Source organism: Sphingopyxis sp. BSN-002 (assembly GCF_022024275.1).
Lineage (GTDB): Bacteria > Pseudomonadota > Alphaproteobacteria > Sphingomonadales > Sphingomonadaceae > Sphingopyxis.
The window spans coordinates 219,908-275,233 of sequence record NZ_CP091804.1 but is presented as its reverse complement, the minus strand read 5'-3'; the positions used below and the strand labels follow the sequence as shown (position 1 = coordinate 275,233).

Genomic DNA, 55,326 nt, shown 5'->3' with positions numbered 1-55,326 from the left:
GTTCACGCGAAAATCCTGATCGCCGATGACGGTCGCATAGGTCACCGACCCGCGCACCGCGTGGCTCGCAACGTTCGGAATGCGACCGAGGCGGGCAGGCGCAGCCGCGAATACCGGGAGGATCTGCGGCGAGAGATTGTCGACCCGGCTGTGGTTATAGACCGCGCCGAAGTCGAACGTCAGCCGCGAAGTCGGCCGGACGGCGATCGCGCCCGACACGCTCGTGATACGGCCATCGCCGATATTGGCGGTAGTCGGGAAACCGTTGCTGTCGATGAAATCGGCCTGGATGTTCCGCCAGCGGGTATGCGACACCGAAACGCTCGCATCGATCAGGCTCTTTCCCTTGTCGCCAAAGCGCATCCCCGCTTCCCAGGTACGCACCTGATCATTGAGGAAACGGCGAACGAAATTGCCGTCGACCGCCAGCCCGCCGGGCCGGAAACCTTCCTGATAGCGCGCATAGAGCCGGACATTGTCGAACGGCGTCGCGAGCAGCGAGAAGGAGGGCAGGAGGTCGGTTTCGGTCCGCGAGGCGGTCGTCGCTCGATTTGCCTGGGCCAATGCAAAAGCCACATCCTCGGCTTGCCCCCCGAGCTTCGCATGTGAAAGGCGAAGGCCGCCCGATGCGACGAGGTCGGGCATCAGCTCGACGGTTGCTTCGGCATAGCCCGTCAATTCGGTGACCGTGTTCGTGACCCCGGGCAGCACCGCGCTCAGCGCACCATAGCTGTATTCGCGGTTCTGGCGCGCCCGATTATCGATGAGGCTGGCGCCGACGACCCAGCCGAGCCCGTCGCGGAACGGGCGCGACAGCCGGTTCTCGCTGACGAACATCCGCGTCCTGTTGTGCTGGTCGAGTACCCTCGGCACGTCGCTCATGGGAATGATCTGGATCGGAGCGAACAGACGCGCCACGTCGACCGTCCCCACTGCGATACCCGAGCCGTCCCCGCTTCCCGGCTGGGCGTTGGGCAGGCTGGCATCGAACCGTTCGAAAAGCCGATGGTCGATATAGGCGTTGGACGACTGGAAATGCAGATCATCCCAGTCCTTCATCACGACGATCGAACCCATGCCATAGCGTGCCGTCGCATTCTGTTCGACCATCGAACTGCGCGTCAGTGGCGGCGCGTCCTTGTCGGCATATTGCGCATCGTCGGACGTGATGGCCTGATAGACGCCGCCGAAATCGACGGTCCAGTTATCGCCCGCATCAAGCCTGAATGTGCCGCGACCGCCGCGAATATGGACGCGGTTGACGTCATTCTGTCCGCGAAGGGGATTGTCGATATAGCCGCCGTCGGAAATCGTGTAGCCGACGAGGCGCAACGCATGCCTGTCGCCGACGGGCACGTTCGCGATCGCCGCGAGGTCGCCGCCCGGATCGCCATGCTGCGTCACGGAAAAGCCAGCGATCGCCTGAACCGAACTTTCGACGGGATCGGGCGCCTTGGGAATCGTACGGATGATCCCGCCGAGCGACCCTGCGCCATAGAGCGTCCCCTGCGGCCCCTCGAGGACTTCGACGCTGTCGATGTCGTAAAGGCGAAGGTCCGGGTCGGGCGCATTGTAGCTGAGGCGGATGTCGCCGAGATATTGTCCCACCGTCGCCTGAGTCGGCCCTGTAAAACTTGAATCCGCGATGCCGCGGATAAACAGCTTGTTGCGCCCCGAACCGAGGTGGGTCGAAGAAACGGTCGCAACCCGCGACAGGATGGATTCGGTCCCGCGCTCGCCACCGAACGCCAGATCGTCGCCATCCAGCTGGGTGGCGACGCCGGCAAAGTGCGAATAGGGAAGGTCGGTTTTCGACGCAGTGACGACGATCTCGTCGCGCTCCGCCGCAACCGTATCGGTCGCCGGAGCCCGGGCCCGCGGTTGCGGCGCAGCCCGCGGCGGATCACGGCGAACGAGCCGTGGCGACGGAGGTCGCCGCTCGATCCGCCAGCTTGTCGGACTCACCCGCACGACACGGGCATCGGTTCCGGCCAGCATTCGCCTGATCGCCGCCTCAACGCTCATCCGGCCCTTCACCGGTTTGACCTCGGCTTGCCACAGCCGCCCGTCGGCGACGCTGACGCTGACGCCGGCCTGGCGGCTGAGCTGGGGAAGGCTTGTCGAAAGCGTCCCTCGCGGCACATCGAAGGCGCGTTCCTCTGCCGCCTGAACCTGGGCAGGCAGGCCCACCAGCAGCATCGCCAGTGCAGAGAGGCTCCCCCGCTTCATCCTAACGCGTCAGCACCCAGCCGTCGCCGCGCTTTTCGGCCCTCGTTCCGGACAGCGCTGCAAGGTCGGCGATCGTGCGCCCGCGATCCTTGTCGATAATCAGCGCGCCACGAAACGACCGGTCGGCCGCCTCGGGAGCAATACTGACGTCCATGCCGGCGGTACGTTTCAGGTCTTCGGCGACCACCGCCAGGGACGTTCCGCTGTAAACGAGCAGGCCCGAGCGCCAGCCACCGATGTTTGCAACGTCGACATCCCGCACCTCCGGCGGTTTCCGGTCGTCGTCGCCGGCATCGATCGCCTGTCCCGCCTCGACGCGAACCTTGTCGCGCGCCGGATTATAGAGAACCACACCTTCCGACACCGCGACCGACGTCTGGCGCCCGCTGCGAACCACATTGAAAGCGGTGCCAAGGTCCACGATCCGCGAGGTGCCCGCCTCGACCACGAAGGGATCGGTTTCGCGGTGAACGACGTGGAACATCGCCTCGCCCGATTCCAGTCGCGCGAACCGCGGCCGATCCTTGTCGAGCGTGACAACCGATGCGCCGTTGACCTCGATCTTCGAACCGTCCGCCAGCTTGATCGTCCGGTGCTCCCCGGCGGCGGTCTCGATCCGGTTTGGGTCGCCGAACAGGCCGAGATTGGGCAGCGTAACTGCCGCGACGAGCGCCGCAGCGATCGCCCCGCCGAACCACGCGCGGCGCGAAGGACGACGACGCTCTTCGGGATAGACGGCAACCGACGGCTTCACCGCAGGTGGCAACGCCTCCAGATCCTCGTCGAGCGTCGCAAGCAGGTCGTAGGTGGCCGCATGCGACGGATCCTCTGCCAGCCAGTCAGCGAAACCGTCCCAGTCCGAGAATTCGGGGTCGCGCTGCCGGATGATCCATTCGATCGCCGACGCTTCGACCATGTTCGTCACATCCTCAGACATCGAACTGCCTCCGCGCCGTTGCGATCGCGGCGTAAACTTTGCGCAGGTCTGCCTCCACCGTACTCAGGCTGACGCCCATTTCAGCCGCGATCTCGCGCTGCTGGATGCCGTCCATCCGGAAGCGGCGAAAGATCCGTGCCGGGCGGTCACCGGTCCCGGCGATCGCCTTTTCGACGAGCATGAGTTGTTCACGCGAAATGAGCATCCGTTCGGCCGACGGGCCAAGGCCATCGGTCGCATCGCTCCATGCCTTGTCGCGCAGCTGGCTTTGTCGTCCGGACCGATAGCGATCGAGCATCAGGTTGTTTGCGGCGCGCATGACATAGGGCAGGGGGTCGGCGATCGGGCCAGTACGGCGTTCGGTCAGGCGCATCCACAGGTCCTGGAACAGGTCCTCGGCGGTATCGCCCGCACCGCGCACCTCAAGAAAGCGAACGATGCGGTCGCGGTTGGCGAGCAACACGCCTTCGAGGCCTTGTGCGGCGTCGGTTCGATCACTCGCCTGGGTCATGGATTGCTTGCTTTGGAACGCCATCTTCTTCGGGTGCGCGAGCATATGTCGCACACCATCCGGCCCCCTTGTGTGGCCGCCATATAGCGCGAAGTCCTGTCCTTGCAACCACAACGAAAGTCCGCGAGCCGATGCAGTCCGCCAAACATTCGATACGGGGAGAACCTGCGACTGCATTTGTTTCTCTCATTCGGGCCTGTGCAAGGGGGAAGCGGGGGTAGGGAGGTGCTTCCCCCTTGCTGCGGGCCAGCCGAAGGGGGCTAGAGGCCGACCCGCAGGCTCGCACGGAAAGCCCAGCCGATGTGGCTTTGCTGTTCTTCCGCGGACACTTCACCGGCAATCTGGAAAGCCGAATTGCCGGCGATGCCACGGAAACGGCCGACCCAGCCGCTCGTGCGATCATCAGGAGTAAGGGTGAAGGGGGTGCCATCCTTGAACGATGCCGTCGTCACGCCAAGGTTGCCGCTGACGATCTGGCGGCGGCCGCCTTCCAGCTCGAAACGGGTCCAGCCATCATATTCGTCCGAGCCCCCGAACTGCAAGCCTGCGGTGATCGTTCCGGTGACCGACAGTTCGTCGCTGTCGCGGCCCAGGACATTGAGGTTCAGCGCATCGCCGCCGCCCGTTTCCTGATAGCCGTCTTCCTTCAGCTTGAAATAGTCGACCCCGACCATCGGACGGATCGTGATTCCGCCGACCTTGGCGTCCTTCGCGATCGAGCCCGATGCCGACCAGAGGGTCGCATCCCACTTGCCCTTCATCGTCTTTTCGATCTCTTCCGCGCCGTTCTGGGCGCGGAAGATGCGCGTACCCTTCAGGCTGATCGGCGCGCCCGACACCCGGGCATTCGCCATCCAGCCGTCCGACTGCAGACGCCAGTGCAGCGCACCCTCGAACTGGCTGGACGTGACTTCGCTCTCGTTGCTGCTGTTGCCGTCCTTGCCGTTCAGGAAGGCGACCGATGCACCGAAGTTGCCGACGTCGGACTTGATTTCACCGCCGAGCGAGATGCCCCAGCCGCTTACGTCATAGCCCGCCGTATTTCCGACGCCCTTGGCGGTGCCCCATACGGCCTGGTTGACCCAGTAACGCCACTTGCCCTGGTCCTGATAGGGAGCATTGGGATCTTGCAGATACCGCGACAAGGCACGCGAGCCGGAGGTGACGGTTTCGAACACGCCGCCCTCATGCTCGGGCAGCATCTGGCCGAGCTGGTTGCGGAACTGCTCGCCGTCGGTGATGCCAAGGAACACGTCCTCGATCTTCTGGTCGGCCGATACCGCATCGATAGCGGCGTCGAACGCGCTCGATTCCGAACGGTTAAGGCCAAGATCCGTGGTGCTCTTGCGCGTCACGTTGACAAGCAACTGGTTGGCGTTCGACGTCAGCGTGCCCTTGTAAAGGAAGGGGAGCAGCGTGGAGGTCGCGGTCAGGTTGCTCGCGCCGGTCAGCGTTCCCGCCATCAGCACGACATGGTTGCCCTCTGCGCTTTCGATATCCTTGATCTTGAGGATCAGCTTCGATTCCGCACCGAAGCTCGCGTTGCCCGACACATTGAGCGCCGTGCCATCGGCCCCGCCGTCGAGAAGGACGGCAAGCGAGCCCTTGTTGGTGACGGCGAGCGACGAGATCGTCGCGCTGCCGCCGACATCGAAAACACCGGCGTCGACCGAAACGGCAAGGCCCGCGGAGTTCAGCAGCTTGCCCGAGAAGCGCGAGGTCCCCGCGATCGTCAGCGTATCGGCACCGCCGCCGAAGTCGGCCGTACCGCTGAACACCGAGGTGCCGGCAAGCGCCATGGTGTCGTTGCCGCCGCCAAATTTGGCGAGCCCCGCATAGGTTGCGTCACCCGACAGCGACAGGCGGTTGTTGCCAGCGCCGAAATAGCTGTTTCCCTTCACCGAGCCGTCGGCGATGTCGAACACGTCGTTCCCGCCGCCAAAGCGGACGTCACCGACGATGCTCGGGGCGGCGATGCCCGAAGCGACCGCGGTCTGCTTGACCGTCGCACCGCTATTGTTCGCCGACAGGTCGATCGCGATATTGCGGTCCGACGTGGCGAGAGCGCCCGTCGCGCTGATCGTGCCGCTGTTCTCGACCGTCGAAACCGTGCCCGACAGGTCGACGATCGCACGCGCCGTGCCGTTGTCGCCGCCCGCCTTTGCGGTAATCGAACCGCTGTTGCGGATCAGCGGCAGGTTGCCGCCCGTTTCGACGAGGATCGCGGTGGTGATCGCGCCGGCGGCGTTGCCGCCTGCCGCCTCGACCTTGCCCGCAACGCGGATTTCCGGGGTGCTCGTGCCCGCGCCGACGCGGATCGCCGTCGCCGATGCCCCGTTCGAGACAGCCGAAACGCTGCCGCCGATGCCGACGCCGCCGGCAATCGTCACGTTCCGGCCCATCCCGCCGAGCTGGATCGCAGTGGCGTCCTTGCCCGAATAGAGGCCGTTTCCAGTCACCGATCCGTCGATGATCACGCCGAGGCCGGTACCGGTCCCCGCAACCGCACCGATGTTGACGTCCTGCGTCGACGAGCCGATACGCAGCGCCGGCGCCGAGCCGAAGGAGCGGATCGAACCGGTGCCTTCCTTGTCGTCGTCGATGCCGTCCTTGTCCTCGTCCTTGTCGTCGGGCTTGGTATCCTTCGGCGGGATCGCAACCACGATACCGCCGGCGACATTGCCTTCGATCGACAGCGCCGGACCACCGATCAGAAGATCATCGGCATCGAGTTTCGACGGATCAGCCGGCGCGGTGGTGAAGCGGTACCCCGACGCGGTCAGCGTGCCCTGAACGACCAGCGCGCCGCCGATATTGCCGGCAAGCCGTGCGGCCGTAGCGTTCTGGCCCACTGCGGTAATGCTGCCGGCAAGGCGGACGTTGCCGCTGACATTCTGCAGCCCGACGCCGAGGGCGTTGTCGCCGAGGACCGAGACGGCGCCGTTGTTCTGGAAATCGCCGGTCAGAGGCCCGCCAAGGCGTATGCCCGCCGAGTTGTTGCCCTCGACGGTGATCTCGCCATTATTGATGACGTTGCCGGTGAAGGCGCCACCGGTCGCGATGCCGACGCGGTTGTTGCCGACGGCAAAGGGGCCGTCGATGTCGCCGTCGTTGTCGATATCGGTCGGCGCATAGCTTTCGTCGATGATGATCTTGGCGCCGGCGGCGTTGGTGATGCCGCCGCTCGCGCCAGCGTTCCCGAAGATGCCAGTTGCGCCGTCCGAATTGGTGATCTGGATCGTGCCTTCGTTCACCACCTTGTTGTTGCTGTCGATCGTGACGGCAGTGCCGCTCGCCGGCTTCACCGAACCCGCAGCCGTGATCTTGATGTCGTCGGGCGCGCCCGACTTGATCGTCGAGGTGCGGACCGGGGTGGTCGTTGCGGTGGTGATGGTGGTTTCGGCCTGTGCGGGCGCCGAAATGATCGCGGCCAGGCAGGTGGAGGCCAGCAAAGTCTTGCGCATGAAATTCCCTCTTGTGATCTCGCCGGGTGAACCCCGGAACCGATCACAAGACGGAGGCCTTCCTCGCTGCCCTTGGATAAATTTTCGGGAGGCGCGGTGTTTGACCGCAAGAAACGGAATGCGGGTCGTGTCCGATGGCGAATAGTGAGGCATTCATCAGCACCGGGCCCGAGGATCAATCATGTCGTTTGCCAGCATCGAAAGTCTTGCCGCGAAGCTCGATCGCAAGGCCCTGGCTACGGATTTGGCGCGGCAGGGATGGCACGTCCTGCGAGGCGTGCTTGGGGAGGGGGCATGCGCCGGGCTTCGCCGGTCCTACGCAGATCATGCGCTTTATCGCAGCACCGTAACGATGCAGCGCCACGGCTTCGGCCGCGGCGAGTATCGCTATTTTGGCTATCCGCTACCCGATCCGGTCGCCGCGCTGCGGGAGGCCTTCTACCCACCCCTCGCGCAACTCGCCAACGACTGGGCCGCACCCCTTGGGCGATCGCAACCCTATCCCGCCGATCATGCGACCTATCTGGCGCAATGCGCGCTGGCAGGCCAGCCCCGGCCAACTCCGCTGATACTCCGTTACGGGGAGGGCGATTATAACTGCCTGCATCAGGATCTTTACGGCACCGAGCATTTTCCCTTCCAGATCGCGATCCTGCTCTCGCGCCCGGGTGAGGATTTCGAAGGCGGCGAATTCGTCATCACCGAGCAACCTCCCCGCATGCAATCGCGCCCGCATGTCATTCCCCTGCGGCAGGGCGACGCCGTGATCTTTGCGGTCAACGAAGCGCCGCGCGCCGGAACGCGGGGAACCTACCGCGTCAAGCTGCGTCACGGCGTCAGCGAAATCCGGCACGGCGAACGGTTTACGCTGGGCGTGATCTTTCACGATGCGGGGTGATCTGGCGGACAGGGTGGGATTCGAACCCACGGTGAGCTTGCACCCACGGCGGTTTTCAAGACCGCTGCCTTAAACCACTCGGCCACCTGTCCGTCGGCGCCGACATAGCGCGCATCCGGAGGTCGGCAAGCAAAACCTGCCCGACTCGTTCCATCGCGCTTATGACTCGGCCCGTCCCGCAAGATACGCGCCGGGGGGTGGCCAAGGCGCGTGCATCTGTGTCAGACAATCCCTATGGGTGGGATGATGACACGCGCTAGTATTTCCGGAATCGGACGTCTTTTCAATTATGCAGGCGTTGTCCTGTCCGCTTGGGTGATGACCGCATCCGCTCCCGTTCACGCGCAGAGTGGCGACGCGGGCTTCGACACCTATGTCCAGTCGCTGTGGTCCAAGGCGCAAGCGCGCGGGGTCTCGCGCGCGACATTCGACCGCGTGACGAGCGGCCTTCGATACAATGCGCGGGTGGTTGCGCTCGACCGCGACAATCTAGGCGCACCGCCCAGCCCCGACACGCCGATCCCCAATTTCGCGCCCTACAAGGCCAAGCATGTCGACGCCTCGCGGATCAACGGCGGGCGCCGCGTCCACGACCGGCTGCTGCCATTGCTGTCGCGGATCGAGCAGCGGACAGGCGTGCCGACCAGCATCATGATCGCCATTTACGGTCACGAAACCGCTTATGGCGCGGTGACCGGCAATTTCGACCTGCCCGAAGCGCTTGCGACGCTTGCCTATGAAGGCCGTCGTCGCAGTCTGTTCGAACCCGAATTCCTTGCGACACTCGAAATGGTACAAAAAGGCGTCCCGCGCGAGGTTTTGAAGGGCAGTTGGGCCGGCGCTTTCGGCTATCCCCAATTCCTCCCCTCGGTCTATCTGCAGGTCGCCGAGGACGGCGACGGCGACGGGGTGGCGCGGATCTGGTCGAGCGAGGCCGATGCGATCGAATCGATCGGCGCCTATCTTCGCCGTGCCGGCTGGCGTGCCGGACAGCCGTGGGGGGTCGCGGTGCAGGTTCCCGCCGGCTTCAACCGCGCGGCGATGGCAAGCCGGCTCCAGCCCACCCGCTGCCCGCGCGTGTTCGCCCGTTACAGCCGATGGCGCAGCATGGCCGAATGGCGCGCTGACGGTTTCCAGACCCTCAGCGGGCGCTGGCCCGACGGTCAGGTACAGGCCACGCTGCTGGAACCCGACGGCCCGGGAAAGACCGCATATTTGCTGACCGGTAACTATCGTGCGATATTGGACTATAATTGTTCCAACTTTTACGCACTTTCAGTGGGGTTGCTGGCGGATGAAATCGATCGTTAGGGGCGGGGGCCTCGCAATCGGAGCAGCGTTGCTGCTCGGCGGATGTGGCAGTTTTGACGGCAAGCGCGAAGGCGGCCCTGCGGCCGGCCCGGCTCCGGCGCAAGCGAGCGATCTCGTCAGCGATACGCCGGTCAAGGTCGGCGATCCCTATACGGTCGCCGGCGTGACCTATACGCCCGCCGACATTCCCGACTATGACGATGTCGGCTATGCCAGCTGGTATGGCGAGGAACTGGGCGGGAAACAGACCGCCAATGGCGAGACCTTCAATCCCGACGGGATCAGCGCCGCGCACAGGACGCTGCCGCTGCCGAGCTATGTCGAGGTCACCGCGCTTGATACAGGGCGAACGATCCTGGTCCGCGTCAACGACCGCGGTCCGATGGTCAGCGACCGGCTGATCGACCTGTCGCGCGGCGCCGCCGAACAGCTTGGAATCGCGGACGGCCCCGCAGCCGTGCGTGTACGCCGGACGAATCCGCCGATGGCCGAGCGCATGCAGCTTCGCGCCGGAAAGGCCATACCCGAACGCATCGCGACTCCGGATTCGCTGCTCGCAATTCTGCGCAACAAGCTGAAGGCGCAATCGACACCGAAGGCAGCCGCTGCCGCGCCTGCAACGGCACAACCGGCGGCGCCCGTCGCCTCGGGAAAGGCGAAGCCGGGGGACGACCGCATCGTCGTCGGGGCTCCGGCCACGAAGAAGCCTGACGTGAAACCCGCAACAAAACCGGCGGCGGCAAAACCTGCCCCCGCGGCAAAGCCGGCGACCACGGGCTCCTATGCCGTTCAGGTTGGAGCATTCAGCAGTGAAGCCAATGCCAACACCGCCGCCAGATCGGTAGGCGGCACGGTTACCAAGGCCGGAAAGCTGTGGCGTGTCCGCATGGGTCCCTTTGCCGCTGAAGGCGATGCCAAAGCCGCGCTGGGCAAGGCCAAGGCCAAGGGATTCCGCGACGCAGCGGTCGTCCGGGACAAATGAGGATCCGCGTGCGCGCCAGCAGTCTCGCCAAGGGAACAGGCGCCGCGCTAGCCACAATTTCGCTCCTCGCATCTATTCCTGTTGCTTCTGCACCCGCTGCAACGCCGAAGAGCCTGTCTGTCGCTCGTGCGCCCTACACCACCCAGGCGCCGATCGTGATGCTGAAGGATCTCGATTCGGGCCGGATTCTCTTCTCACGCGGTGCCGACAAACGCTTTGCTCCCGCGTCTATGACCAAGGTGATGACCGCCTATGTCGTGCTGGACCTGATCAAGAGGGGACAGCTCTCGCGCGATACGATGTTTACCGTCGAGGATGCGACATGGAAAAAGTGGAGCGCGCGCTCGCGCAGCTCGAGCATGTTCCTGAAGTCGGGCGAAAAGATCTCGGTCGACGACCTGTTGAAAGGCCTGATCACCGTTTCCGGGAACGACGCAGCCGCTGTTCTTGCCGTCGGAATCGATGGTAGTGAAGAGGCTTTCTCCAAGCGGATGAATGTCATGGCAAACAAACTTGGTATGGCATCGAGCAATTTCGGCACGCCAAGCGGTTGGCCCGATGGGGGCGTGACAAAGGTCAGCGCGGGCGATCTGATCCTGCTCGCCGACCGGCTGATCCGCGATCATCCCGCCGCCTATACGCGCTATTTCTCCATCCCGAAGCTCCGCCACGGAACCGCTCCCGACGGAAAACCCATCATTCAGACCAATCGCAACCCGATCCTCGGGCGCTTCACCGGTGCCGACGGGCTCAAGACAGGCCATACGTCGGAGGCGGGTTATTGCTTTCTGGGCTCGGCGAAGCGCGACGGTCGCCGTCTGATCATGGTCGTCGCGGGAATGCCCAGCGAAAAGGCGCGCCGCGACGAGGCCGAACGGTTGATGAACTGGGGTTTCGGGGTCGAAAGCCCTCCGGCGGTCGCCCAGACTGGGCGCGGGGGAACTTCGAGTGGCAAGAAGGCCGCCTCGACGCCTTGATGACAAAGCCTTTGCAGGCGGCTACCGCCTGATCATGCACGGGCGGCACCTCCTCCTCTACATCGGCAGACCGGCGACATGAATCGCGGGCGCTTCATCACGCTCGAGGGCGGGGAAGGGGTCGGCAAATCGACCCAGCTGCGCGCTTTGGCCGCTGCGCTCGAAGCGCGCGGGATCGACGTTGTCGCGACGCGCGAACCGGGTGGCAGCGCGGGCGCCGAGGCCATCCGTAGCTTGCTGATGGAGGGCAATGACGACCGCTGGGACGCGCGCAGCGAAGCCCTGCTGTTCGCTGCAGCACGTGCAGATCATGTCGCTCGTACGATCCGTCCCGCGCTCGAACGCGGCGCCTGGGTGCTTTGCGACCGGTTCGTCGATTCCAGCCGTGCCTATCAGGGCGGCGGCGGCGGAATCACCGACGCTGATCTGCTCGCGCTTCATGGTATCGGATCGCAGGGCTTGTTGCCCGACCGGACATTCCTCCTGACGCTCGATACGGCAGAGGCCGCGCGTCGGCTTGCAGTGCGCGATGCCGGGGGCGTCGACAGGATGGGCAGCAAGCCCGCAGACTATCAGGCGCGCCTCGCGGCGCGGTTTGCCGAAATTGCGGCTGCCGAACCCGACCGCTGGCGCACGATCGACGCCCGAAGGCCAGCGGATGCCGTCACCGCGGCCATCATCGCCGAACTGGAGAGCTGGCTGTGATCGGCCATGAACAGGCCGAACAGGCGTTTATCGAGGCGTGGCAGACCGGACGGCTTCACCATGCGTGGCTGCTGGCCGGCCCGCAGGGGATGGGAAAGGGACAATTCGCCGCGCGCGTTGCCCGCTTCCTTGTCACCCACGGCCGCAGCGGCGACGGGGAACCGATCGCACTCGACGATCCGGGCGATACGGCGGCAGGCAGACTGGTCGACGCGGGCAACCATCCCGAGATCATTCATCTGACACGGCAGATAAAGGACAAGGGCAAGGAACTCGCGCGCAATATCACGATCGACCAGGTGCGCGGGGTCATCCGCCGGCTTCACCTGTCATTGTCACTCGGTGAATGGCGCGTGATCATCGTCGACGCGGTGGACGACCTCGAGACCGATGGCGCCAATGCGCTACTCAAGACACTGGAGGAACCGCCCGCCCGTACCCTGTTCCTGCTGGTCAGCCATTCGCCGGGCCGCTTGCTACCGACGATTCGCTCTCGATGCAGAACCTTGCGTTTTCAACCGGTTGACCGTGACGTCATGACAGCCTGGCTGCACGATCAACGCGCGATGCTCGACATGAGCGAAGTGCGCGCCATTGCGGTCGCGTCGGGCGGCGTACCCGGCAAGGCGCTCGCCCTGATCGACAGCGATGTGTCGGCAATGGAGAAGAAGCTGCTCGCTATTGCAAGCAGCGGCGACCCCGGCAACCGCCTTCGCGAAGCGCTTGCCCGCGAGGTCGGGGGTTCGAGCAATCGTGCACGGCTCGAGCTTGTGATCGACATCGTGCCAAGCCTTATTTCGCAGCTCGTGCGCGAACGTCCCATTGCGGAAATCGCGCCGGTGCTCGCGCAATGGGATCGGGTCCAGCGCAATGTGCGCGACGCGATCCGCGGGTCCTATGACGGTGCGATGGTCGGGTTCGAGATCGGCAACTGCCTCGCCGAACTAGCGCCACGACAGGGACAAGCCGCGCGCTGACGCTTCCCCTCGCGCGCGCCACCCGCTAAGGCGCGCGCATGTCCGAACCATTCTACATCACGACCGCCATCAGCTATCCCAACGGCCGTCCGCACATCGGCCATGCCTATGAGGCGATCGCCACCGACGTAATGGCGCGTTTCCAGCGCGCCCGCGGCCGCGACGTGCGGCTCACGACGGGCACCGACGAGCATGGCCTTAAAATGTACCAGACGGCACGCGACCAGGGCCGCCCGACGATCGACCTCGCCGACGAAATGTCCGGATATTTCCGCGAGATGTATGCCAAGCTGAATATCAGTTTCGATCATTTCATGCGCACCTCCGACCCCGCGCACCACGAAGCGTCGCAGGCGCTGTGGCGCGCGATGGAGGCCAATGGCGACCTGTATCTCGACCGCTACGAGGGCTGGTATTCGGTCCGCGACGAGGCCTTTTACGACGAAAGCGAGCTGACGCAGGGGGAAGGGGAGATCAAGCTCTCGCCCCAAGGCACGCCGGTCGAATGGACCGTCGAGGAAAGCTGGTTCTTTCGCCTGTCGGCCTATCAGGACAAGCTGCTGGCGCTCTACAATGACAACCCTGACTTCATCCGCCCGGAAAGCCGCCGGAACGAGGTACTGCGCTTCGTTGAGGGCGGGCTCAAGGACCTGAGCGTGTCGCGCACCAGCTTCGACTGGGGCGTGCCGGTACCGGATTCGCCGGGGCATGTGATGTATGTCTGGGTCGACGCGCTGACGACCTATATGTCGGCGCTCGGCTACCCCGATCCGGAAAGCGAATGGGGCCGGTTCTGGCCCGCAAACATCCACATGATCGGCAAGGATATCGTTCGTTTTCATACGGTTTACTGGCCGGCTTTCCTGATGAGCGCGAAATTGCCGCTGCCAAAGCAGGTCTTCGGCCACGGCTTTTTGCTCAACCGCGGCGAGAAGATGTCGAAGTCGCTCGGCAATGTCGTCGATCCGATGGAACTTGCGGAGCGTTTCGGTGTCGACGCGCTGCGCTATTATCTTCTCCGCGAGGTCAGCTTCGGGCAGGATGGCAGCTATTCGGCCGAAGCGATCGTACGCACCGCCAACGCCGATCTGGCGAACAGCTTCGGCAATCTCGCCCAGCGCAGCTTATCGATGATTTTCAAGAATTTGGACGGCAAGATTTCAGCTGACTATGCGCCCGCGCAAGACGATACTGACCTTCTTGCCGATCTGTCCGCGATGGCAACCCAGCGCTTGCCGCAGGAATTCGAGCAGCTCGCTTTCTCGGTCGGCATCGAGGACTGGATCCGGGCGGTCTTTGCCTGCAACCAGTATGTCGACACGCAGGCGCCCTGGGCGCTGCGCAAGACCGACCCTGAGCGTATGCGCGCGGTGCTGATGACCCTGTTCCAGGCGGTCCGCACGCTCGCGATCGCGATCCGTCCCGTAGTGCCGGCGGCCGCGGACAAATTGCTCGACCAGATGGGCGTTGCCGAGGATGCGCGCGATTCCGCCGCGCTAGCCGATACGGACTGGTTCGCGAAACTTGCTGCCAGCGGCTTTACCGTCGGCCAGCCCGTGCCGATCTTCCCGCGCCTCGAACTTCCCGAGGGCGAAGGGGAAGGGGAGGCTTGATGCTCGTCGATTCGCACTGCCACCTCAACTACAAGGGGCTTGCCGAGCAGCAGGGCGAGGTGCTGGCGCGAGCGCGGGAGAAGGGCGTTACCGCGATGCTCAACATCGCGACGCGAGAGAGCGAATGGGACGATGTGCTCGCGGCGGCCGAGATGAACGACGATGTCTGGGCCAGCGTCGGGATTCATCCGCACGATGCCGACAATCACCCGGATGTCGATACCGCAAAGCTCGTCGAGCGTGCCGCACATCCGCGTGTGATCGGCATCGGCGAAACCGGTCTCGACTATTATTACGACAAGAGCGACCGCGTGCGGCAGCAGGACAGTTTCCGCCGTCATATTCACGCGTCGCAAGCGACCGGGCTGCCGGTGATCGTCCATACGCGCGACGCCGAAGCCGATACGCTCGCGTTGCTCGGCGAGGAGATGGGCAGGGCGACCTTCCCCGGCGTGATCCACTGCTTCACGGCCAGCGACGATTTCGCGCGCAAGGCGCTCGATCTTGGCCTCTACATCTCGATCTCGGGTATCGTGACGTTCAAGAATGCTGCCGAGCTTCAGGCGACCGCCAAATGGCTGCCACAGGACCGGCTGCTGATCGAAACCGATTCCCCCTTCCTTGCCCCCGTCCCGCACCGCGGCAAAACCGGCGAGCCGGCCTTCGTCGCCGACACTCTGAGTTTCCTGGCAGACCTTCGCGGCGAGGATAGGGAGGCGCTGGGGGCCGCAACAGCGGCAAATTTCTACGCGCTTTTCAACAAGGCGGCGCCATGACGTCACACCGGCCATGAGGCTCAGAATTCTTGGTTGCGGGACGTCTTCGGGGGTTCCGCGGATCGGTAACGACTGGGGCGCATGCGACCCCGACAATCCGCGCAACCTGCGGAGCCGGGCATCGATCATGGTCTCGCTCGGCGGGTTCCGCATTCTCGTCGATACCAGCCCGGACATGAGGCTCCAGCTGCTCGACGCCGGTGTGGGCGAGATCGATGCCGTCATCTGGACGCACGAGCACGCCGATCATACACACGGACTCGACGATCTGCGGCAGGTTATGCACCTGCGCCGCTCGGCGGTGCCGGTCTATGCGCGCGACCATGTGCTCGACATCCTGAAATGGCGGTTCACTTACGCCTTCGCCGGAAATGCCGGCTATCCGGCCTCGGTAGATCCGGTCGATCTGCACGATCACCAGTCGATCGGCCCGATCGAGGTTTCTGCAATCGAAATGCCGCATGGCCCCATCAAGGCCACCGGACTGATCTTCAGCGACGGTGCGCATAGGATCGCCTATGCGACTGATTTTTCGAAATTTACAGATGAGATGGTCGATTTCTTTCAAGGGGTCGACCTGTTCGTGATCGACGCACTTCGCCGCTATCCGCATCCGACCCATCCGCATCTCGCGATGACACTTGAAGGCCTCGCCAAGGTGGGCAATCCGCGCGCGATCATCACGCATATGGACAATACGATGGATTATGATGACCTTGCGGGCGAACTGCCGCCGGGCGTCGAGCCGGGCTATGACGGGCTGGAGGTGCAATTGTGACTGGCGACGATGCTGTCCAGCTGGCCTGGTTCGTCGGATCTCTGGCGCTGGTCATCAGCGCCCTGGCCGCGCGCCGGATCAAATTTGGCGATGGCGTCAAGATGGCGCTCGCGTGGGTCGCAATCTTCGGACTGGTGTTTCTCGCGATCTGGGCGTTCCGGATGGCGCGAGGGGGATAGGCTCGGGAGACCCCCTGCGCACTCTTGCCTGGAATAATTTAACATAATATATATTATCGGATAATTACATGCCCGACGCTGCGACGCCCGCACCCCGATCCCCCATCGACCGCCTGCTTGGCGTCATGGCCCGCCTGCGCAATCCGGATGGCGGCTGCGAATGGGATCTGGCGCAATCCTTCGCAACGATCGCGCCATACACGATCGAGGAAGCCTATGAGGTCGCTGACGCGATCAACGGCGGCGATCCGGATGCCATCTGCGACGAGCTTGGCGATCTTCTGCTTCAGGTCGTGTTCCATAGCCAGATCGCCGCCGACGACGGACTCTTCACCTTCGACGATGTCGCCACCGCAATCAGCGACAAGATGGAGCGCCGCCACCCGCATATCTTCGGTGACGTCACGACGTCCGACGTGCGGCTGCAATGGGAGCAGATCAAGGCGAACGAACGCGCCGCCGACGGTCCCAAGGGCGCGCTCGACGGCGTCGCGCTGTCGCTGCCCGCACTGCTGCGCGCCGAAAAACTCCAGGCGCGCGCTGCGCGCGTCGGTTTCGACTGGCCCGACAGCAACGGCCCGCGCGACAAGATCGCCGAAGAACTCGACGAGGTCGCCACCGCGACCGACGACGCGCACCGGCACGAAGAGGTCGGCGACCTGCTCTTCGCGGTCGCCAATTACGCCCGCAAGCTCGGCGTCGATCCCGAAGCCGCGCTCCGCGACGCCAATGTGAAATTTGCGCGGCGCTTTGCCGCCATGGAAGCCAACGCCGGCGGCAGCCTCGCGGGTCTGTCGCTCGACGAACAGGAAGCGCATTGGCGGGCGGTCAAGGCGTCGGAGCGCTCCTGAGCGGCCACAGCCGTTCGAATCGCGCGCGGTCGGCGGGATCGAGCCGGACGGTCAGTACATGCCCCTCACCCTTCGGCTGGTCGGACAATACTTCGCCGCGAGCGTGCAGCCATGCCATCGCCTCGCCCTGCGCGTACGTCAGGAAAATACGCTCGACCTGATGCGCTGCGGTCAATTGTGACGCCATGAGCGTCCGCGCCGCCTCGACGCCCTCTCCCGTCATGGCCGAGATCACCGCGACGTCGGGACGCCGCGCCGCCATTTCCTCGATCTGCGCGCGGCGATCGGTATCGGCGGTATCGATCTTGTTCCAGATTTCGATCTGCGGAACGGCATCGGGGGCCGCGTCCCCTTCCCCGTCCTGCGGCCCGTTAACGCCAAGCGAATTCAGGATTGTCCGGACGTCGTCATATTGCGCATCGCTGTCGGGATGGGCGATGTCGCGGACGTGGACGATCAGATCGGCCGTCGTGACTTCCTCGAGCGTTGCGCGGAACGCAGCGACCAGTTCGGTCGGCAGATCAGACACGAAACCGACAGTATCGGACAGGATAGCCTTGTCGATCCCCGGGAGGCGTATCTCGCGCATCGTCGGGTCCAACGTCGCGAAAAGCATATCTTCCGCCATGACGTCACTTCCTGTCAGACGGTTGAAAAAAGTAGATTTTCCGGCATTGGTGTAGCCAACGAGCGCGACCACCGGCCAAGGCGCGCGTTGCCGCTTCGACCGTTGCAACTGGCGGGTCCGCCGTGCTTCCTCAAGCTGCCGGCGAATGCGCGCCATGCGGTTGCGGATCATCCGGCGGTCGGCCTCGATCTGCGTTTCGCCGGGGCCGCCCAGGAAGCCAAAGCCGCCGCGCTGACGTTCGAGATGTGTCCAGCTGCGCACCAGCCGGCCCGCCTGATAATCGAGGTGCGCCAGCTCGACCTGCAACCGCCCCTCGGCGGTCGCAGCACGCTCGCCGAAGATTTCGAGGATCAGGCCGGTCCGGTCGATGACCTTCGTACCGAACTCGGTTTCCAGATTGCGCTGCTGGATCGCGGTCAGCGCGGCATCGACGATGACGAGCTGAACGCCATGCGCGGCAATGTCCGGCTTGATCGCCTCGATCTGGCCCACGCCGATCAGGGTCGCAGCGCGCGTCTGACGCAGCCGCAAGGGATGCGCCGCCACCACGTTGAGGCCGATCGCTATCGCCAGCCCCTTCGCTTCCTCGACGCGGGCATCGAGGTCGCGCGGAAGACGCTGACTATACCATTCGGGCACGACAAGGAGCGCGGCGGCGCCGCGGGTTACTTCGTCTTCGTTGTCGGTCATCGTGCCAAATCAGGCGCCCGTGTCGCCGTCCTCGTCGCCGTCACCCGTCAGGTTGATCGGGCCATTGGGCTGAACCGTCGAAATCGCGTGCTTGTAGACGAGCTGGACCTGCCGCTCGCGCTCGAGCAGCATGCAGAACAGGTCGAACGCAACGATATCGCCCTGCAGCATCACACCGTTGACGAGGAACATCGTCACCGATTCGTCGGAGCGACGCACGGCGTTGAGGAACACATCCTGCAGCGCCTTGCCCTTCGTTGCGGGGACCTCGCGAATGTCGGCACCCAGCGCGCCGACGTCGAAATCGTGCGACGGCATCACCGTCGAGATCGCATGCTTGTAAACCAGCTGCGACTGACCGTCGCGGCGGAGCAGCAACGAGAAATTGTCGAACCAGGTGATGATGCCCTGAAGCTTGACGCCCTTGACGAGGAACATCGTCACCGGTGTCTTGCTGCGGCGCAGCGCGTTGAGGAACAAATCCTGGAGATTCTGATTCTTATCGGACATATTTGCCTCCTTGTATTGGCGGTAGAACCGCGGGTGCGGTGCCGGTTTTCCGGCGTTCAGGACCTTCTTCGCATCGGCAATATGCGGCAAAGCATTGCCGAGGTCTAGCCGAAAGCCGTCAACCTTCGCCTTCGGAATTTTCGGTCAGTCCGAGCAGCTTGAGCTTCCGATGCAGCGCCGAACGCTCCATCCCGATGAAGGTTGCGGTGCGCGAGATATTGCCCGAAAAACGGTTGATCTGGATGCGCAGATACTCGCGCTCGAAATTTTCGCGCGCTTCCTTGAGCGGGATCGCGGTGATCGATTCGGTATTGGGCAGAATATCGGTCCCGCCGCGAACAAGTTCGCCCGGCAGCATGTCGGCGTCGATGCGGCCGAGCCGATCGCTCGGCGCCAGAATCATCACGCGCTCGATGACATTGCGCAGTTCGCGAACATTGCCCGGCCAGTCATGCGCCTGGAGTGCCGCCATGGCCTCCGAGCTGATCTCGGGGGGCGGCACGCGGCGGTCGGCAGCGTAGCGCCGGACGAAATGGTCGCAGAGGCTTGCAATGTCGTCACGACGCTCGCGGAGCGGCGGGATATGCACCGGCACAACATTGAGGCGGTAGTAGAGGTCCTCGCGAAAGCGGCTTTCGGCGATCTCGGTCATCAGGTCGCGTGCGGAACCCGAAATGATGCGGACGTCGACGCGAATCATCGTCCGTCCGCCGACGCGCGTGAAGCTCTGGTCGGTAAGCACCCGCAGGATCTTGCCCTGCGTCGTGATCGGCATATCCGCCACCTCGTCGAGGAAAAGCGTGCCGCCGTGTGCCTGCTCGAGCAAACCGACCCGGATCGATCCGTCCTCGGCTTCCGATCCGAACAATTCGATCTCGACCGTCTCTGGATCCATCCGGGCGGACGAAATCACGCGAAACGGTGCATTCTGGCGCCCGCTCCAGCCGTGCAAGACCCGTGCGGCGACTTCTTTGCCGACCCCCGGCGCACCGGTGATCAGCACACGACTGCCAGTTCCGGCGACGCGCTTCAGCGTCGCGCGGACATTGTTGATGGCCGCGCTGGTACCGGTCAGTTCGTCGGCCGGCCCGGCCTTTTCCCGGAGCTGCTCATATTCGAACTTCAGCCGCTCGCTTTCGGTTGCGCGCGCGACAAGATGCAGCAGACGCTCGGCCTCGAAAGGCTTTTCGATAAAGTCGAAAGCACCGCGGCGGATTGCCGCGACTGCGGTGTCGAGGCCGCCATGTCCCGAAATCACGATGATGGGCAGGGTCGGATCGAACGCCTTGATTGCCTCGACAAGCCCGAGCCCGTCGAGCCGCGATCCCTGCAACCACACGTCGATCAGCGCCAGCGACGGCCGGCGCTGGCGAATGGCGTCGAGCGCCGCGTCGCTGTTCGACGCCGTGCGCGCCTCATAGCCCTCGTCCTCCATGACGCCCGCGACCAGCTCGCAAATGTCGCGCTCGTCGTCGACGATCAAAATATCAAGCGCCATATTCTTCTCTGTCCTGCCGGTTCCGCACACGCCCCGGAACCGATTCAATCTGCCCTGTCACCAAATCCCCGCCCTTGCCCGCAAGCGAACGGAGACGTTCGGGGTGCAGCGTCAATGTCACGCATGTCCCCTGTCCCGCCGGGTTGTCGCAAAAATCGAGTTCGCCATAATGTTGTTCGACGATCTTTTTCACGATCGCGAGGCCCAGCCCGGTTCCGCCTTGCCGAGTGGTCATATAGGGCTCCGCAATCGCGTCGCGCGCTTCGGGCAGGCCGATTCCATCGTCGCTGATACGGAGGACGATCGCATCCCGCGCACTGATGTCGAGCTCGGCGCGAATATGGCCGATCGGCGGGGTATCGGAATTGCCGGGCCGTTCCTCGATGGCTTCCACGGCATTCTTGACGATGTTGGTCAGCGCTTGTGACAGGAGCCGGCGATCGCAAACGAGTGGCTCGATCTCGTTCGGCGTCTTCACGCTGAATGCGATGTCGGGCTTCGCGACCTCGAACAGAAAAACCGCCTGACGCAGGATATCGCGAATGTCCTCGACGCCGAACGTCGGCTTCGGCATCCGCGCGAAGCTGGAGAATTCGTCGACCATCCGGCGCATGTCATGCACCTGCCGGATGATCGTGTCGGTCAGGCGACGGAAAGTCGTCTCGTCGCCTTCCACCTTGCTGCCGAAACGGCGCTGCAAACGCTCGGCCGCGAGCTGGATCGGCGTCAGCGGATTCTTGATCTCGTGCGCAATGCGGCGCGCGACATCGGACCAGGCGGCACGCCGCTGATCGAGCAATTGCTGGGTTATATCCTCGAAACTCAGCACAAAGCCGTCGCCTTGCGCCACGGCTTTGGCCGCGAGCGTCGCCGGCTCCGCGTCACGCCGCGCAAGCTGGACGATTCCTTCACGCTCCTCGCCGCTCAGCAGGCGCGAGAGTTCGGGCGCAACATTCGCAAGCGGCTGTCCGGTCAGGTCTCCCGCGCTCTGGCCCATCAGTCGCTCGGCGGCCGAATTGGCGAGCAGGATATTATGATCGACATCGACCGACACGACCGCCGAGGTCACGCCGCTGAGGACTGCCTCGATGAAGCTGCGGCGGGCATCCAGCGCGCTCGTCTGCCCTTCGATCTGCTCGGTCATCCGGTTGAAAGCGCGCGTCAGCACTGCAATCTCGTCATCGCGTTTCGGCGGCGTCACGCGAACAGACAGGTCCCCGCCCGCAGCGGTGCGCGTTGCTCCGATCAGCGTGCCAAGGGGGCGCACGATCCGGTCGGCCACGACGATTGCGGCGATCACGGCCATCGCAAGGAGAAGCAGCGAGCCCAGATAGAGCGCGCCATTGAACTGCAACTGCAACTGCTGGGACCGTTCGAACAGCGCATTATAGTCGGCAAGAACACTGCGCGCGCGGTTGAACTGCTCCAGACCGAGGATATTGGCGTCGCGCGATGCATAGACATAGACATTCGGCCTGCCGGGAAGCTGCGTCGCGGCCTCGATCCGGTCCGATTTCTGCAGGACGACGACCGCCTCGCCCCCCTTTATTTTCGCGACCGTCTCGGGCGAAATACGTGCGTCGGCGGCGCGATTGTCGGGATCGACCATCACCGGGGTACGCGCGATGCCGTCGGCACCGATCTCGACGATCGCGGACTCGTTCAGCTCACGAAGCACGACCTGCTGACCATAGGCATTCTGGAAGGGTACGCTGTCGATCGGATAGCGCGTCAGATAGAAGCTGAGGTCCTTCGCCATCGCGACCGTGTTCAGGCTGACCGACTTCTGGCTATCCTCATAAAAGGCCTGCGCCATACTCGCGGCATTTTCGAACATGCCGCGCGAACGGTCCGAGTACCAGAAATTGACCCCGAACTGGAAAAGCAGCGACGCAAAGATCACGACCAGCAAGGTCGGGGCGGCCGCAATCAGCGAGAAGAGTGCGACCAGACGAACGTGAAGCCGCCCGCTGCTGCCGGTGATTGACCGGGCTGCGCGCGCACGGGCCACGCGGCTGCCGATCAGCACCATCAGGGCCATCGCGGGAACAAGATTGACGACCATGATCGCGGCGACCAGCGCCGGCGTCAACAATCGCTCGCTCTGCGCGTCCCCCGTCACGAAAATATAGGTCGCGATCGCGACGCTGATTATGATGGCAAGCGTGTAATATTCGGGAGCAGCAAAGCGCCAGAAGCTCGACCTCGCTTCCTCGCCATCCGAATCCGTATCGTGCGTTATAGGGGGCGGTTGCACCATTGTTGCCTCGATACGACAATCCTGTTGCCTAGAAAACACACAATCGTGCGAAGCACGGCAGATGCCCCGAATCAGGGGGTCGCATGAAGAATCCCCGATCTCATGGATGTGCGGGATCGATATCGAGCTGGCCGAGACGCTTGCGCAATGTGTTGCGGTTAATCCCCAGTCGCCGCGCAGCCTCCAGCTGGTTCCCGCGAACCTCGCGGAGCGTGCGGCGCAGCAACGCAGCCTCGACAATCGCTTCGAGCTGCTCGTGAATCGCACCATCGTCTTCGGGGCCGCCGAGCTTTTCGCGGGCCCAGTCATCCACCGCGCGGGCGATCAGGTCGGCGGGCGCCGCGATGGACACCACTTCCCCGCTTTCCTGCAGCACCGATTCGACGTCGCGTACGGTCACGGTGGTATCTCGTGACAGAACGGCGAGCCGCTGCACGACATTGCCGAGCTCGCGAACATTTCCCGGCCAGTCGTGGCGTTCAAGCAACTGCATCGCGGGGGGAGCGAACTGGCGGTCGGGAAGCCCCGAATGACGTCCCGCATCGACGAAGTGCCGAACCAGCGCCGCGATATCGCTGCGCCGATCACGAAGCGGCGGCAAGGTTACCGGGATGACGTTGAGCCGGTAGAAGAGATCCTCGCGAAACCGTCCGTCGGCTACCAGCGTCCGCATGTCACGGTGCGTCGCGGCTACGACCCTGACATCGGCCCGGAGAGCATGACTGCCGCCAACCGTCGAATATTCATTGCTCTGGAGCACGCGGAGCAAGCGCGTCTGGGCTTCGAGCGGCATATCGCCGATCTCGTCCAGAAACAGCGTTCCGCCGGCGGCCTGCTCGAAACGGCCGGCGTTGCGGCTATGCGCGCCGGTGAAGGCCCCCTTTTCGTGGCCGAACAGTTCGGCCTCGATAAGTTCGCGCGGAATGGCCGCCATGTTGATCGCGACGAACGGCCCGCTCCGTCGCAACCCGGTTGCGTGGATGGCCCTTGCGACGACTTCCTTGCCGGTTCCCGACTCACCCAGGATCAGCACCGCGAGATCGTTTGTCGCAAGACGGGCGATCGTCCGGTAGACTGCCTGCATCGCCGGCGCGCGGCCGACGAGGCCGTGGCTGTCCGCCTGCCCGGCGTCGACCTTCGCCGCAGGCTGGTTGGCTCGCTCGAGCGCGGCACGAACGCTTGCGGTCAGCTCTTCGAGATCGAACGGCTTGGGCAGATAATCATAGCTGCCGATTCCCGTCGCGCGCACCGCTGTGTCGAGCGTGTTCTGTGCCGAAAGAACGATCACCGGGGTTTGCGGATCGACGCCCGCACCGGGCAGGGAATCGATGCCGTCGCCGTCGGGCAGGACGACATCGGTGATGATCAGGTCGGGACGATTGTCGGCAAGCCACGCGTTGCGTTCGCCGACGCTGCCGACCGAGGCGAAGGTTCCGCATTCGCCGGTCAGCGTCTCGCGGATGATCAGGGCGATCGCCGGATCGTCCTCGACGAGCAGGATCGTCTTGCCGTTCATTCGTGGCGGCCCTTCTTGGGAACGGCGGGAAGATGGACGCGGAAGCGGGTCCATTCGCCATCGCGCATATGTTGTGCGGTGCCGCCCATGTCGCGCGCGAGCTTGGCGACAAGAGCAAGGCCCAGCCCCCTGCCCTCGCGCTTCGTGGTAACGAACGGATCGAACAGGTCCCCGCGAATGTCGGCGGGAACGCCGGGGCCATTGTCGCTGACGCTGACCTCGATGGGCAGCGGGATACGACCGCGGCCGTCATCATTGTCGATCGAGAGGCCGTGACGATAGGCGGTCGCGATCCGCACGACGCCGTCATCGCGTCCGCCAAGCGCCTCGCAACCATTTGTAATCAGGTTCAGAAGTATCTGGACCACGGCATCGTGATTGCCGTGCACCATCGGCAAGGAAGGGTCGAAATCTTCGGAAAAGCGGACACCGGAAAACTGTCGCGCCCGCGCGGTTTCCATTGCCTGATGGATCGGCTGGTACAGATTGATCGGTGCGCATGCGATCGGTTGCCCGCGCGAGAAATGCTCCATCTGGTCGATCAGGGTCGTGATCCGGTCGACCTCTGCGCAGATCAGCGTCGTAAATCGCTCGCCGCTCGAGTCGGTCTTGCGCGCCAGCAATTGCGCCGCGCCCTTGATACCGGCGAGCGGATTCTTGATCTCGTGCGCGAGCATCGAGGCTGCGGCGCCGGCGGCGCGCCCGGACCTCCCTATCGCTCCTCCCATCAGTTCCGCATCGCTTTGCGATGGGACCAGCGTCAGAATCCGGTGACCACTGCGACCATAGGGGACCAGCTGCATGTCGACGAAGGCGGAGGAGCGCCCGCCGATCGAAATCTCGGCGCGATGCGCGAAGAGGGCGGAGGTCGCCGGGTCGTTCATGCGCTGGCGATAGCCCCGGTCCATTCCGATCACGTCGTACACGACGCGCCCGACCATCGCGGCGCGACCGATATTGCATAGCTGTTCGGCAGCGGCGTTGACGAAGAGGATCACCCCGCCCTTGTCGATCAACAGCGTGGCAATTGGGTGCGACTGGATAATCTCGTCATGGTCGAACGTCGGGATACTCGACGTCAGCGCACTCACGCAGCGGCCTTGCTCAGATACGGCCCGTAGAATTGCTCAAGCGCGTCGAGCACGCCCTTGCTGTCGGGAATCTGGTTGACCTTGTTGCGGAACTCGGCCGAACCATGGAGCCCCTTGACGTACCAGCCGAGATGCTTGCGCGCCATGTTGACGCCGGTCATCTCGCCATAATGGTCGATCATCGCACGATAATGCGATGTAATGACGTCATATTGCTCGTCGAGGCCGGGGTCGGGCCGCTCGGCCTCGCCGCGCAGCGCCGCCATGACCTGTCCGAGCAGCCAGGGACGGCCGTAGGCACCGCGGCCGATCATCACCCCGTCGGCTCCGCTCTGCGCAAGCGCGGTCTTCGCGTCGTCGGCGGAGCAGATATCGCCGTTGACGATGACGGGAATCGACACCGCGTCCTTGACCGAGCGGACGAACGCCCAGTCGGCTTCGCCACGATACATCTGGTTGCGCGTGCGACCATGGACCGTAACCAGCTTCGCGCCCAGATCCTCGGCGATATGCGCAAGTTCGGGCGCATTGAGACTGTCGTGACACCAGCCCATACGCATCTTGACAGTCACCGGGACCGACACCGCCTTGACGCAGGAGTCGATCAGCGCGGCGGCGAGCTTCAGGTCGCGCATCAGCGCCGAGCCCGCATCGCCGTTCGTGACCTTGCGCACCGGGCAGCCCATATTGATGTCGATAATCGCCGCGCCGCGGTCCTCGTTGAGCTTCGCCGCCTCACCCATTTCGTAAGGGGTACAGCCCACCAGCTGCATCGACACCGGCTCCTCCACCGGATCCCACGCCGCCTTCTGGATCGACTGGCGCGTCTCGCGGATCGCAGCCTGGCTGGCGATCATCTCGGTAACGTTGAGCCCCGAGCCATAGTAGCGGACAAGCTTGCGGAACGGCAGGTCAGAGACACCCGTCATCGGCGCGAGGATCACAGGATCCTCGATAGTGATATTGCCGATCTGGATGGGCCGGAGGGGCGCCATGGCGGGGAGCTTTCGTCGAAATTGCCTAAATTTTGAGCAGCCCCCTACACGCTAAGCCGCTTTTCCGCAAGGCGCGGCTACGCTAACCGGCCATCACATGAACGAGTCTGCCCCTTCTCCTGCCCGGCCCGTTGCAGTGATCCTGCTCGCGGGAGGCATCGGCACACGCGCCGGTTTCGGCCAGCCGAAGCAGCTCGAGCTCTTGGGCAACAAGCCGGTGCTACGCTGGAGCCTCGACGCCTTTGCAGCCCATCCGGCGGTTTCGGTCGGGGTGCTGGTCGCCAGCGATGACGTCATGGCCGCCATCCCCGCATTGCCCGAAGGGTGGACGCTTGCCGCGCCCGGGGCCGAGCGGCAGCAATCGGTCGCCAGCGCCCTCGCTGCGCTTGCCGGCTGGAGCGACGACGCGCTTTTGCTGGTCCACGATGCTGCCCGCCCAGGCGTTACCGCGGAAATCGTCGATCGCCTGCTTGCGGCGCTGCAGACCGCGGAGGCTGCCATTCCCACGCTGCCGGTTCCCGATACGCTCGTCGAGCAGGCACACAATCAAGCCGGTGACGTGGTTGATCGCAACGTTCTGGCAAGGGTACAGACGCCGCAAGCTTTCCGCTTGGGCGTTTTGCGATCCGCGCATGCCGAAGCGCTCGAGGCGACGGCGACCGATGACGCACAACTCGTCCGCAGGCTGGGCGTCGGCGTGGCAGCTGTGCCCGGCGACGCACGGCTGCACAAACTGACATATGCCGAGGATATGGCAATCCTTTCGGGCCTTCTGGGAACAGCAACGATGCGAACCGCTGTCGGCATGGGTTATGACGTTCACCGCCTCGTCCCGGACAAGCCGCTGTGGATAGGCGGCATGGAAATCGCGCATAGTCATGGCCTTGAGGGTCATAGCGATGCAGACGTCGCGCTTCACGCCATCACCGACGCCATTCTCGGCGCCTTGGCCGATGGCGACATCGGCGATCATTTTCCGCCGAGCGATCCCCGGTGGCGGGGCGCCGCCTCGTACCGCTTCCTCGCCTTCGCCGGCGAACGCGTGGGTGCACGCGGCGGCCGCATCGACCACATCGACCTCACGGTCATCGCGGAAGCACCGAAAATCGGCCCTCACCGTCCGGCGATCCGTGCGCGTATCGCCGAAATCCTTGCGATCCCGGTCGGAAGTGTAAGCGTGAAGGCGACAACGACCGAGCGGCTCGGCTTTACGGGTCGCCGCGAAGGGATTGCGGCGCAGGCGGTGGCGACGCTGTCGCTCCCGGTCGATCCACGCTAGAGCGAACCCGGGCAAAACAAAGGGGGCCTTATGAAACGAATTGTGACGAGTATTGCTGCGGCGATAGCCCTGACGGGAACATCTGCACGCGCTGCGACCGAAACCTGCGTCACCCCGGCCGAGATGAACGGGCTGGTGACCTATTTCCTTCCGCAAGTGATCAACAAGGTCGTCGACACGTGCAGTGCCCACCTTCCCGCGAGCAGCTATCTGCGTACCGCCTTCGGCGCGCGCGCCGATGAATTGAGAAAAGATGCCGATGCTGCGTGGCCGCAAGCGCGGACGGCCTTTATCAAGATCGGCGGCGGCAAGAATCCGAAGGATGTCGCCATGATGAAGGATTTGCCCGATGAGGCACTTCGTCCGATCGTCGAAGTGGGGCTGGCTGACGCGCTGGGGCTCGATCTCAAACCGGGCAGCTGCGCCGATGTCAACGATATCGGCGAAGCGCTCGCGCCGCTGAGCAATGGACAGATGGTTCACCTGATAGCGGTGGCACTGACGACGGCTGCCCGCGGGGACAAGGATATGGCAAGCTGCCCGCGCGATACATCGGCATCATGATGACATCGCGGGAGATATACGTGCGTTACAAGGGCATTCCCCATGTCTGAATCCTCGACCGCCGCATCGCGACAGGCCGCGCGCGACACCCTCGCGCAAGAGGTGCTGGAGAAGAATCGGACAGCGCGGAGGCGCATCGCCGTCGCCGAAAGCTGCACCGGCGGAATGGTCTCGGTCGCGCTGACCGATATTCCCGGCAGTTCGGATGTCTTCTCGGCGGGGTTCATCACCTATTCGGGGCACGCCAAGCGGTCGCAGCTCGACGTGAGCAGCGAGATACTCGAAACCTTCGGCGAAGTATCGCTCGCGACCGCATGGGCGATGGCAGCGGGAGCGCTCGCGAACAGCGACGCCGATGTCGCCGTTGCAATTACCGGCATAGCCGGACCGGGCGGCGGGTCGGAGAAGAAGCCGGTCGGCCATGTCGTCTTCGCCCGCGCGCTTCGCGGACAGGATCCCGACGATTACTTCACCCAGCGCGTGCAGTTCGGCTCGAAGGACCGTACCATGATCCGGCACGCGGCGACCCTGTTCGCGCTGGACCTGCTTCAGCCCGACCGGGATTCGTTACGGCCGTCCGAGGATATAGCGCTGCCGGCCTGATGCCGACGCCGGAGATGTGAAATGGCGAAGATCGTTTTCGGAATGAACCTCTCGCTCGACGGCTATGTCGATTTCGACCGGTTTGGCCCCGATCAGGCGCTGTTTCAACACTGGACCCGGCATGTCGAGGAAATCTCCGGCAGCGTATACGGCCGGCGCATGTACGAAATCATGCGCTATTGGGATCAGGACGATCCCGAATGGGATGCGGACCGGCATGCTTTTGCAGCTGCCTGGCGGCGGCAGCCGAAATGGGTGGCTTCACGCTCGCTGGAATCCGTCAGCCCGAACGCGACGCTCGTCCGGGACAATGTCGTGGACACAGTCCGGGACCTGAAAGCCCGGCTCTCCGGAGAGATTGCCGTTTCCGGCCCCGAGCTGGCGCAAGGCCTGACCGGTGCGGGACTCGTCGACGAGTATCGGCTCTATCTTCATCCCGTCGTGCTGGGCGGCGGCACCCCCTTCTTCGCCGGGCCGCGGCCACCGCTGCACCTTGTGGCCACCGACCGTATCGGCGACGAGGTGATCAGGCTGACCTATGTTCCGGTTGCGGGAGCAGGTGTCGACCTCCCGTAGAGCTCGCCCGCACGGGCTTCGAACGCGGCTATCATCTTGCGGAGCGCCTTGTCGAACATCTGCCCGGCCAGCGTCTCGAACACCCGGCTGCGGAACGAGAAGTCGACCATGAAATCGACGCGGCAACCGCCGCTTTCGAGCGGCGCGAAGTGCCATTCATTCTCGAGATGCTTCATCGGACCGTCGATATAGCTAACCGTCACGAGGCGCGACCGTTCCTTGTGGACGCGGCACGAGAAGCTTTCGCGCAGCCCCTTGAAGCCGACGATCATGTCGGCGACCGCTTCATTCTCGCTGTCGCTGCGGACGCGGAGCGCGATCACCCACGGCAGGAATTCAGGATAGCGCGCGATGTCGGTGACCAGCGCGAACATCTGTTCGGCGCTGTACGGCAGCTCGCGCGTCTCGTGGTGCCTCGGCAATCAGCCCGCCTTGATGCGCGCGAGCTGTTCTTCGCGCGCCGCGCGCATCCGCTCGAAATCGTCGCCGGCATGGTAGCTGGAGCGCGTCAGCGGCGACGAGGCGACCTGCAGGAAGCCCTTGGCGCGCGCGATCTGCGCATAGGCGTCGAACGCCTGCGGGGTGACGAAATCGATCACCTTCGCATGCTTCGGCGTCGGCTGGAGATACTGGCCCATCGTCATGAAATCGATGTCGGCGCTGCGCATGTCGTCCATCACCTGATGGACCTCCATCCGTTCTTCGCCGAGACCAAGCATGATGCCCGACTTGGTGAAGATCGACGGATCGCGGCGCTTGACGCTTTCGAGCAGGCGGAGCGACGCATAATAGCGCGCGCCCGGGCGGATCGTCGGATAGAGCCGCGGAACGGTCTCGAGATTGTGGTTATAGACGTCGGGCCGCGCGTCGACGATCGCCGCGACCGCGCTTTCGGGCTTGTTGCGAAAATCAGGAGTCAGGATCTCGATCGTCGTCTGCGGCGTTTCGCGGCGCAGCGCCTGGATCACCTTCACGAACTGGCTCGCACCGCCGTCGGGCAGATCGTCGCGGTCGACCGAGGTGATGACGATATGCGTCAGCCCCATCTTCGCCGCCGCCGCGGCCGTATGCTCGGGCTCGAGCAGGTCGACGGGGCGCGGCATGCCGGTCTTGACGTTGCAGAAGGCGCAGGCGCGCGTGCAGGTGTCGCCGAGGATCATCACCGTCGCATGCTTCTTGGTCCAGCATTCGCCGATGTTCGGGCACGCCGCCTCCTCGCACACGGTGTGCAGGTTGAGGTCGCGCATCAGCCGTTTCGTCTCGGCATAGCCGGGGCTGGTGGGCGCCTTGACGCGGATCCAGTCGGGTTTGCGGGGGCGGAGCGGCTGTGCGGGTGCGTTCATGTCGCCCACATAGTCGCGACCGCGCCTCTTCTCAACCTCTCTACCTATGCTAAGGCGCACTCATGACTCGCTTTGCAGATATGATCGATGGCTACCGGCGTTTCCGTAACGGCGGTTGGGCGGAACAACGCGAACGCTGGGAACAGCTTGCCGAGGGGCAATCGCCGAAGGTGATGGTCATCGCCTGCTCCGACAGCCGGTCCGAACCCTCGCAGATCTTCGACACCAATCCCGGCGAGATTTTCGTCGTGCGCAACGTCGCCGCGCTGGTGCCGCCGTTCGAGACGACTCCCGGCCGCCACGGCGTCTCAGCCGCGCTGGAATTCGCCGTCCAGTTCCTGAAGGTCGAGGAAATCGTCGTCATGGGGCACGGGCTTTGTGGCGGCTGCCACGCGGCGCTTCACAAGTCGATGGAGGGCGCCGAGCCCGGTCGCGGTGGCTTCATCGCCGACTGGATCGCGATGCTCGACGAGGCAAGCGCGGATGTCCGGGCCAGCCACCCCGACATCGACAACCGCGAGGCGGGACGCGCGATGGAAATGGCAGCTGTGCGCGTGAGCATAGACAATCTGCGCACCTTCCCCTGTATTCAGGAGAAGGAAAAGCGCGGCACGCTGAAACTTCGCGGCGCCTTCTTCGCGATTACCGACGGGGTGCTGCACATCATGGACGACGCGACGGGAGAGTTTGCACCGGCCTGACCGGCCGAACAGGGAGAACGGGCATGAGCAAGAATGCGATGTGGCTGACGATCATTTTCGCAGCCGCGATCTTCGGGGCGTTTCTGGGACCGTCGCTCGGCAGCCTGCTCGGCGAGACGACGATGCTGATCCTCGCGCCGCTGTTCCTGATCGGAGTCGTCGCCTTCTGCATCTGGGCGCTGTCGAGCAACAAGAGCGGCAAGAAGGCCGATACCGCGACGCTCGCCGAGGCCCGCACGATGAAGGCGCCAGAGGGCAAGGGCCGCATCTATGTCACCCGCCGCGGCTTCGTCGCCGCGCTGCAGGGTATGAACGTCACGCTCGACGGGACGGCGACCGGCCAGATCAAATCGGGTCAGATGCTGATGGCCGATGTCGAGCCCGGCTCGCACCGCATTCAGGTCGGGACCGCCAAGGCGAAACTCGCCAATGCGGCAGAAATCGACGTCGATATCGGCGCCGGCGGCGTCGTGGTGATCGACGCGATGATCGAGATGGGCGCGCTCAAGGGCAGCGTGAAGCTGACCCGGCTCGACGCAGCGAAGGCGCGCGAAAATGTCAACGCGACCGCGCTTATCCTTTGGGAAGTCGCGCCTGCCTGACGCCGGCGCGGGCGTTCAGGGAATTGCGTAAGTGACGTTCGCCTGACCGACCGGCTTGTCGGCATCGTCGGTCCAGATACGCACGTCCATCACCGCCAACCGCTTCCCGAGGCGCAGCATATGGGCGTCGGCGAAGACCGGGCCGGGGCGGCAGGGACGAAGGAACTGGTAGTTGAGCGCACTCGTCACCGCCATGGCGACGGGCCCGATATGCGCGAGGACCAGCGCATAGGCCGCCATATCGGCGAAGCCCATCTGCGTCGGGCCCGAGATCAGCCCGCCTGGACGCAGCGCCTGTTCATTGGGGTCGATCCGCGCCTGAATATGCCCGGGAACCGCGGACACGACATGCCCGCGCGAGCCCGGCTTCGAATGCGGGAAAGCCTCCGCCATGAAGGCGTTCAGCGCGTCCGCATCCATGCGGATCGCGCCCGACGATATCGGCGGCGCCTCCCCCGCCATTCTTAGCGCGTCAGTTTCTTGTAGCTGGTCGCATGCGGACGCGTCGCCTCGTCGCCGAGGCGGCGGATCTTGTCCTCTTCATAGGCTTCGAAGTTCCCTTCGAACCATTCGACGTGGCTGTCGCCCTCGAACGCCAGGATATGCGTCGCAAGGCGATCGAGGAAGAAGCGGTCGTGGCTGATGACCACGGCGCAGCCGGCGAAATTCTCGAGCGCTTCTTCGAGCGCCGCGAGGGTTTCGGTGTCGAGGTCGTTGGTCGGTTCGTCGAGCAGGAGGACGTTGCCACCCTCCTTGAGCATCTTGGCCAGATGGACGCGGTTGCGTTCACCGCCCGAGAGCAGGCCGACCTTCTTCTGCTGGTCGACGCCCTTGAAGTTGAAGGCGCCGACATAGGCGCGCGTCTGCATCTCGTGCTTGCCGATGTTCATCAACTCGTGGCCGCCCGAGATTTCCTGCCAGACATTGTTGTCGGGCTTCAGGTCGTCGCGGCTCTGGTCGACGAAGCCGAGGCGCACCGTGTCACCGATGGTGACGGTGCCGCTGTCGGGCGTTTCCTGACCGGTGATCAGCTTGAACAGGGTCGATTTACCCGCGCCGTTCGGCCCGATGACGCCGACAATGCCGCCCGGCGGCAGCGTGAAGGACAGGTCCTCGAACAGCAGCTTGTCGCCATAGGCCTTCGAGATGCCGGCAACTTCGATTACCTTGCCGCCGAGGCGTTCGGGGATCTGGATGACGATCTGCGCCTTGCCGGGGGTGCGCTTTTCCTGCGCCTCGACGAGCTGGTCGAAGCTCTTGATACGCGCCTTCGACTTGGCCTGACGCGCTTTCGGCGACTGCCGGATCCACTCGAGTTCGTCCTTGATTGCCTTCTGGCGCCCCTGATCTTCGCGCGCTTCCTGCTCGAGGCGCTTGCCCTTCTTGTCGAGGTAGGTCGAATAATTGCCCTCGTAAACGAAGTAGCGGCCGCGATCGAGTTCGAGGATCCAGTTCACGACATTGTCGAGGAAGTAGCGATCGTGGGTGACGAGGATCACGTTGCCCGGATAGTCGACGAGATGCTTTTCGAGCCAGGCGACGCTTTCGGCGTCGAGGTGGTTGGTCGGCTCGTCGAGCAGCAGGATCGAGGGCTTTTCGAGCAACAGGCGGGTGAGCGCGATGCGGCGCTTTTCACCGCCCGACAGATTCTCGACGCTCCAGTCGCCCGGCGGGCAGCGGAGCGCTTCCATCGCGATTTCGAGCTGGTTGTCGAGCGTCCAGCCGTCGATCGCGTCGATCTTTTCCTGAAGCGTACCCATTTCCTCCATGAGCGCGTCGAAATCGGCGTCTTCGGGCGGATCGGCCATCAGCGTGCTGATCTCGTTGAAGCGGTCCATCATGTCAGCGACGCCGCGGACGCCGTCCATGACGTTTTCCTTGACTGTCTTGGTCGGGTCGAGTTGCGGCTCCTGCGCCAGATAGCCGACGCTGATCCCCTCGCCCGGCCACGCTTCGCCGCTGAATTCCTTGTCGATGCCGGCCATGATCTTCATCAGGGTCGACTTGCCGGTGCCGTTCGGGCCGACGATGCCGATCTTGGCATCGGGGTAGAATTGCAGGCTGAGATTGTTGAGCGTCGGCTTTTGCGCGCCGGGATAGGTCTTGGTCAGACCCTTCATCACGAAACTGTACTGGGCGGCCATGGATATGCTCCGGTAAAGGCTGGGCCGCGGTCGAGCGGCCGGGAGAGTTGGGCGCCGGTTAGCGAATGGGCGCGGAATTGGCAATCGGCGCTTGCGCCTGCGAGGCGCGTCGTTACGAAAGCGGCATGACAATCCCCCTCACCTCGACCCGCCTTGCCGCGATCGCCGCCCTTCTCCTCTCTTCCGCCGCATCTGCCCAACCGGCGCAAAGCGCAGCTGAACTGGCGCAGCAAGGCGATGATCCCGCATGGGCGATCACCCGCGACCTGACGACCGAGATCGGCCCGCGCATGGCGGGAACCGACGCCGAAGCCGCCGCACGCCGCTGGGCCACGCGGCGGCTCCAGGCCATGGGCTTTGCCAATGTCCGTGAGGAAGCGTTCGATATGCCCGTGTGGGTGCGTGGCGCCGAAGAGGCGTGGCTGACCGGCCCGTTCCTGCCGCAGAAGCTCGCGATCACCGCCCTCGGCAACAGCGCATCGACGGGCGCCAGCGGCATTGAAGGCGAAATCGCCTATTTCGGGAGCTTCGACGCGCTCGCCGCCGCACCCGACGCGTCGGTGAAGGGCAAGATCGTCTTCATCGACCATCAGATGAAGCCGGCGCAGGACGGCAGCGGTTATGGCTATTACGGACGCGGCCGGTTCACCGGACCCAATGTCGCGGCCAAAAAGGGAGCTATCGCGATCGTGATCCGGTCGATCGGTACCGACAGCCACCGGAACCCGCACACCGGCGTCACCAATTTCGATGCCGGCGTGACGCCGATCCCGGCAGGCGCCATTTCCAACCCCGACGCCGACCAGCTGGTCCGGCAATGGCGGCGTCCGCAGCCGGTGCGCACCGATGCAGCGACGCGGCTCAGGATGAAGCTGATACTGACCCCGCAGAATCTCGGCATCCGCAAGTCGGGCAACGTCATTGCCGAAGTGCCGGGCAGCGAACCAGCCGCCAGCCCGGTCATCATTGCCTGTCATCTCGACAGCTGGGACCTCGGCACCGGCGCCATCGACGATGCAGCGGGCTGCGGAATTATCACCGCAGCGGCAAAGCATGTCATGAGCGCCGGCCAGCCGCGCCGCACGATCCGCATCCTGTGGGCCGGGGCCGAAGAAGTCGGCGTGTTCGGCGGCAAGGCCTATTTCGACGCGCACGGCAAGGAAAAGCACGCGGTCGCGCTCGAATCCGATTTCGGGGCCGATCGCGTCTGGCGCGTCGACTTCAAGCTTCCCGACGGCGCAAAGAGCCTCGCGGACCGGATTGCCGCCGCGGTGATGCCCTTCGGGGTCGTGCGCGGCAAACAGCCGGCGGACGGCGGCGCCGATGTCGGAGCCCTGATTCAGGCCGGCGTTCCGGCAATCGATCTGGCGCAGGATGGGACACGCTATTTCGACATCCACCACACGCCCGACGACACGCTCGACAAGATCGACCCGGCACAATTGCGACAGAATGTGACGGTTTGGGCCGCGACTCTGGCGATTCTGGCCAACAGCAGCGATAGCGAACTTCCGTAGTATGACGGAGAAATGACAGATTCCCGCCCGCGGCGGGCATCTCAATTATTTTTGTTGACGATTCATGCGGAACGGCTAAATCCCGCCGCTCGCGGTACGGGAAGTTTTCCCGGACGCGGAAAGGCATTTTAGGGAGCCCACACATCATGAAGAAGTTTGCTGCTATCGCCGTTGCTGCCAGCATGTTCGCCCTCGCCGCTTGCGGTGAAAAGGCTGCTGAAGAAGCCACCACCGACGCCCCGGCCGCTGAAGCGGTTGCGGAAGAAGGCGCCGACGCCGCCGCTGCTGGCGCCGACGCCGCTGCCGCTGGTGCCGACGCTGCCGCTGCTGGCGCCGAAGCTGCTGCTCCGGCCGCTGACGCCGCTGCTGCTCCGGCCGCTGACGCCAAGGCTGCTCCGGCTGCCGACGCCAAGGCTGCTGCTCCGGCTGAAGAAAAGAAGTAAGTCGCAGCCCTTCGGGGCAATGACTGAAACGAGAAACGGGCGGTCTTCCTTCGGGAAGGCCGCCTTTTTCTTTGCCCGGTTTCCGGCCGGGCTTCGGTATCTGTCCGACATCCGCTTTTGCTGCAGAGCAGCCCGGTAAGGCTAGTTCAGCTGGCCCTGCAGGCTGATCGTGAAACTGGTGGGTGAGCCCGTGGATCCCGCCATCGCGCCCTGCGGACGCAGGCAGACATATTTCACCGCCGGATCATAGGCGGCAACGGGCGTGTAGGTGCAGGCGGCGAAGGTTGCGGGCTTGGTCGCCGAGTTCGAATAACGGATGTCGCTCGCGCTGCTGAAAGTCAGTCCGCTCGTCGGTGAACCCTGGGTGAAGATCGGTGCCGCCGCGCTTCCGATGGTGATCTGCAGCGGCAGCGTGTCGACGATCAGGAGCGTGTTGTTGTCGACGGCGGCAGGCCCGCTGTTCTGGACCTGGAAGCTGTAACGGACGATCGCGCCGGGAATGGCCTTCGGGTTTGTCGTTCCGTTTACCGGATCCGACACCAGCACCGACGTCTTCGCCATCGCCAGCGTCGCGTTCGATGCGCGCTTGGTATTGGTGATGATGCAGCTGATGATGTCGCCCATTTGCGGAGTTACCGCGCCGCCGACCGTTGCCGGAAGCACGGTCGAGGATGCGGCAGCGTTCGTGCAAACGAGCGCCGACGTATACTGCCCGAGGTTCGTCGTACCGCTGGCGGACTCGCCCAAAGAATAGACTGTGCCGGCCGTGACCTGTGTTTGCGGCGTCGCGGCGTTGGTGACCGTCGTTCCGGCACCCGTCGTGGTCGTGGTTGCGACGACGGTGGCACCCTGATTGATGTTCATCACGAACTGGTCGCCCGTGAACTGGCGTCCGCCGGTACCAAGGGCTTTGGTGAGCGTGAGGTGCGGAAAAGGCGTCTCGGTAAAGGTGCATTGCACGGCGTCGCCGAACTTCAGCGTACCGAAGCTGTACGACGTGGTCGTCACGTTGGTCGGCATTACCGTGGTAGAGCCCGACGTGCTGTTCGTACAGGTCAGCACCGAACGATATTTGGCGAGCGCGCTACTGCTGCCACTCGCCATCGTCTGGTTGAGCGTGATGGGGATCGCGGCGGTGGACGACAATGCCGCGGCGGTGAACGGCCCGAGGCCCGTCCCGCTCGATGTACCCGACGCAAGCGCCGCGCCGCCGCTGGTTGCGTTGATCGAAAAGGTAAACTGATCGGCGGCGTTAACGCGAGCGCCCGAAATCTGGGTATTGAGGCGGATCGAGGCGAAGCGGACGGCGAACATCGTTCCCTGCAGGCCCCCGCCAACGAGCGTCGTCGTCACTTGCGTTGGCGAGACCGAACCGACGATATACGCGCCGACGTTGCCGTCGGCGCCCGCCACGCTGAAAGTGCTCGTCCCGGCATCCGACGCGGACGGATAGGTCGATCCGCTGATCGGTCCGGCCGTATCCAGAAGCTGCCAATTACCGCCGTTGGTCTGGAACGATAGGGATTCCCCACCGTTCGAGGATTCGCCGTCTGCGCCGACGAACATGTAGGAGCTGACCGTTCCCGTTGACGGCGGCGCCAGGCTGATCGCGCTGATCTGCACGGTCGTCGTGCCCGCGGCCGTCTGATAGAGGATCGGACGCCCCGCGATGCCGAGGAAGGCGGTGTTGCCAACCGCCGATCCCGTCCACGACGGGGAGGTCGCAGACGTCGCCGCCGCGCCGGACACGCGCATCGTGAATGTCATGATCGTGCCATCGGGCAAGGTGAACGAAAAATTCTGCCCGCCTGCGGTGCGCGCGGTTGCGTCATTGTAGGTACTGAGGTCGAGCCAGCAATAGGTCTGCCAGTCTGCAGGCCCTGTCGCTCCCTGCGACGTCGCATAATAGCAGGGCGCCGCCATTGCCGGCGCTGCCGCGCACAGCGCGGCAAGCAGCGCACCCAGCGCCGCAATCAGCCTGCTCAGTCTGATGCCCACCCGTTTCAACATTCTGGTCCTTGCAGAGGGCCATAGCCGGAAATACTTAGGGCGGCGTTAAGACTGTTTCACGCGTCGGACGCCCGGCGCTCGCTTCATTACCGAATGATCACCCGCACGCCACATATTGCCAAGGTTCACCATGACATTCTGCGTTCCTGACCGTTGGGGTCACAGGAGAAATGTCATGAACAGACTTGCTCTCGCATTCGCCGTCGCTGCGTTCGCCTTGCCTGCGGCAGCACAGGCCGCGCCGTGTCGCGACACGCATGGCCACTTCGTGAAGTGCACGCAGACGACCCCTGCCAAAGCTCCGGCACGCGCGACGGTGGCAACCCGCGCTGCCGCGAAGCCCGCTGCATCTGCGCACAAGACGGCAGCCGCCGGCGCCGCGCGGTGCCGGAACGCGAAGGGCCAGTTCGCAAAATGCGGCACGGCAGGCGCGAGGCCGATCTAGGCCTGACATCGACAACGCGCCCCACCCTTGCGGTGGGGCCGTTCGATCATGAAGGAGATGGTCGGGGAGACAGGATTCGAACCTGCGACATCTTGCTCCCAAAGCAAGCGCGCTACCGGGCTGCGCCACTCCCCGCGCCGCAGAGGCCCTTAGGTTTCTGGCTGGCAAAGGGCAAGCGCAATCCGGTGTTCGCGGCAATTACTGGCGGAACGGAGCAAGAACCGGACATCGGACTCCCGGAATAGTCCCGGAGGATGTTCGCACGGCGTTCTACGCGAAACGAGCCGGAATGAGGCGGCAACCTCACCCGGCTCTGATCAAGACGCGAAGGAGCCGCACCATGACTGCGCCAGTCACTATTCCGATTCTGCCCTTTCTGGAAGGGCGTAAGGGTCAACTGATCCTAATGCGCTTCTGGTCCAAGGTCGATATGCGCGGTCCCGACGAATGCTGGGACTGGCAGGCCTCGTTGAATAAGGCGGGCTATGGCCGCTTCAAGATCGGCAGCTTCATCAACGTGACGGCGCATCGCGTTGCGCTGGTAGCCCATTCCCTCACCGATCCACCGGGTAAATTCGCGCTGCATAGCTGCGACCGTCCCGAGTGCGTAAATCCGCATCATCTGCGTTGGGGAACGGTGCAGGAGAACTCGGACGACATGAGGCGTCGGGGCCGTTCCAACAACGGCGAGCAAGAGGGCTTCCAGAACGGCGCTTGCAAGTTGACCGAGGATCAATTCGCTCTGGTCATCGCCGGCCTTCAAGGCGGTCTGAACAACAAGCAAATCGCCGAAGGGCTGCCAGTCGATCACGCGCTGGTGAGCCGCATTCGGCGTGGACGCTCATGGGCGAAGCAAGCTGCCGCGCTCGGATGGGTGCCGCAGGAGAAATACGCCTCCCTGACAACGCGCATCTCGCGCCCCACCCCGGAGACCCGCAATGCCTGACTATACTGAAAGGGAGGGTAAGGTGAACATGCCCGTCATCTCGCTTTGGCAGCCGTTCGCCTCGCTCATTTTCGAGTGGGACAAAGAGCGCGGCGATTTCGTCAAGGCTCATGAGACGCGCGGCTTTAAGCTGCCGGATCGTCTTATTGGTGAGCACGTCGGCATCCACGCGACCGCCAAGTTTCCCTCGCGTCGGTTCATATCGGCTGCGCTCAATGACCTCTGCTACGACCGTTTCGGCTGTGCCTATGACGTCAGCCTTCCGCAGGGCCAGATCATCGGCATAGTGCGCTTCGGGGAGCCGAAGCCGACCGAGGAACTGGCGCGCTGGCAACCCGCTGACGAGATCACCGCTGGCGACTGGACGCCGGGGCGATGGGCTTGGCCGATCGTCAGCGCGATCCGCCTTGCCGAGCTTATCACCGTTAAAGGCAAGCAGGGTTGGTGGAAGCATCCGATCCCGCTTCGCGATCCCAACTACAAGATCGCAAAAGCCCCTCCCGCCCCGGAGCAAATCCCATGACCACCCCTGACTCTACTGCACGCTCGGACTCTGCCTTGGGAGGGCATACGCCGGGATCCGTCGAAATTCTGCTCGCCAATCTCAATGACCGACAGCGCGCGTTTATCGTGAAGATGAAGCCCGTGCTGACTTCGCAGATCATCAGCGCGGCGGACTTCGAGGCCGTTGACCCTTGCATTGATCTGCACGGAGACGTTTGGCCGAAAACCTATTGGTTCGGCGGAATGCGCCTCTCATGGCCTGCGGGTCGAGCGCGGCGAACGTTCTGCTTCAACGAAGACGGCCTCGAAGTCCGCGCCGCCCTCTCCAAACCCACCCCACAGAACCATCTCCAACATAAAGGATAAGAGCGATGGCACGACGTGAATATCCGCTGCGGCTTCCATGCGCCCACAAAGGCTGCAAAGAGCAGTCAAATTGGGTTTACCCGACACGCCGCGACCTGATGGAGAGTTTTGAGCTTAAGCACTACTCCAACGGTCGCTGGCGGTGCATCCGGCACATAAACCCGGAGCAGGTCCTTTCGCTGTCGAACCTCGTCACGCGCGCGGAGGTGGTCTCCGAAGAAAAACACGGAAAGCTGTTTTTCGGAAGCTGGGGTTTTGTCTCCGGTCTGGGGTTCAAGGTGTTCGCAGACGACTTTCCGGCAGGGACGAAGCTCATTGTCAGGGCTGAAATCGTTCCGCTCGCCACCCCCAAGGATAATTCCCATGACTGACAAAACGCAGCTTTTGCCGGTGACGCCCGAACTGTTGCCGTGTCTCGTCGAAGGCTGTCAAAGCAAGCCGCGCGTGCAATGGCAGGGGGCACATATCGCTTTTGTCGAGTGCGAACTGTGCGAAGACACCGGCCCGCTAGGCTGGACCGAAGGGGAGGCTATCTCGGGGTGGAACGCCCGTCACCGCATATCCCACTCCCTCCCCGGAGACGTCGGGAAGGCTTTGGCTGACCCGAACGCCGTGCACGTCAACATGCTGCGAGGCGGCATAGCTCGCCCGTCCTTGGCCCAGATCATCCATATCTATGGCGAAGATGCGATCCGCGCCGCCCTCACCCCGACCACCCCGGAGAACGCCTCATGACCCGTCCTTCTGATAGTGAAGGACGGTGGATGCCGATTGAGACGGCGCCGCGAAACGGGACTGAGGTTCTTGTCTGCGTCACGCACAATCTTCCTGACTGCGACGCATGGGAAACCATCATGTGGGTCGACTGGCAGCGCGGGCCTTACATCTGGCCGATGTTCCACAACCGGATCGATATTCCGTTTCCTCCGACACACTGGATGCCCCTACCTGCTCCGCCCAACACCAAGGAGTCCTCTCATGGATAAGGACAGCAATACCAGTGCGTTGTCTCCTTCGGAGACCCGCGCTGCCACCCTTCGGGCCGAGCCAGTCCCTGTCTCGGGCATAGCTGGCATCGCTAACGCGTGGCGGAGAATCGACCGCAATGCGGAGACGCGAACCGACGACGAAGCGCAAGACTCGTTCCACATCGGCGTGCGGGACGGCTTTTCAGAAGCCGTGCAGCTTATCGACGTGCTGACGGGCGGCGACGGTGAATACCGCTTCTGCACCGACGGCGATCCCGAGCGCCATTGCCCGACGCCCGCCGAGATGATCGCGCGCATCGTCGAACGGGTAAACCCCGAAGGAACCCATCATGGATAAGGAAACATCTGAGCTGATCGAGAAGATCGAGGTGGCGGGGGAAGGGTCGCGGGAGCTCGACCTTAAAATCGCCCAATATGTGGGCCGAGTGCCGACCGGTGCGACCTACGACCCAGTGGAGAGCGTGGCTTGGCACAACCGGCTCCCCTATACGCTTCCATTCTACGTGCGTAGCTACGACGGGGCTCTGACGATGGTCCCGCAAGGATGGATCGTCGAAATCCGCCGTCACTTCAACAACGACGGCGAATACGTGGCTGACGTGTCATTGACCGACAGCTTCACTGTGGGCCGTGGCTGCGATCCCGAGGAAAAGGCTTCTGTCTCGTCCCGCATCGTGGAGCGCAAGCAGGGCGTGGACCCGACGCCAGCTGCCATCTGCGCCGCTGCCCTCAAAGCAAGGGCATCGTTATGACCTCCCCGACCCATTCAGGGCGTTCCCCTTCGGGTCGCGTCAGGCTCGCCGACCGCATTGCGCACGCCATGATCGAGGATGGTTACGGTCAGCACATCATGTGGGGCGATGGGCTGTTGAACGACGCTGCTTACGGACATGTCAAAGGTCGCCTATCGCGACACCCTCTCGACCGGATGATCGCTGCGCTCAATGCGCTCGATCGTGCGCCCGACCTATTCGAGAAGCACTGGTATTCCGGCATCGACAGCAACGGTCGGCCTCGGCGCCTTCGGGCATTCAAGCTGATCGGAATTCCGCGCCCTATCACCCCCGAAGGACCCCTCCCATGACCACAGAAGCACAGATAGCGTTGGCTCGGGAGATTGCGGGGCGCGTCTATCGAGACATCCACTGCGATCCCGACTTCGCCGACGCCGTGGAAGCTGGCGAGGCGGACGGCGACGAAGCCGTACAGGCCGCCCTTGCAGCCATACAGGCGACCACGGCCGAAGCGCAGTCGATGTGGCGGAACGGCATAACGAATACCGCAGCTGTCATCGACGGAGTGCGCCGGAAGCACGAGCGATCGCTGCGCCGAAGCAAGGCTTTCGCGGAGTTCGATGCTGACCTCAATGCCGCACTGCAAAGCTGGTTCGAGGCGTCACGATCCGCGCGCCCGACCAACTATAACGAAGCCGAGGCCGTCTGGAAAGACCACCTCCACCCCCATAAGGAAGGGAAATAGCGATGGCATCTGATGTTGAGGTGGCGCAGGCGGATCGCGAAGCGGCGGCAACTTTGCTGCAAGTGCAAGGCAGACCGGCGCTGTACATTCGCGAGGTACTCTCAGGCCAGCACGACCACGGCCCAACCGTTCAAGCCTTCGCCCGTCACCGCCTCTCCACCCTACCAGAGCGAGATGCGCTGCGGGGCGAAGAGGACCGCTTCTTAGAGGTGCTTCAGGTCGCGGCCGATCGCTTTCAGGAAATCACGCAGATCACCGCAGGATGCGCCTCAACGCACGGTGATGATGGCGGCGGCCTGCAAATGTCGAACGCCGCAGCGGGTGAAGGATGGAGCGCGGTCAACGAATTGCTGGAAAGCTACGGTAAAGGAGCTGAGCATCATGGGTGACCTTGAAGCCCTATTGCGAGAGCGCGCCGAGAAGTACGGGTTGCTTCGACGCTCTTCCGTGACGGCGATAGCACTGGATCGTGCCGCCGACGAACTCTCCTCCCTGAGGGAGAGGGTGAAGCGCATCGAGAAGTTCGCTACCGAATGGGGAGTGCTCATCGCCGGCGGGCGCTATGGAGATGTGATTTACGGCCTGCACACCGGCGATGCACGCGAAGCGGAACTGCGGCATAGCGACCTTTGCGCACTACTGGCCCTTCTCACCCCGGAGAGCGATAATGTCTGAACGAGACGCCGTTGCGAAGATCATAGACCCCGATGCTTGGCACGAAACACTGCCTACGGATGGGTGCGGTGCATATTGGGTCGGCCGCCGCAACAAGGCTCGCGAGCGGGCCAAGGCCATCGCTGCCGCAATGGTCGCCCCCGCCGCCAATTCGGAATTCGTCCAGCGCCTTCGTGATGAAGCGGATCTCTGCGCCAAAGACGGGGCAGATGACGTCTTTGAGCTTCTGCACGGTGCCATCGACGAGATTGAACGCCTCACTGCTGTTGTCGCGCGCGCAATCCGTCATGCCCAGAACATTGGGATCGACAGCGGGAGCTATTACGAATCGCTTGTCGCGGCCCTAAACGGAGAGCGATAATGGATAAGCAGGATGAAAGCCTGATGGAACGTGACCCGCTCGCCCTCGCCATGTTCGCCGCATGGTGCAATCTGCCGGCAGATAAGCTGCCAGCCGAGATGCGCGCACATACCTGCCCGGCGACCGCAGAAGCGTGGGGAAGAGTCGCCGCAGCCGTCCGTGCCTATATGGAATCGCCGGATGTGGTGGAACGGGTTGCATCCGCTATTGTTGACAGCCAGTGTGGTGTTGCGTGGAGCAAGCTCTCTGATCGCGACCAGTCGTTGGAACGATCTACCGCCCGCGCCGCCCTTTCTGCCGCTACGGGAGGGGATCGTGGATAGACTGACCCGCCATGGAGAGCGTATCGCCATAGCAACAGGGTTTGTCTTGCTGGCAGGGTTGGGGGTGGGGTTGCTTATGGCGTTTGGGGTGCTGTGAGAAAGAGCGAGGGCTTCCACCTCTTGCCGCTCTCCCCGCCCCGGATCGCCTCGGCCGCAAGGGTCACGTCTGCCCGTGCGAGGGGCGAAGCGTCCTTCGGGTCATCAGCGGCCACCATAGGTGGGTGCCTACCCGTTGGAGTATGCGGGCCAGTCTTTCACTGGCATCTGGCGCGCCTCCGAAAAGGCCGCCTTCGCCGCCGGTCAGCTTCACCGGAAGCGTCGTGTTCTCCACGCCGCCGCGCCCCATTTTCATCGCACAATACAGGCGGGAATGCAAGCTATTCTGCGGGATTCGTGCTAATGACGGCCTGCCCTGCAACCCACGCCTGCAAAGCAATAAGCTGGTCCGTATTGTCCTGAGCGGCTTTCAGCTTGGCAGGAAGTTCGTCACAGCGGGCGGCACCATAAGCGAGGCAGGCGGCGTCGGTGACGGCGGACAGGTCAGGGTCTGCGGCACGGCTGGTATCGGCTTGGGCGGCTGAGGCGAGCAGGCGGCGATAGCGAGCATCGGAAGCATCGCGAGCAGTCTTGAGGTCATGGATCGTCCTTTCGTCGATGGAGGCGCGTTCGGCCTTCACGCGGTCGAGATTGGCTTGCTGGATGCGCTCGGCTTCCACAGCGGCGGCGCGATAGTCGGCAACCGTCTGATCGAACGCCGCCTGCGTCTGCTCCGCGAGCAGCTTGGCCTTATCCCGCTGGTCGGTGATGCGATCGATCTGGCAGGACTGGATGCCGACGAGGATCAGGAGCGCCAGCGCGAGGCCGCCGAAGATTTTGCTGGTGAGGACGGAGAAGGGATTGAACGGCATGGTCACCACTCCTCATCGCGGCCGAAGCCGACAGGATTGGGCGCGCGCCAGATGGTGTTGCCATCCGCGTCCAGAAGGCCGGTGTCCGTCGCGACATGCTCGTCAACCGTCAGGTCGGGACAAAGACTACCGCGCTCGTCGTCGAACAGGTCATCGCCTGCCCATCCTTCGCTGCGAGGGCGCATGCTGAAATAGCGGGGCATTACTGGCCCTCCACAGGAACGGGATTGTCTGGCGGGTTCACAACGGTGACGTCGCTCGGACTATCATGCTTTGCCTTGCCGGCGCTGCTTGACCCGATCCAGAAAGCGATGACGGCGACGGCGAAGCTCTTCCACGTTCCTACGGTGTCACCAGTCAGCGCGACGTCGCCGGAATAGAGGACAACCCAAAGGCTGAACCCGCCATAGGCTGCAAGCGCAGCGACGCTGAAAAAGACCACGATGCCGAGATGCGGGATTCTCATGGGTATTTCGCCCACGGAAGCTGCCAATGGGGGCCATCTTTGAACGTGCGCCAGTCGCCGCCCCACTCGATAGGCACACCCTCATCCTTCGCGGCCTGCTTGATGATCGGCGCGAGCTTGTTGTAGAGCGGCCATGCCCAAGAGACCTTGCCGCTCTCGTCCAGCGGCGCGATGTCCACAGCGTGGCTCTTTCCGTTCTTGCCGGGAAGGTGGCGGCTTTTCATGGTCGTGGACGCCCCCTGAGCCACAAGGGCCTTCTGACGCTCCAGCGTCCGCAGCACCTCCAAGATGGTGAAGTCGATGTTGCTGATTGCAGCGGCACGTTTGAACACGCGCACAAGGTCGGGGTGCGCTCCGTCGAGACGGGCCAGCGAACGTTCGGATAGAATGATGGTCATGGCTTTCCCCTATTCAGGCACAGCAATAGGTGCGTAGAGTTGGCGACAGGTCGCAGTTGTCGTGCAGAGGTAATTGAGCTGGTTCGCCGCATCATTGACGAAGCGGGCGCGCTTTTTCAGCGTGTCGCGATGTTCTCCGACCTCCTGTTCGAGGCGGTCCACTTTTCCCGCGAGGGCGGCATTGCTCGATGAAAACCAGCTATAGGCAGCGAAGATCGCTACCGTGATTGCAAAGGCGTTCTCTCGGACGAAAGTGAGGAGCCATTCACCGGTCGGTTTCCTGCTCGTCATTGGCGCGCAGCCGACGGACGATGAGGTGCAAACCAACGAATGCCAAGGCGAGCGCCAATGCGCTTTCCAACATCGCCTGCCCCCCAGCAGAACAAGAGAAACCATGCCAGCCAGCCAGCGGCGGTCAGCAAGCCATAATATACTGTAATCGCGAGCGGATTGCTTGCGAAAATATATCCAACATGACTACAAATCATGCCGACATAGATGCAGCCGATATAGTGCTGAAATACCCCCTTCGGACGGGCGAGAATGATCAGCGCAGCAACCACGTCGATCAGGACGAACGCCAGCACCGGGGCGGGGTAGAGACTGGATATCCAGTGCCCTGCCAGCCCCGAGGCAAGCATTGCCGCCCATGTCCTGAACCTCACGGGACCGAGACAGAGAGGCAATGCCGCCAGCATGGCAATTTGCCAGTTTGTCATCCGCCGCCCTCGATGGGTTTGTCGTTCTGAGGCGGCGGGGTTGGTGTCGGCGTGGGAGCCGGTGCCGGGTCGGGAGGCGTCATCGTCTTTCTCCTGCTGTCAAACCGTCGTTCCCGCGACGTCTTTCCAATTCGTGCCGTTCCAGCGGATCAGCTGACCGCCTGCGTTCAAGGTCGTATCCTCGTACTGGACCCCGGAATCGTTGGCGGTGAGCGTCGGGCGCTGTGCCGTGGTCCCCCTGCCCATGATGTAAGCGCTGACACGCCACCCCCCCGGCGAACCCGAGGTGTGACACGTCCATTCCACCGGGGAACCGATAGAGGGCGATATCTGGCGAAGGGTATCGCCTCGCAGATAGTTGCCCGAACCGGGAAGCGAGGTGACGTAACCGCGGAACCGGGGCTGCCAGTTGTTGTCGCGGATGACGCCATAGGCCGCCGTGGCTGCCGTATCCAGAACCGGCGCGACGCTGCTCCCCGAGGGGTGCGTCGCGTTGCAGTTGACGATATCGAGCTGCGTGATCGCGGTGTTGCTCTCGCAGTGGACCGCGCGGCAAAGCTGCGTCGGCGACGACTTCGGGCGGCTCTTGAGGCCGTCGATGCAGATGTTTTCCGCAGAGACGATCAGGAACAGGCGGACAGCGCCCTTTGCGTCGAAATTGCGGACGGTTCCGCCCATGGTAAACGTGCCGAGCGCTCCGGTGAACGTCAGGCCTGCAGCGTTCGCGGTCTGGCTTGCGACCTCCACACAGCCGCCCGAATAGACGTCTCCCGACCCGACGATGACATTCTCGTTGGAGTAGTAGCCAGCGACCGAGCGGTTAGCCGTGCCCGAGGGGATTTCCCAGCTGTTGCCGTTGGAAAAGACCTCGTTGAAAAAGCGGATGTCAACCATTGGGTCGGCGTTATCGACCGTGCGGCGGATATCGTTGCACGTCAGCTTGACCGTGTTCCGTCGCGTGCCCGTGAAGCCGCTTTGCGTGATGCCGTAGCTGCCCTGCAAGCGGACGAACGGGCAGCGGCCGATATAGCCGGTGTTGCCGTGCACAACGAGCGCCGAGCCGATATCATATCCGTCCCGAGCATTCGCGGCGCTCTTGTTCTCGATCACCACTTCCCAGCGATGTCCGGAATCGGTCAGGTCGTCCGATAGCTCGAAATGATTGTCGGAAATGTTGGCGCCCGAGGTCCCCGAATAGAGGTCGAACACCTGCTTGCCGCCCACGCCGCGAACCCGATTGCGCGAGAAGATGAAGGCGCGGCTGTTATATGCGGTCACCTCCTGCGCGGGATCGGTCACCGTCGAGATATCCGTCACCTTGCAGAGGCGATGGACATTGTTGGTCAGGATATCGCAATCGGTGATGCTTGCCCCGAACAGGCCGTAGATCGAGAAAACGTCGTATTGCTGCACGCCGTCATAGTCCGAACCGAAATCACAGGTAACGACGCAGCGCGAAATCTTCGGGCCGCTATGCTCCTCGTTCAGTGCGTTGCGGCTGTAGATCCGACCGTTGAGGAAGCAGCGATCGATAGAAGGTGCATCGGTGTCCAACGTCCACAGCACGACGCGGCCAGCGTTCGTCGTCTCGATTTTCATGTCGGAGAGCGAGACGCCCTTGCCGCAGACGACTGCCGGGGTCGCGGTCGAGGAAATGCCCGACTGCATCATACCGAGGCCACGCATGACCAGCCCGTCGGGGAGGTTGACCGTTGCCGTGGTCGGGTAGACAGCGGAAGATACCAGCTCCACGCCGCGCGCGACCGCATCGGCGGCGGCGGATTCCAGCGCCGCCGCGTTGTTCGCGATCAGTGCGGACGCGCCATGCATTTCAGGGGTGACGAACTTGATGGCCTCGCCGACCTTGCCCTGCGGCATCCCGATCAGGTTGGCGGCCCCCTCATCGGTCGGGTCGATGATGAACTTGCCGATCTCGGTCGCGACCGGCCCCGCGTCGTGGCGGTAGGTCGTGCCCGTGCCGTCGCCATTGTCGATCCAGAAGGTTTGCCCGATTGAGGTATCGGCGAGTCCTGCCCCCGTGTTGGCAGCGGCGAGCGCCCCCGATCCTGCAAGCGATGCCTGAGCGCTCGCCAGTGCCAGAACGCTATAGCCCCCGCCGACAAGCAGGCGGAGACGGCGGCGGAGGCGGGAGCTGTAATAGACGACTGCGGTCAATTCCGTGACCGGCGAATAGAAGCTGTATTCCCCCTGCTCGTTCGTCGTCAGCGGGTTGTCGATCTCGTTCCCGTCGGCGTCGTAAAGCGTGGCGAGATTGTTGTTGTCGTCATAGATATACACCTCCGCCCCCGGAACCGGGAGGTTGGTCAGTTCATCGGTGACGGTATCGATATACTGCGTCATGGCAGCGGTCCCCCAAGGCCGCCGTAGTTGGCGACAGTCGCGGTGATGGTGCTTGTGGTGGCGGAATTGCCGAGAACGTCGGTCACGGTCGCCGAATAGGTTGCGCTCTCGTTGTCGCCGGGAGCAACGTCGGTGCGGCGGAACTGCGTGGTAAGCGCCGTGGGAGCGAGGACGCTCCAGAAAGCATCAGGGCCATCGAGGCGGTTCCAGACGACCGAGTAAGGCGGCTGCCCGCCAGATACGGTGATCGTTACCGCGCTGGTCACGACGCTGATCGAGAAATTCGAGGCGCCGGCGCCATAGGCATCGCCGGACACCCCGAGAATGAGTGGAGAAGCAGCCGACCACACAAGATCGGAGCTATCCGTATCCCGCAAATACACTTCGCCTATCAGGTTGACGCCAGCCTCCCCTCGAACGCCGATAGCGCCGATATCCGTCATCCCCGAGACTTCGCGAAGCTCGATCATGGAGCCGCCCTCTTGAGCCAGATATCGCCGGGAAGGCTGGTCGGGTCTGCCGCATCATGGGCGGTCACAAAAATGCGGCCCGAGGTCAGGGTTGCGTCGTTATGGTAGGTATGCGCTCCAGCCCCCTGCCGCGTGATGTTGCCCGTCACGACGCCACCGGCAGCCGGGAGAGGATCAGGGATGCCCGTAGCGGCCTTGAGCGCCGCCTGATTGGCGAGGGTCAGCAAGGCACGGCCGAACGCCGTGGTGGTGAGCGCCGCAATCGCCGTTAGATCGCTATCGAGCGGCTGGAACTGCTGGCCCGCCACGGCGACCGACGAGAAATACAGCACCTCGCCGCCGCTCGCGTCGCGAACCCGCAGTGAATAATCATCCCCTGCCGCGAACACGAACGCGGTATTGGCGCCATCGACAATGTAACCGCCGCGCGTCCTGAACGGCTGCTCGGCGGTGATCGAAAGCGCCTCGTTCCAATAGGTGTCGAGCGGATAGGATTCAGGGTCTTTCCCCGCCTCGCCCATGTAGACGTAGCCGTTCTGGAGCGGCGTGCCGTCCGGGGCGAGGAACAGCGGGAAGGGATTGTCTAGGCGCTGGGTCACAGGTAGAAGCTCCCCATGCGGACATTATTGCGGGCCATTGCGTTCCCCCTCGCGTACTTCTGGATTCCGAACTTCGTCGTCCTCTTTGGCGGCAGCCCGCAGTGACTGCGGCTGCGCGAAAGCCTCGCTGAGGCGCTGTTGCAGCGTGAAAATGTCGTTGGCGATGATCGGCTCCGCGCGGGCGATGGCGGTGAGCTGATTGATGTGAGCCAACTGGGCCGAAGGGTTAGGCTTCTTGCTCAGCGCGACGAGCCAGCGCGCGAAGCGCGGCGATGACAGAAGCTTCCCCCCCGCCAACTGCGTTACGCCAAGCGTGATACCGCTGATCGGCTCCGCCATCGTCGCGCCGAGCGTGGCGATTGAACTGTTGATCAGGCCAGTGCGGCTATTGTTGTCGAAGCCGCGCGAAAACTTCGTGCCTTCGAACACTGTAGCGAGGTCATCCAGAGCTTTCCGATGTTCGCCTTGGAACAGCACGGCCTTGGCCCGATCACCCAACTTCGACCATTGGGTGAGAAACGTATCGGCGCTGAAATTGTCATTCGCAGCACCTTGCGCACCGGGGTTCGCGTCTCCCAAGCGATCGATGATCGTGGCCCGAACGGTGTTGGCCTCTTCGGGCGGCATGGAGCGGATCGCGCGCGCAAGCTTCGAGAAGTCCCCACCCTTGTGGGACGACCAACGTTCAAGCTGCTGGAATGTGCTTTCTGCCGACGCTTCGCCCTTCTGGCCGAGCAGCGATACCATCACATTGTCAATGCGGTCCTGACGCCCGCGCCAGTAGTTATTTGCGCGCGAGAAAGCCTTAGCCGCTTCCGGGCTATGCGCCGCCGCTGCCTGTTCGATGTCCTGCGTCAGAGCGCCATAGAACTTGCGCATGGCGGCATCCGCCGCACCGTCGCTGGACAGGCTGGGCTTGCCGGAAATCTGGCCCACGATGGACCGAAGTCGGCGCATATCTTCCCAAGAAATCTTGCCACCAACCGGAGGCGATGCCGACTTCGAGGTAGCCGCCGAGACGGCAGCCATTTCCTTGTCGGCGCGCGTCGTGGCATCTGCGACCGCCGCCTTGGCGGCTTCGAATTCTCGACGGGCTGCGGAAACCTCTGCTCCGCTAGCGCCCCATTGCGAACCGCTCCCCTGCAAGAGTGTGCGCTGATTATCTTCGGCAGACGCAACTCGCGCCTGTGCGGCACGGACATCTTCTTGAGCCGCAGCCAGACGCTGCTCGGCGGCGGCCAATTCCTGCGCCCCCTCGCTGGCGACGTCTTTGGGAGTCAGTGCATCAAGAGTGGCCTTCATGCGTGGATTTTCGGTCCACAGCCTGCTTAGCTCGGGGTTGCTCTCCATGCCGCGCGTAATTTCAGCCAGCGCGGCGCGCGTGTTTTCCGCGCTCACCTCTGTCTGCGGAGGGATCGGGATCGCTTCGAAAAGTTGGCCGCCACGCCCATCCGTCTGGCGCTCCCACGCCTCCATCCCACGGCGAGCCGCCTGCCCAGCGCCAGCGGCGTCCGGCGCGACCTGACCCACATTCCCGGCGATGCGATCGCGGGCAGCCCTCGCCTTTTCGCCGATCTTTTGAGCCGCTTCGGACAGCGGGATTCCCCCAAGCGTGGCCTTGGCAATTGAGGTAGCAAAGCGCGTCTTGGTCGCACCGGGAACATCGGCAGGCAGATAGTCCAAGCCCTGCCGTTCGGCGGCAGCCGCAAATTCCTGCGCATCGGCGTTCGGCGTGCGGGTAAAGATATCTTTGGCCTTTTGGCCAATGGCGCTGTTTGCGATAGCTGGCGCGATCTTCTCGACCGCTTTGCCGCCTAGATACCCGAGGCCTGCGCCCGTCGCAGTCTTGGCAACGCTGTCCGATAGACCCTCGCCTTCGCCAAAACCCGCAATTGCACCCATCGCCGCAGCATCGCGAGCCATGTTCGTGCGCGAGATGACGCCTGCCGGGGTCATCAGTCCGCCGATCAGCTCAGGGGCAATGCCGTTCTCTTGGCGGCTGCGCTCCTGCAACGCGCGCTCGATGTTACGCTCGCGCTCGTAACCGCTGGTGAACCCGTCGCCGCTGAGCAGTGATTTGATGCCCCCGATGCCGCCTCGCAGCTCGTCAGTCATGTTCAGGAGCAGGCCCTTGTCGCGGCCCGCCGCGCTGACGTCGCCGCCTTGGGGAATCTCCTTGTACGACTCCTCCATGGCGATGCGCTTCTTTTCAGCATCAACGCTGGAGTAGTTTACCGTCAGGTCGAGCGTGCCGTCTTTCGCTGCTTTCACGACGTCAGCGGCGTTCGACAGCCCGCCGAAGCCCTTGCTCTGCCACCACGCGTTCAGGCTTTCCGGCGTGAGGTTCTGGCCCATAGCCTTGATGAACTGAGCGTATTCCGCCTGCTGTTCGGGTGACAGGCGCTTACCTTCGATCTCGGAGCCGAATGCGCCGGTCCCGGTGTCCATGTCGAAGGTGATCTGTGACGGATCGACGCCTTGGAACGGGTTCTGTCCGCCGCCCTGCCCCGGAATAGCGCCATCGCGACCCGGCGCATATTCGCCGAGCTTGTTGGCGCGGTCGTACTCGCGAATCTCGCCAACGAACGGGTCGGCGTCATGGTTTCCAATAACAAGCTTGGGGTCTATACCGAAGGCTTCGGCCTGTGCCTGATAGTATGCGCGACGCTGATTGTAGCCCTTAACTCGGCCGCCCATATTGGTGAAAATTTCACGGCGGATGCGCGCTCGGCTCTCCGGCGTATACATGCCGGTTTTTTCGTCCAAGCCAAAATCGCGCTTGGCTTTCTCGATCTGGCTCGCGAGCGCCCCCTGCGCGTCCGCTACCCCTGCTCGCTCCCCCTCATTGACCACGCCGTCATCCAGCGTTTTGACATAGAGGGTGGTCAGCGTGTTATCACCGAAGGGGTTTTCGGCCGTCTTGAGCGCGCTACGCAAAAATGGCAGGCGCTCGCGATAAGCTGCGACGGTCGGGTCCTTGTTGTACGCGTCGGAAATGCTGCGAAGCTGATTGAAATTCTGATTGCGCGTATCGTTGCCGAAGCGCTCCGCGTCTCGGCTGTTGCCCTCAACCGCGAGATCCGTCCGCGTCTGATCATTACGCGCGGAGTCGATCCCCGCTTGATTGGGGATAACGACAGGCCCGCTCGGCGCCTGCTGAGCCGTGCCGTTAAGCTGCGCCAGAAGATCGGGGTCAGTGACCTTCTGCATCACTTCACCTCATACCAGTCGCTGCCGCGCTTCACGTACTTCTTGCCGTTGATCTCGCGCTTCGTGGCCGATGCGGGTCCGCCCCCGAGAACGACATGCCAATGGTCGCCGGTCGCCCATTTCGAGCGGCCCTCGCCAACCTCGTTGCGGGCCTCAAGGATCGTGTATCCAGCATCCCGGTACTTCTTGATGTAATCGGAGAACTTCATGCCGGGGATCGGCTTCACGTCGATTGCCGCACCGCCCTTGTTGTGCCAGCTGTTCGGGTTTGCCTTGCCAAGCGGGCTGTTCGGGTCGCGATGCTGGCTGGTGACCGCGACATTCGGGAACAGCGAATGCGCAATGGCCTTTGCATCCGCGACCGGCGCCCCCTTGCCGCCGGGGGCGTTGCCGCCGCCGTTCGTCGGTGCAGGCGTGCCAGTGTTCGGCGAGGAGCCGGGGGCGAGCTGCGAGGATCGGTAGACCGACGTGCCAAACTGGTTCGTGATCGGCGTAAGGGGGTCGTACTTGTTCTGAGCGAACGTGTCCGCCGCGTCTTGCCCGTACGTCTGCTTGATGAAGGCGTATTGCTTCTCGAACTCGGTCTGATCCGGATTCAACGCCCCATAGGTTGAAGCGAACTTGTCCGGTCCCGTCGCAATCGAGATCGTCATGCCGATCTGCGCGGCGGCTTCATCGATCTTCGCGGGGTCCCCGCTTTCCAGCGCGGCGGCAATCGCCTCGTCGTCCGACGTGTCCTGACCAGCCTGTTTGTCGGCCTCTATACGCTTGCGGAGGCGTTCAGCGGCCATCGCGGGGTTGCCGCTGTGGACGAGCGAGTAAAGCTCCCCGGCTTCCCGAAGGTCCGCAGCCCGAACGGCGCTGTCCTGAGCGTCATAGGACCGTTTCAGGGCCTCCGACCGCTGCGGGTATTTCTGCATCAGGGCGATGATCGCCTGTGGCTGCTGCGAGGCGGGAAGCTTGCCGATCATGGCGACATCGGCGGTATAAGCGTCCGCCTGAGCGCGCTCGCGCTGGTCTGCCGCCATTGCCGCGGCGAACTTCTGCTGCTCCAGCCCCAGTCCCTGCTCCTGCACGGCCACCTGACGCTGCTGGAGCATCTGCTGAGCGAGGTCGGGGATGAGGGCGGCGCCCGAGCGGAGGATTGCCCCCTGATCGATCGGGGATACCATCAGCCGCCGCCGCCGAAGAAGGAGCCAAAGCTGCTCGCACCGCCACCGATGCCGCCAAGCGAGCCGCCCGCGCCTCCACCAGCGCCCCCCGCAAAAATTGCTGCGATACTGTCCGCGAACGACCCGGCATTGTTCCAAAGCTGGCTGTTGATGCCGCCGCGCGTCAGAATGCCGCCAGCGCGGACCTGTCCCTGTTGCCCGTAAAGGTTGCTGACATTGTTCGCGGTGTTCGCGCCAAACGCCGAGACGCTGTCCGTCGCGCCCTGCCCAAGCCCTGCGAGACCGGCGAGGCGCGCGATCTGCTGGTTGAGCTGGTCGGCGAACGCATCCGAGCGGAAATCCGCAAGACCGCGCTGAATATTGCCCCCGCGAAGCCCCCCGGTCGCGGAGGCGTTGGCAAGCAGGGCCTCCTCGCCGTTCCGGATGACCGAAGCGAGCACGGGACTGTTCTGGACGTTGACGAGGCCCGCCGACTGCGCATCGGCCCCGTTGATACCGATGAGGTCGGACAGGGCCGTGAGGCCACCGAGGCCGCTTTGCAGATAGGGTGCGAAATCCGAGCGCGTGAGGTCGAACTGGCGCTGCTGCTCGCCAATTGCCTTGTTCAGATATTCGAGTTGGGCAGCCTCGGCCTTTTTCGAGGCCTTTTTAGCCTTTCCGGCTCCGATCAGCCCGCCTACAAAGGAAAAAAGGCCCAACGCACGAAACCCCGATAAAAGCGATGTTCGCTTCTACCGAGAGGGTTCCCGCCCTTCATTTGGGCAAATTACGCGACGC

The 55,326-nt window shown here is 63.6% G+C and carries 61 protein-coding genes and 2 tRNA genes (2 of these 63 only partly in view); 32 read left to right on the top strand and 31 right to left on the bottom strand.

What is annotated here, in order from left to right:
- The 4 genes from L7H23_RS01540 to L7H23_RS01525 form a co-directional block, all read right to left on the bottom strand.
- Positions 1-2,229, bottom strand: partial view of a TonB-dependent receptor gene (locus L7H23_RS01540; protein ID WP_237837607.1) — the 5' portion only. 258 nt of this gene lie to the left of the window's left edge; 2,229 of the gene's 2,487 nt are visible here — the first part of the coding sequence; the start codon lies at positions 2,227-2,229; its stop codon lies beyond the left edge, outside the window.
- A gap of 1 nt (position 2,230) precedes the next feature.
- Complete coding sequence (locus tag L7H23_RS01535) at positions 2,231-3,166, bottom strand: FecR domain-containing protein (protein WP_237837606.1); 936 nt, start codon at positions 3,164-3,166, stop codon at positions 2,231-2,233.
- The gene (locus L7H23_RS01530) at positions 3,159-3,677 is read right to left on the bottom strand and encodes a sigma-70 family RNA polymerase sigma factor (protein WP_237837605.1); all 519 of its coding nucleotides are present in this window, start codon (positions 3,675-3,677) and stop codon (positions 3,159-3,161) included. The genes L7H23_RS01535 and L7H23_RS01530 overlap by 8 nt, the downstream gene beginning before the upstream one ends.
- Positions 3,678-3,937: 260 nt before the next feature.
- On the bottom strand, positions 3,938-7,141 hold the full coding sequence (locus L7H23_RS01525; RefSeq protein ID WP_237837604.1) for an autotransporter outer membrane beta-barrel domain-containing protein: 3,204 nt from the start codon (positions 7,139-7,141) through the stop codon (positions 3,938-3,940).
- Between the two features lie 181 nt (positions 7,142-7,322).
- On the opposite strand from L7H23_RS01525, the gene L7H23_RS01520 reads away from it, so the two are divergent.
- Positions 7,323-8,039: a 2OG-Fe(II) oxygenase gene (locus L7H23_RS01520; RefSeq protein ID WP_237837603.1), complete on the top strand. Its 717-nt coding sequence runs from the start codon at positions 7,323-7,325 to the stop codon at positions 8,037-8,039.
- Positions 8,040-8,041: 2 nt separating this feature from the next.
- Here L7H23_RS01520 and L7H23_RS01515 read toward each other — a convergent pair.
- Positions 8,042-8,131: transfer RNA gene (locus tag L7H23_RS01515), tRNA-Ser, on the bottom strand.
- Positions 8,132-8,357: 226 nt separating this feature from the next.
- Between L7H23_RS01515 and L7H23_RS01510 the strand changes: the two genes are divergently transcribed.
- The 10 genes from L7H23_RS01510 to mazG all read left to right on the top strand — a co-directional run bounded on the left by L7H23_RS01510 (position 8,358) and on the right by mazG (position 17,188).
- Positions 8,358-9,350: a lytic murein transglycosylase gene (locus tag L7H23_RS01510; RefSeq protein ID WP_237837602.1), complete on the top strand. Its 993-nt coding sequence runs from the start codon at positions 8,358-8,360 to the stop codon at positions 9,348-9,350.
- Positions 9,334-10,332: a septal ring lytic transglycosylase RlpA family protein gene (locus tag L7H23_RS01505; protein ID WP_237837601.1), complete on the top strand. Its 999-nt coding sequence runs from the start codon at positions 9,334-9,336 to the stop codon at positions 10,330-10,332. Before L7H23_RS01510 ends, L7H23_RS01505 begins: the two co-directional genes overlap by 17 nt.
- A gap of 8 nt (positions 10,333-10,340) precedes the next feature.
- Positions 10,341-11,309: a D-alanyl-D-alanine carboxypeptidase family protein gene (locus tag L7H23_RS01500; protein WP_237837600.1), complete on the top strand. Its 969-nt coding sequence runs from the start codon at positions 10,341-10,343 to the stop codon at positions 11,307-11,309.
- A 78-nt stretch (positions 11,310-11,387) separates the two neighbouring features.
- Complete coding sequence (gene tmk / locus L7H23_RS01495; RefSeq protein ID WP_237837599.1) at positions 11,388-12,014, top strand: dTMP kinase; 627 nt, start codon at positions 11,388-11,390, stop codon at positions 12,012-12,014.
- Complete coding sequence (locus L7H23_RS01490; RefSeq protein ID WP_237837598.1) at positions 12,011-12,991, top strand: DNA polymerase III subunit delta'; 981 nt, start codon at positions 12,011-12,013, stop codon at positions 12,989-12,991. The genes tmk and L7H23_RS01490 overlap by 4 nt, the downstream gene beginning before the upstream one ends.
- Before the next feature lie 38 nt (positions 12,992-13,029).
- Positions 13,030-14,604, top strand: a complete 1,575-nt coding sequence (gene metG / locus L7H23_RS01485; RefSeq protein WP_237837597.1) for a methionine--tRNA ligase — start codon at positions 13,030-13,032, stop codon at positions 14,602-14,604.
- Positions 14,604-15,380: a TatD family hydrolase gene (locus tag L7H23_RS01480; RefSeq protein ID WP_237837596.1), complete on the top strand. Its 777-nt coding sequence runs from the start codon at positions 14,604-14,606 to the stop codon at positions 15,378-15,380. The genes metG and L7H23_RS01480 overlap by 1 nt, the downstream gene beginning before the upstream one ends.
- A gap of 13 nt (positions 15,381-15,393) precedes the next feature.
- The gene (locus L7H23_RS01475; protein ID WP_237837595.1) at positions 15,394-16,158 is read left to right on the top strand and encodes an MBL fold metallo-hydrolase; all 765 of its coding nucleotides are present in this window, start codon (positions 15,394-15,396) and stop codon (positions 16,156-16,158) included.
- Positions 16,155-16,337 (top strand): hypothetical protein, encoded by a 183-nt coding sequence (locus L7H23_RS01470; protein WP_237837594.1) that lies wholly within the window; start codon positions 16,155-16,157, stop codon positions 16,335-16,337. The genes L7H23_RS01475 and L7H23_RS01470 overlap by 4 nt, the downstream gene beginning before the upstream one ends.
- A 68-nt stretch (positions 16,338-16,405) precedes the next feature.
- Entirely contained in the window at positions 16,406-17,188 is a 783-nt protein-coding gene (gene mazG, locus L7H23_RS01465) for a nucleoside triphosphate pyrophosphohydrolase (RefSeq protein ID WP_237837593.1), read from the top strand.
- Here mazG and hflX read toward each other — a convergent pair.
- From hflX to dusB, 7 genes are all read right to left on the bottom strand, one after another.
- The gene (gene hflX, locus L7H23_RS01460) at positions 17,166-18,506 is read right to left on the bottom strand and encodes a GTPase HflX (protein WP_237837592.1); all 1,341 of its coding nucleotides are present in this window, start codon (positions 18,504-18,506) and stop codon (positions 17,166-17,168) included. The genes mazG and hflX overlap by 23 nt on opposite strands.
- A 9-nt stretch (positions 18,507-18,515) precedes the next feature.
- Positions 18,516-19,076 (bottom strand): RNA chaperone Hfq, encoded by a 561-nt coding sequence (hfq, locus tag L7H23_RS01455; RefSeq protein WP_275671248.1) that lies wholly within the window; start codon positions 19,074-19,076, stop codon positions 18,516-18,518.
- Positions 19,077-19,134: 58 nt separating this feature from the next.
- Positions 19,135-20,514: a sigma-54 dependent transcriptional regulator gene (locus L7H23_RS01450; protein WP_237837590.1), complete on the bottom strand. Its 1,380-nt coding sequence runs from the start codon at positions 20,512-20,514 to the stop codon at positions 19,135-19,137.
- On the bottom strand, positions 20,504-22,774 hold the full coding sequence (locus L7H23_RS01445) for an ATP-binding protein (protein ID WP_237837589.1): 2,271 nt from the start codon (positions 22,772-22,774) through the stop codon (positions 20,504-20,506). Before L7H23_RS01445 ends, L7H23_RS01450 begins: the two co-directional genes overlap by 11 nt.
- A 100-nt stretch (positions 22,775-22,874) precedes the next feature.
- Positions 22,875-24,290: a nitrogen regulation protein NR(I) gene (gene ntrC / locus L7H23_RS01440; RefSeq protein ID WP_237837588.1), complete on the bottom strand. Its 1,416-nt coding sequence runs from the start codon at positions 24,288-24,290 to the stop codon at positions 22,875-22,877.
- On the bottom strand, positions 24,287-25,381 hold the full coding sequence (locus L7H23_RS01435; RefSeq protein WP_237837587.1) for an ATP-binding protein: 1,095 nt from the start codon (positions 25,379-25,381) through the stop codon (positions 24,287-24,289). The genes ntrC and L7H23_RS01435 overlap by 4 nt, the downstream gene beginning before the upstream one ends.
- Positions 25,378-26,376, bottom strand: a complete 999-nt coding sequence (gene dusB, locus L7H23_RS01430; protein WP_237837586.1) for a tRNA dihydrouridine synthase DusB — start codon at positions 26,374-26,376, stop codon at positions 25,378-25,380. The genes L7H23_RS01435 and dusB overlap by 4 nt, the downstream gene beginning before the upstream one ends.
- A gap of 97 nt (positions 26,377-26,473) precedes the next feature.
- Here dusB and ispF point away from each other — a divergent pair, with 97 nt between their 5' ends.
- The 4 genes from ispF to L7H23_RS01410 are packed head-to-tail and all read left to right on the top strand — an operon-like array spanning position 26,474 to position 29,398.
- Complete coding sequence (gene ispF / locus L7H23_RS01425) at positions 26,474-27,655, top strand: 2-C-methyl-D-erythritol 2,4-cyclodiphosphate synthase (RefSeq protein WP_237837585.1); 1,182 nt, start codon at positions 26,474-26,476, stop codon at positions 27,653-27,655.
- A 30-nt stretch (positions 27,656-27,685) separates the two neighbouring features.
- Positions 27,686-28,219: a hypothetical protein gene (locus L7H23_RS01420; protein WP_237837584.1), complete on the top strand. Its 534-nt coding sequence runs from the start codon at positions 27,686-27,688 to the stop codon at positions 28,217-28,219.
- Between the two features lie 42 nt (positions 28,220-28,261).
- Complete coding sequence (locus L7H23_RS01415) at positions 28,262-28,822, top strand: CinA family protein (RefSeq protein ID WP_237837583.1); 561 nt, start codon at positions 28,262-28,264, stop codon at positions 28,820-28,822.
- Positions 28,823-28,843: 21 nt separating this feature from the next.
- Positions 28,844-29,398: a dihydrofolate reductase family protein gene (locus L7H23_RS01410; RefSeq protein WP_237837582.1), complete on the top strand. Its 555-nt coding sequence runs from the start codon at positions 28,844-28,846 to the stop codon at positions 29,396-29,398.
- On the opposite strand, the gene L7H23_RS01405 is transcribed toward L7H23_RS01410, so the two are convergent.
- Positions 29,359-29,820 carry a type II toxin-antitoxin system RatA family toxin gene (locus L7H23_RS01405; protein ID WP_237837581.1) on the bottom strand — a complete coding sequence of 154 codons (462 nt, stop codon included), beginning with the start codon at positions 29,818-29,820 and terminating at the stop codon, positions 29,359-29,361. The genes L7H23_RS01410 and L7H23_RS01405 overlap by 40 nt on opposite strands.
- Positions 29,821-30,789 (bottom strand): lipoyl synthase, encoded by a 969-nt coding sequence (gene lipA / locus L7H23_RS01400; protein ID WP_275671247.1) that lies wholly within the window; start codon positions 30,787-30,789, stop codon positions 29,821-29,823. It lies immediately after the preceding gene.
- Between the two features lie 14 nt (positions 30,790-30,803).
- Between lipA and L7H23_RS01395 the strand changes: the two genes are divergently transcribed.
- Together L7H23_RS01395 and L7H23_RS01390 are read left to right on the top strand one after the other, a co-directional pair.
- Positions 30,804-31,442, top strand: coding sequence for a carbonic anhydrase (locus tag L7H23_RS01395; RefSeq protein WP_237837579.1), 639 nt, complete (start codon positions 30,804-30,806; stop codon positions 31,440-31,442).
- 23 nt (positions 31,443-31,465) lie between these two features.
- Entirely contained in the window at positions 31,466-32,044 is a 579-nt protein-coding gene (locus L7H23_RS01390) for a DUF2846 domain-containing protein (RefSeq protein ID WP_237837578.1), read from the top strand.
- A gap of 15 nt (positions 32,045-32,059) precedes the next feature.
- Here the strand turns inward: L7H23_RS01390 and L7H23_RS01385 are convergent, their stop codons facing one another.
- Together L7H23_RS01385 and ettA are read right to left on the bottom strand one after the other, a co-directional pair.
- Positions 32,060-32,506, bottom strand: coding sequence for a PaaI family thioesterase (locus L7H23_RS01385; protein WP_237837577.1), 447 nt, complete (start codon positions 32,504-32,506; stop codon positions 32,060-32,062).
- Positions 32,507-32,508: 2 nt separating this feature from the next.
- Complete coding sequence (gene ettA, locus L7H23_RS01380; RefSeq protein WP_237837576.1) at positions 32,509-34,188, bottom strand: energy-dependent translational throttle protein EttA; 1,680 nt, start codon at positions 34,186-34,188, stop codon at positions 32,509-32,511.
- A gap of 125 nt (positions 34,189-34,313) precedes the next feature.
- Here ettA and L7H23_RS01375 point away from each other — a divergent pair, with 125 nt between their 5' ends.
- Both L7H23_RS01375 and L7H23_RS01370 read left to right on the top strand, forming a co-directional pair.
- Entirely contained in the window at positions 34,314-35,705 is a 1,392-nt protein-coding gene (locus L7H23_RS01375) for a M28 family peptidase (RefSeq protein WP_237837575.1), read from the top strand.
- 146 nt (positions 35,706-35,851) lie between these two features.
- Positions 35,852-36,148 carry a hypothetical protein gene (locus L7H23_RS01370; protein WP_237837574.1) on the top strand — a complete coding sequence of 99 codons (297 nt, stop codon included), beginning with the start codon at positions 35,852-35,854 and terminating at the stop codon, positions 36,146-36,148.
- A gap of 141 nt (positions 36,149-36,289) precedes the next feature.
- Here L7H23_RS01370 and L7H23_RS01365 read toward each other — a convergent pair whose 3' ends face one another.
- Positions 36,290-38,158 (bottom strand): CshA/CshB family fibrillar adhesin-related protein, encoded by a 1,869-nt coding sequence (locus L7H23_RS01365; protein WP_237837573.1) that lies wholly within the window; start codon positions 38,156-38,158, stop codon positions 36,290-36,292.
- A gap of 175 nt (positions 38,159-38,333) precedes the next feature.
- Here L7H23_RS01365 and L7H23_RS01360 point away from each other — a divergent pair, with 175 nt between their 5' ends.
- Positions 38,334-38,603 carry a hypothetical protein gene (locus L7H23_RS01360; RefSeq protein WP_237837572.1) on the top strand — a complete coding sequence of 90 codons (270 nt, stop codon included), beginning with the start codon at positions 38,334-38,336 and terminating at the stop codon, positions 38,601-38,603.
- A 58-nt stretch (positions 38,604-38,661) separates the two neighbouring features.
- On the opposite strand, the gene L7H23_RS01355 is transcribed toward L7H23_RS01360, so the two are convergent.
- A tRNA-Pro gene (locus L7H23_RS01355) sits at positions 38,662-38,738 on the bottom strand.
- Between the two features lie 205 nt (positions 38,739-38,943).
- Between L7H23_RS01355 and L7H23_RS01350 the strand changes: the two genes are divergently transcribed.
- The 12 genes from L7H23_RS01350 to L7H23_RS01295 all read left to right on the top strand — a co-directional run bounded on the left by L7H23_RS01350 (position 38,944) and on the right by L7H23_RS01295 (position 44,246).
- Positions 38,944-39,549, top strand: coding sequence for an HNH endonuclease (locus tag L7H23_RS01350; protein ID WP_237837571.1), 606 nt, complete (start codon positions 38,944-38,946; stop codon positions 39,547-39,549).
- Positions 39,542-40,072 (top strand): hypothetical protein, encoded by a 531-nt coding sequence (locus L7H23_RS01345; protein WP_237837570.1) that lies wholly within the window; start codon positions 39,542-39,544, stop codon positions 40,070-40,072. Before L7H23_RS01350 ends, L7H23_RS01345 begins: the two co-directional genes overlap by 8 nt.
- Positions 40,069-40,419 carry a hypothetical protein gene (locus tag L7H23_RS01340; RefSeq protein WP_237837569.1) on the top strand — a complete coding sequence of 117 codons (351 nt, stop codon included), beginning with the start codon at positions 40,069-40,071 and terminating at the stop codon, positions 40,417-40,419. Before L7H23_RS01345 ends, L7H23_RS01340 begins: the two co-directional genes overlap by 4 nt.
- Positions 40,420-40,424: 5 nt before the next feature.
- Complete coding sequence (locus tag L7H23_RS01335; RefSeq protein ID WP_237837568.1) at positions 40,425-40,790, top strand: hypothetical protein; 366 nt, start codon at positions 40,425-40,427, stop codon at positions 40,788-40,790.
- Entirely contained in the window at positions 40,783-41,154 is a 372-nt protein-coding gene (locus L7H23_RS01330) for a hypothetical protein (protein ID WP_237837567.1), read from the top strand. The genes L7H23_RS01335 and L7H23_RS01330 overlap by 8 nt, the downstream gene beginning before the upstream one ends.
- Positions 41,155-41,397: 243 nt before the next feature.
- Complete coding sequence (locus L7H23_RS01325; protein ID WP_237837566.1) at positions 41,398-41,745, top strand: hypothetical protein; 348 nt, start codon at positions 41,398-41,400, stop codon at positions 41,743-41,745.
- Entirely contained in the window at positions 41,738-42,160 is a 423-nt protein-coding gene (locus L7H23_RS01320) for a hypothetical protein (protein ID WP_237837565.1), read from the top strand. Before L7H23_RS01325 ends, L7H23_RS01320 begins: the two co-directional genes overlap by 8 nt.
- Before the next feature lie 328 nt (positions 42,161-42,488).
- On the top strand, positions 42,489-42,887 hold the full coding sequence (locus L7H23_RS01315) for a hypothetical protein (protein ID WP_237837564.1): 399 nt from the start codon (positions 42,489-42,491) through the stop codon (positions 42,885-42,887).
- 2 nt (positions 42,888-42,889) lie between these two features.
- Positions 42,890-43,276 (top strand): hypothetical protein, encoded by a 387-nt coding sequence (locus tag L7H23_RS01310; RefSeq protein WP_237837563.1) that lies wholly within the window; start codon positions 42,890-42,892, stop codon positions 43,274-43,276.
- Positions 43,269-43,562 carry a hypothetical protein gene (locus tag L7H23_RS01305; RefSeq protein ID WP_237837562.1) on the top strand — a complete coding sequence of 98 codons (294 nt, stop codon included), beginning with the start codon at positions 43,269-43,271 and terminating at the stop codon, positions 43,560-43,562. Before L7H23_RS01310 ends, L7H23_RS01305 begins: the two co-directional genes overlap by 8 nt.
- Positions 43,555-43,923: a hypothetical protein gene (locus L7H23_RS01300; protein WP_237837561.1), complete on the top strand. Its 369-nt coding sequence runs from the start codon at positions 43,555-43,557 to the stop codon at positions 43,921-43,923. The genes L7H23_RS01305 and L7H23_RS01300 overlap by 8 nt, the downstream gene beginning before the upstream one ends.
- Positions 43,923-44,246, top strand: coding sequence for a hypothetical protein (locus tag L7H23_RS01295; protein ID WP_237837560.1), 324 nt, complete (start codon positions 43,923-43,925; stop codon positions 44,244-44,246). The genes L7H23_RS01300 and L7H23_RS01295 overlap by 1 nt, the downstream gene beginning before the upstream one ends.
- 377 nt (positions 44,247-44,623) lie before the next feature.
- Here L7H23_RS01295 and L7H23_RS01290 read toward each other — a convergent pair whose 3' ends face one another.
- The 13 genes from L7H23_RS01290 to L7H23_RS01230 all read right to left on the bottom strand — a co-directional run.
- On the bottom strand, positions 44,624-45,154 hold the full coding sequence (locus L7H23_RS01290) for a hypothetical protein (RefSeq protein ID WP_237837559.1): 531 nt from the start codon (positions 45,152-45,154) through the stop codon (positions 44,624-44,626).
- 2 nt (positions 45,155-45,156) lie between these two features.
- Positions 45,157-45,357, bottom strand: a complete 201-nt coding sequence (locus tag L7H23_RS01285) for a hypothetical protein (protein WP_237837558.1) — start codon at positions 45,355-45,357, stop codon at positions 45,157-45,159.
- Positions 45,357-45,620 (bottom strand): hypothetical protein, encoded by a 264-nt coding sequence (locus tag L7H23_RS01280; protein ID WP_237837557.1) that lies wholly within the window; start codon positions 45,618-45,620, stop codon positions 45,357-45,359. Before L7H23_RS01280 ends, L7H23_RS01285 begins: the two co-directional genes overlap by 1 nt.
- Positions 45,617-46,018, bottom strand: coding sequence for a M15 family metallopeptidase (locus tag L7H23_RS01275; protein WP_237837556.1), 402 nt, complete (start codon positions 46,016-46,018; stop codon positions 45,617-45,619). The genes L7H23_RS01280 and L7H23_RS01275 overlap by 4 nt, the downstream gene beginning before the upstream one ends.
- Positions 46,019-46,027: 9 nt before the next feature.
- Complete coding sequence (locus tag L7H23_RS01270; RefSeq protein WP_237837555.1) at positions 46,028-46,309, bottom strand: hypothetical protein; 282 nt, start codon at positions 46,307-46,309, stop codon at positions 46,028-46,030.
- Positions 46,306-46,737, bottom strand: a complete 432-nt coding sequence (locus tag L7H23_RS01265) for a hypothetical protein (RefSeq protein ID WP_237837554.1) — start codon at positions 46,735-46,737, stop codon at positions 46,306-46,308. Before L7H23_RS01265 ends, L7H23_RS01270 begins: the two co-directional genes overlap by 4 nt.
- Before the next feature lie 99 nt (positions 46,738-46,836).
- A complete protein-coding gene (locus L7H23_RS01260; protein ID WP_237837553.1) occupies positions 46,837-49,098 on the bottom strand; it encodes a hypothetical protein in 2,262 nt (753 codons plus the stop codon).
- Positions 49,095-49,568 carry a hypothetical protein gene (locus L7H23_RS01255; protein WP_237837552.1) on the bottom strand — a complete coding sequence of 158 codons (474 nt, stop codon included), beginning with the start codon at positions 49,566-49,568 and terminating at the stop codon, positions 49,095-49,097. The genes L7H23_RS01260 and L7H23_RS01255 overlap by 4 nt, the downstream gene beginning before the upstream one ends.
- Positions 49,565-50,167, bottom strand: a complete 603-nt coding sequence (locus L7H23_RS01250; RefSeq protein WP_237837551.1) for a hypothetical protein — start codon at positions 50,165-50,167, stop codon at positions 49,565-49,567. The genes L7H23_RS01255 and L7H23_RS01250 overlap by 4 nt, the downstream gene beginning before the upstream one ends.
- Before the next feature lie 24 nt (positions 50,168-50,191).
- The gene (locus tag L7H23_RS01245; protein WP_237837550.1) at positions 50,192-53,377 is read right to left on the bottom strand and encodes a hypothetical protein; all 3,186 of its coding nucleotides are present in this window, start codon (positions 53,375-53,377) and stop codon (positions 50,192-50,194) included.
- The gene (locus L7H23_RS01240; RefSeq protein WP_237837549.1) at positions 53,377-54,549 is read right to left on the bottom strand and encodes a hypothetical protein; all 1,173 of its coding nucleotides are present in this window, start codon (positions 54,547-54,549) and stop codon (positions 53,377-53,379) included. Before L7H23_RS01240 ends, L7H23_RS01245 begins: the two co-directional genes overlap by 1 nt.
- Positions 54,549-55,247: a hypothetical protein gene (locus tag L7H23_RS01235; RefSeq protein ID WP_237837548.1), complete on the bottom strand. Its 699-nt coding sequence runs from the start codon at positions 55,245-55,247 to the stop codon at positions 54,549-54,551. Before L7H23_RS01235 ends, L7H23_RS01240 begins: the two co-directional genes overlap by 1 nt.
- Before the next feature lie 68 nt (positions 55,248-55,315).
- Positions 55,316-55,326, bottom strand: partial view of a hypothetical protein gene (locus L7H23_RS01230; RefSeq protein WP_237837547.1) — the 3' portion only. 514 nt of this gene lie beyond the right edge of the window; 11 of the gene's 525 nt are visible here — the last part of the coding sequence; its start codon lies beyond the right edge, outside the window; it ends in the stop codon at positions 55,316-55,318.

Coding starts and splice junctions, on each gene's coding strand:
- L7H23_RS01260 (WP_237837553.1), bottom strand. CDS start 49,098: ATGACGCAGTATATCGATACCGTCACCGATGAACTGACCAACCTCCCG.
- L7H23_RS01480 (WP_237837596.1), top strand. CDS start 14,604: ATGCTCGTCGATTCGCACTGCCACCTCAACTACAAGGGGCTTGCCGAG.
- L7H23_RS01410 (WP_237837582.1), top strand. CDS start 28,844: ATGGCGAAGATCGTTTTCGGAATGAACCTCTCGCTCGACGGCTATGTC.
- L7H23_RS01290 (WP_237837559.1), bottom strand. CDS start 45,154: ATGCCGTTCAATCCCTTCTCCGTCCTCACCAGCAAAATCTTCGGCGGC.
- L7H23_RS01520 (WP_237837603.1), top strand. CDS start 7,323: ATGTCGTTTGCCAGCATCGAAAGTCTTGCCGCGAAGCTCGATCGCAAG.
- L7H23_RS01255 (WP_237837552.1), bottom strand. CDS start 49,568: ATGATCGAGCTTCGCGAAGTCTCGGGGATGACGGATATCGGCGCTATC.
- L7H23_RS01300 (WP_237837561.1), top strand. CDS start 43,555: ATGTCTGAACGAGACGCCGTTGCGAAGATCATAGACCCCGATGCTTGG.
- L7H23_RS01270 (WP_237837555.1), bottom strand. CDS start 46,309: ATGACGAGCAGGAAACCGACCGGTGAATGGCTCCTCACTTTCGTCCGA.
- L7H23_RS01525 (WP_237837604.1), bottom strand. CDS start 7,141: ATGCGCAAGACTTTGCTGGCCTCCACCTGCCTGGCCGCGATCATTTCG.
- L7H23_RS01345 (WP_237837570.1), top strand. CDS start 39,542: ATGCCTGACTATACTGAAAGGGAGGGTAAGGTGAACATGCCCGTCATC.
- L7H23_RS01285 (WP_237837558.1), bottom strand. CDS start 45,357: ATGCCCCGCTATTTCAGCATGCGCCCTCGCAGCGAAGGATGGGCAGGC.
- L7H23_RS01475 (WP_237837595.1), top strand. CDS start 15,394: ATGAGGCTCAGAATTCTTGGTTGCGGGACGTCTTCGGGGGTTCCGCGG.
- ispF (WP_237837585.1), top strand. CDS start 26,474: ATGAACGAGTCTGCCCCTTCTCCTGCCCGGCCCGTTGCAGTGATCCTG.
- L7H23_RS01395 (WP_237837579.1), top strand. CDS start 30,804: ATGACTCGCTTTGCAGATATGATCGATGGCTACCGGCGTTTCCGTAAC.
- L7H23_RS01295 (WP_237837560.1), top strand. CDS start 43,923: ATGGATAAGCAGGATGAAAGCCTGATGGAACGTGACCCGCTCGCCCTC.
- metG (WP_237837597.1), top strand. CDS start 13,030: ATGTCCGAACCATTCTACATCACGACCGCCATCAGCTATCCCAACGGC.
- L7H23_RS01535 (WP_237837606.1), bottom strand. CDS start 3,166: ATGTCTGAGGATGTGACGAACATGGTCGAAGCGTCGGCGATCGAATGG.
- L7H23_RS01385 (WP_237837577.1), bottom strand. CDS start 32,506: ATGGCGGGGGAGGCGCCGCCGATATCGTCGGGCGCGATCCGCATGGAT.
- hflX (WP_237837592.1), bottom strand. CDS start 18,506: ATGACCGACAACGAAGACGAAGTAACCCGCGGCGCCGCCGCGCTCCTT.
- L7H23_RS01265 (WP_237837554.1), bottom strand. CDS start 46,737: ATGACAAACTGGCAAATTGCCATGCTGGCGGCATTGCCTCTCTGTCTC.
- L7H23_RS01280 (WP_237837557.1), bottom strand. CDS start 45,620: ATGAGAATCCCGCATCTCGGCATCGTGGTCTTTTTCAGCGTCGCTGCG.
- L7H23_RS01445 (WP_237837589.1), bottom strand. CDS start 22,774: ATGGTGCAACCGCCCCCTATAACGCACGATACGGATTCGGATGGCGAG.
- L7H23_RS01240 (WP_237837549.1), bottom strand. CDS start 54,549: ATGGTATCCCCGATCGATCAGGGGGCAATCCTCCGCTCGGGCGCCGCC.
- L7H23_RS01335 (WP_237837568.1), top strand. CDS start 40,425: ATGGCACGACGTGAATATCCGCTGCGGCTTCCATGCGCCCACAAAGGC.
- L7H23_RS01325 (WP_237837566.1), top strand. CDS start 41,398: ATGGATAAGGACAGCAATACCAGTGCGTTGTCTCCTTCGGAGACCCGC.
- L7H23_RS01305 (WP_237837562.1), top strand. CDS start 43,269: ATGGGTGACCTTGAAGCCCTATTGCGAGAGCGCGCCGAGAAGTACGGG.
- L7H23_RS01275 (WP_237837556.1), bottom strand. CDS start 46,018: ATGACCATCATTCTATCCGAACGTTCGCTGGCCCGTCTCGACGGAGCG.
- L7H23_RS01340 (WP_237837569.1), top strand. CDS start 40,069: ATGACCACCCCTGACTCTACTGCACGCTCGGACTCTGCCTTGGGAGGG.
- L7H23_RS01310 (WP_237837563.1), top strand. CDS start 42,890: ATGGCATCTGATGTTGAGGTGGCGCAGGCGGATCGCGAAGCGGCGGCA.
- L7H23_RS01360 (WP_237837572.1), top strand. CDS start 38,334: ATGAACAGACTTGCTCTCGCATTCGCCGTCGCTGCGTTCGCCTTGCCT.
- ntrC (WP_237837588.1), bottom strand. CDS start 24,290: ATGAACGGCAAGACGATCCTGCTCGTCGAGGACGATCCGGCGATCGCC.
- ettA (WP_237837576.1), bottom strand. CDS start 34,188: ATGGCCGCCCAGTACAGTTTCGTGATGAAGGGTCTGACCAAGACCTAT.
- L7H23_RS01330 (WP_237837567.1), top strand. CDS start 40,783: ATGACTGACAAAACGCAGCTTTTGCCGGTGACGCCCGAACTGTTGCCG.
- L7H23_RS01370 (WP_237837574.1), top strand. CDS start 35,852: ATGAAGAAGTTTGCTGCTATCGCCGTTGCTGCCAGCATGTTCGCCCTC.
- L7H23_RS01415 (WP_237837583.1), top strand. CDS start 28,262: ATGTCTGAATCCTCGACCGCCGCATCGCGACAGGCCGCGCGCGACACC.
- L7H23_RS01510 (WP_237837602.1), top strand. CDS start 8,358: ATGACCGCATCCGCTCCCGTTCACGCGCAGAGTGGCGACGCGGGCTTC.
- L7H23_RS01420 (WP_237837584.1), top strand. CDS start 27,686: ATGAAACGAATTGTGACGAGTATTGCTGCGGCGATAGCCCTGACGGGA.
- L7H23_RS01450 (WP_237837590.1), bottom strand. CDS start 20,514: ATGGCGCTTGATATTTTGATCGTCGACGACGAGCGCGACATTTGCGAG.
- tmk (WP_237837599.1), top strand. CDS start 11,388: ATGAATCGCGGGCGCTTCATCACGCTCGAGGGCGGGGAAGGGGTCGGC.
- L7H23_RS01245 (WP_237837550.1), bottom strand. CDS start 53,377: ATGCAGAAGGTCACTGACCCCGATCTTCTGGCGCAGCTTAACGGCACG.
- dusB (WP_237837586.1), bottom strand. CDS start 26,376: ATGGCGCCCCTCCGGCCCATCCAGATCGGCAATATCACTATCGAGGAT.
- L7H23_RS01350 (WP_237837571.1), top strand. CDS start 38,944: ATGACTGCGCCAGTCACTATTCCGATTCTGCCCTTTCTGGAAGGGCGT.
- L7H23_RS01315 (WP_237837564.1), top strand. CDS start 42,489: ATGACCACAGAAGCACAGATAGCGTTGGCTCGGGAGATTGCGGGGCGC.
- L7H23_RS01365 (WP_237837573.1), bottom strand. CDS start 38,158: ATGTTGAAACGGGTGGGCATCAGACTGAGCAGGCTGATTGCGGCGCTG.
- mazG (WP_237837593.1), top strand. CDS start 16,406: ATGCCCGACGCTGCGACGCCCGCACCCCGATCCCCCATCGACCGCCTG.
- L7H23_RS01390 (WP_237837578.1), top strand. CDS start 31,466: ATGAGCAAGAATGCGATGTGGCTGACGATCATTTTCGCAGCCGCGATC.
- L7H23_RS01505 (WP_237837601.1), top strand. CDS start 9,334: ATGAAATCGATCGTTAGGGGCGGGGGCCTCGCAATCGGAGCAGCGTTG.
- L7H23_RS01375 (WP_237837575.1), top strand. CDS start 34,314: ATGACAATCCCCCTCACCTCGACCCGCCTTGCCGCGATCGCCGCCCTT.
- L7H23_RS01320 (WP_237837565.1), top strand. CDS start 41,738: ATGGATAAGGAAACATCTGAGCTGATCGAGAAGATCGAGGTGGCGGGG.
- L7H23_RS01530 (WP_237837605.1), bottom strand. CDS start 3,677: ATGACCCAGGCGAGTGATCGAACCGACGCCGCACAAGGCCTCGAAGGC.